General features: G+C 66.0%; 46 protein-coding genes and 1 pseudogene. 16 read left to right on the forward strand and 31 right to left on the reverse strand.

The features are described 5' to 3' along the window. Together ACO6D5_RS02830 and ACO6D5_RS02835 are read right to left on the reverse strand one after the other, a co-directional pair. Window positions 1–110: pseudogene (locus ACO6D5_RS02830) on the reverse strand (dipeptidase PepE); the annotation flags it as partial. Between the two features lie 65 nt (window positions 111–175). Next, window positions 176–943, reverse strand: a complete 768-nt coding sequence (locus ACO6D5_RS02835) for an IclR family transcriptional regulator (RefSeq protein WP_315846673.1) — start codon at window positions 941–943, stop codon at window positions 176–178. A 157-nt stretch (window positions 944–1,100) separates the two neighbouring features. On the opposite strand from ACO6D5_RS02835, the gene ACO6D5_RS02840 reads away from it, so the two are divergent. Both ACO6D5_RS02840 and ACO6D5_RS02845 read left to right on the forward strand, forming a co-directional pair. Then, window positions 1,101–2,357, forward strand: a complete 1,257-nt coding sequence (locus ACO6D5_RS02840) for a M24 family metallopeptidase (RefSeq protein WP_485824537.1) — start codon at window positions 1,101–1,103, stop codon at window positions 2,355–2,357. 32 nt (window positions 2,358–2,389) lie between these two features. Then, window positions 2,390–3,025 (forward strand): CerR family C-terminal domain-containing protein, encoded by a 636-nt coding sequence (locus tag ACO6D5_RS02845; protein WP_485824538.1) that lies wholly within the window; start codon window positions 2,390–2,392, stop codon window positions 3,023–3,025. Window positions 3,026–3,043: 18 nt separating this feature from the next. On the opposite strand, the gene ACO6D5_RS02850 is transcribed toward ACO6D5_RS02845, so the two are convergent. Beyond that, window positions 3,044–4,084, reverse strand: a complete 1,041-nt coding sequence (locus ACO6D5_RS02850) for a metal-dependent hydrolase (protein ID WP_315846670.1) — start codon at window positions 4,082–4,084, stop codon at window positions 3,044–3,046. 107 nt (window positions 4,085–4,191) lie between these two features. Between ACO6D5_RS02850 and ACO6D5_RS02855 the strand changes: the two genes are divergently transcribed. The 3 genes from ACO6D5_RS02855 (at window position 4,192) to ACO6D5_RS02865 (ending at window position 6,135) form a co-directional block, all read left to right on the forward strand. After that, window positions 4,192–4,830, forward strand: a complete 639-nt coding sequence (locus tag ACO6D5_RS02855) for a DedA family protein (protein WP_315846669.1) — start codon at window positions 4,192–4,194, stop codon at window positions 4,828–4,830. Window positions 4,831–4,846: 16 nt separating this feature from the next. Continuing rightward, the gene (locus ACO6D5_RS02860) at window positions 4,847–5,386 is read left to right on the forward strand and encodes a hypothetical protein (RefSeq protein WP_315846668.1); all 540 of its coding nucleotides are present in this window, start codon (window positions 4,847–4,849) and stop codon (window positions 5,384–5,386) included. Between the two features lie 98 nt (window positions 5,387–5,484). Next, window positions 5,485–6,135 carry a dUTP diphosphatase gene (locus tag ACO6D5_RS02865; RefSeq protein ID WP_315846682.1) on the forward strand — a complete coding sequence of 217 codons (651 nt, stop codon included), beginning with the start codon at window positions 5,485–5,487 and terminating at the stop codon, window positions 6,133–6,135. Window positions 6,136–6,299: 164 nt separating this feature from the next. Here ACO6D5_RS02865 and ACO6D5_RS02870 read toward each other — a convergent pair whose 3' ends face one another. The 6 genes from ACO6D5_RS02870 to ACO6D5_RS02895 form a co-directional block, all read right to left on the reverse strand. Further along, window positions 6,300–7,412 (reverse strand): NADH:flavin oxidoreductase/NADH oxidase, encoded by a 1,113-nt coding sequence (locus ACO6D5_RS02870; protein WP_485824539.1) that lies wholly within the window; start codon window positions 7,410–7,412, stop codon window positions 6,300–6,302. Window positions 7,413–7,517: 105 nt separating this feature from the next. Beyond that, window positions 7,518–8,288: an ectoine/hydroxyectoine ABC transporter ATP-binding protein EhuA gene (gene ehuA, locus ACO6D5_RS02875; RefSeq protein ID WP_315846666.1), complete on the reverse strand. Its 771-nt coding sequence runs from the start codon at window positions 8,286–8,288 to the stop codon at window positions 7,518–7,520. Continuing rightward, window positions 8,285–8,956: an ectoine/hydroxyectoine ABC transporter permease subunit EhuD gene (gene ehuD, locus ACO6D5_RS02880; RefSeq protein WP_315846665.1), complete on the reverse strand. Its 672-nt coding sequence runs from the start codon at window positions 8,954–8,956 to the stop codon at window positions 8,285–8,287. The genes ehuA and ehuD overlap by 4 nt, the downstream gene beginning before the upstream one ends. Next, on the reverse strand, window positions 8,953–9,606 hold the full coding sequence (gene ehuC, locus ACO6D5_RS02885; RefSeq protein WP_485824540.1) for an ectoine/hydroxyectoine ABC transporter permease subunit EhuC: 654 nt from the start codon (window positions 9,604–9,606) through the stop codon (window positions 8,953–8,955). The genes ehuD and ehuC overlap by 4 nt, the downstream gene beginning before the upstream one ends. 9 nt (window positions 9,607–9,615) lie before the next feature. Beyond that, a complete protein-coding gene (gene ehuB, locus ACO6D5_RS02890; protein ID WP_315846664.1) occupies window positions 9,616–10,530 on the reverse strand; it encodes an ectoine/hydroxyectoine ABC transporter substrate-binding protein EhuB in 915 nt (304 codons plus the stop codon). A 178-nt stretch (window positions 10,531–10,708) separates the two neighbouring features. After that, the gene (locus ACO6D5_RS02895; RefSeq protein ID WP_485824541.1) at window positions 10,709–11,863 is read right to left on the reverse strand and encodes an ABC transporter substrate-binding protein; all 1,155 of its coding nucleotides are present in this window, start codon (window positions 11,861–11,863) and stop codon (window positions 10,709–10,711) included. Window positions 11,864–12,107: 244 nt separating this feature from the next. On the opposite strand from ACO6D5_RS02895, the gene ACO6D5_RS02900 reads away from it, so the two are divergent. Both ACO6D5_RS02900 and ACO6D5_RS02905 read left to right on the forward strand, forming a co-directional pair. Beyond that, window positions 12,108–12,533 (forward strand): OsmC family protein, encoded by a 426-nt coding sequence (locus ACO6D5_RS02900; RefSeq protein ID WP_169273850.1) that lies wholly within the window; start codon window positions 12,108–12,110, stop codon window positions 12,531–12,533. 130 nt (window positions 12,534–12,663) lie between these two features. Further along, a complete protein-coding gene (locus ACO6D5_RS02905) occupies window positions 12,664–13,953 on the forward strand; it encodes an Nramp family divalent metal transporter (RefSeq protein ID WP_315846662.1) in 1,290 nt (429 codons plus the stop codon). Window positions 13,954–14,041: 88 nt separating this feature from the next. Here ACO6D5_RS02905 and ACO6D5_RS02910 read toward each other — a convergent pair whose 3' ends face one another. Both ACO6D5_RS02910 and ACO6D5_RS02915 read right to left on the reverse strand, forming a co-directional pair. Next, window positions 14,042–14,263 carry an XRE family transcriptional regulator gene (locus ACO6D5_RS02910; protein ID WP_485824542.1) on the reverse strand — a complete coding sequence of 74 codons (222 nt, stop codon included), beginning with the start codon at window positions 14,261–14,263 and terminating at the stop codon, window positions 14,042–14,044. Window positions 14,264–14,444: 181 nt separating this feature from the next. Further along, a complete protein-coding gene (locus ACO6D5_RS02915; RefSeq protein ID WP_485824543.1) occupies window positions 14,445–15,062 on the reverse strand; it encodes a TetR/AcrR family transcriptional regulator in 618 nt (205 codons plus the stop codon). Between the two features lie 83 nt (window positions 15,063–15,145). Here ACO6D5_RS02915 and ACO6D5_RS02920 point away from each other — a divergent pair, with 83 nt between their 5' ends. Then, window positions 15,146–16,429 (forward strand): MFS transporter, encoded by a 1,284-nt coding sequence (locus ACO6D5_RS02920; RefSeq protein ID WP_485824544.1) that lies wholly within the window; start codon window positions 15,146–15,148, stop codon window positions 16,427–16,429. 16 nt (window positions 16,430–16,445) lie between these two features. On the opposite strand, the gene ACO6D5_RS02925 is transcribed toward ACO6D5_RS02920, so the two are convergent. After that, window positions 16,446–17,153: a GntR family transcriptional regulator gene (locus tag ACO6D5_RS02925; protein WP_315846658.1), complete on the reverse strand. Its 708-nt coding sequence runs from the start codon at window positions 17,151–17,153 to the stop codon at window positions 16,446–16,448. 128 nt (window positions 17,154–17,281) lie between these two features. Here ACO6D5_RS02925 and ACO6D5_RS02930 point away from each other — a divergent pair, with 128 nt between their 5' ends. The 3 genes from ACO6D5_RS02930 to ACO6D5_RS02940 are packed head-to-tail and all read left to right on the forward strand — an operon-like array spanning window position 17,282 to window position 20,416. Then, on the forward strand, window positions 17,282–18,277 hold the full coding sequence (locus tag ACO6D5_RS02930; protein ID WP_485824545.1) for a tripartite tricarboxylate transporter substrate binding protein: 996 nt from the start codon (window positions 17,282–17,284) through the stop codon (window positions 18,275–18,277). Window positions 18,278–18,322: 45 nt separating this feature from the next. After that, window positions 18,323–19,123, forward strand: a complete 801-nt coding sequence (locus ACO6D5_RS02935; RefSeq protein WP_485824546.1) for an enoyl-CoA hydratase/isomerase family protein — start codon at window positions 18,323–18,325, stop codon at window positions 19,121–19,123. 21 nt (window positions 19,124–19,144) lie between these two features. Then, window positions 19,145–20,416 (forward strand): CoA transferase, encoded by a 1,272-nt coding sequence (locus ACO6D5_RS02940; protein WP_315846655.1) that lies wholly within the window; start codon window positions 19,145–19,147, stop codon window positions 20,414–20,416. Window positions 20,417–20,744: 328 nt separating this feature from the next. Here ACO6D5_RS02940 and ACO6D5_RS02945 read toward each other — a convergent pair whose 3' ends face one another. From ACO6D5_RS02945 to clpS, 13 genes are all read right to left on the reverse strand, one after another. Continuing rightward, window positions 20,745–21,473 carry an ATP-binding cassette domain-containing protein gene (locus ACO6D5_RS02945; protein WP_315844988.1) on the reverse strand — a complete coding sequence of 243 codons (729 nt, stop codon included), beginning with the start codon at window positions 21,471–21,473 and terminating at the stop codon, window positions 20,745–20,747. Further along, window positions 21,470–22,273, reverse strand: coding sequence for an ABC transporter ATP-binding protein (locus ACO6D5_RS02950; RefSeq protein WP_485824547.1), 804 nt, complete (start codon window positions 22,271–22,273; stop codon window positions 21,470–21,472). The genes ACO6D5_RS02945 and ACO6D5_RS02950 overlap by 4 nt, the downstream gene beginning before the upstream one ends. Beyond that, window positions 22,270–23,358, reverse strand: coding sequence for an ABC transporter permease subunit (locus tag ACO6D5_RS02955; RefSeq protein ID WP_315844986.1), 1,089 nt, complete (start codon window positions 23,356–23,358; stop codon window positions 22,270–22,272). The genes ACO6D5_RS02950 and ACO6D5_RS02955 overlap by 4 nt, the downstream gene beginning before the upstream one ends. Further along, window positions 23,355–24,284: a branched-chain amino acid ABC transporter permease gene (locus ACO6D5_RS02960; protein ID WP_006227896.1), complete on the reverse strand. Its 930-nt coding sequence runs from the start codon at window positions 24,282–24,284 to the stop codon at window positions 23,355–23,357. Before ACO6D5_RS02960 ends, ACO6D5_RS02955 begins: the two co-directional genes overlap by 4 nt. A gap of 156 nt (window positions 24,285–24,440) precedes the next feature. Next, window positions 24,441–25,586, reverse strand: coding sequence for an ABC transporter substrate-binding protein (locus ACO6D5_RS02965; RefSeq protein ID WP_315844985.1), 1,146 nt, complete (start codon window positions 25,584–25,586; stop codon window positions 24,441–24,443). Between the two features lie 263 nt (window positions 25,587–25,849). Further along, window positions 25,850–29,671 carry a trifunctional transcriptional regulator/proline dehydrogenase/L-glutamate gamma-semialdehyde dehydrogenase gene (putA, locus tag ACO6D5_RS02970; RefSeq protein WP_315844984.1) on the reverse strand — a complete coding sequence of 1,274 codons (3,822 nt, stop codon included), beginning with the start codon at window positions 29,669–29,671 and terminating at the stop codon, window positions 25,850–25,852. Between the two features lie 144 nt (window positions 29,672–29,815). Beyond that, on the reverse strand, window positions 29,816–30,460 hold the full coding sequence (locus ACO6D5_RS02975; RefSeq protein WP_485824548.1) for a PqiC family protein: 645 nt from the start codon (window positions 30,458–30,460) through the stop codon (window positions 29,816–29,818). A 5-nt stretch (window positions 30,461–30,465) separates the two neighbouring features. After that, complete coding sequence (locus ACO6D5_RS02980) at window positions 30,466–32,136, reverse strand: PqiB family protein (RefSeq protein ID WP_315844983.1); 1,671 nt, start codon at window positions 32,134–32,136, stop codon at window positions 30,466–30,468. A 43-nt stretch (window positions 32,137–32,179) separates the two neighbouring features. Then, window positions 32,180–33,529: a paraquat-inducible protein A gene (locus ACO6D5_RS02985; protein WP_315844982.1), complete on the reverse strand. Its 1,350-nt coding sequence runs from the start codon at window positions 33,527–33,529 to the stop codon at window positions 32,180–32,182. Then, window positions 33,529–35,841 carry an ATP-dependent Clp protease ATP-binding subunit ClpA gene (clpA, locus tag ACO6D5_RS02990; RefSeq protein ID WP_006227890.1) on the reverse strand — a complete coding sequence of 771 codons (2,313 nt, stop codon included), beginning with the start codon at window positions 35,839–35,841 and terminating at the stop codon, window positions 33,529–33,531. Before clpA ends, ACO6D5_RS02985 begins: the two co-directional genes overlap by 1 nt. A gap of 55 nt (window positions 35,842–35,896) precedes the next feature. Further along, a complete protein-coding gene (gene pbpC, locus ACO6D5_RS02995; protein ID WP_485824549.1) occupies window positions 35,897–38,116 on the reverse strand; it encodes a penicillin-binding protein 1C in 2,220 nt (739 codons plus the stop codon). Next, window positions 38,113–43,338 (reverse strand): alpha-2-macroglobulin family protein, encoded by a 5,226-nt coding sequence (locus ACO6D5_RS03000; RefSeq protein ID WP_485824550.1) that lies wholly within the window; start codon window positions 43,336–43,338, stop codon window positions 38,113–38,115. Before ACO6D5_RS03000 ends, pbpC begins: the two co-directional genes overlap by 4 nt. 153 nt (window positions 43,339–43,491) lie before the next feature. Next, on the reverse strand, window positions 43,492–43,806 hold the full coding sequence (clpS, locus tag ACO6D5_RS03005; RefSeq protein WP_006220276.1) for an ATP-dependent Clp protease adapter ClpS: 315 nt from the start codon (window positions 43,804–43,806) through the stop codon (window positions 43,492–43,494). Window positions 43,807–44,032: 226 nt separating this feature from the next. Here clpS and ACO6D5_RS03010 point away from each other — a divergent pair, with 226 nt between their 5' ends. Then, complete coding sequence (locus ACO6D5_RS03010) at window positions 44,033–44,278, forward strand: cold-shock protein (protein WP_006220277.1); 246 nt, start codon at window positions 44,033–44,035, stop codon at window positions 44,276–44,278. A gap of 94 nt (window positions 44,279–44,372) precedes the next feature. After that, window positions 44,373–44,885: a DUF192 domain-containing protein gene (locus ACO6D5_RS03015; RefSeq protein WP_485824551.1), complete on the forward strand. Its 513-nt coding sequence runs from the start codon at window positions 44,373–44,375 to the stop codon at window positions 44,883–44,885. 114 nt (window positions 44,886–44,999) lie between these two features. Here ACO6D5_RS03015 and pcaF read toward each other — a convergent pair whose 3' ends face one another. From pcaF to xseA, 6 genes are all read right to left on the reverse strand, one after another. Beyond that, a complete protein-coding gene (pcaF, locus tag ACO6D5_RS03020; protein WP_088590008.1) occupies window positions 45,000–46,205 on the reverse strand; it encodes a 3-oxoadipyl-CoA thiolase in 1,206 nt (401 codons plus the stop codon). Window positions 46,206–46,367: 162 nt separating this feature from the next. Next, on the reverse strand, window positions 46,368–47,795 hold the full coding sequence (locus ACO6D5_RS03025; protein ID WP_485824552.1) for a chloride channel protein: 1,428 nt from the start codon (window positions 47,793–47,795) through the stop codon (window positions 46,368–46,370). Window positions 47,796–47,910: 115 nt separating this feature from the next. Then, a complete protein-coding gene (locus tag ACO6D5_RS03030; protein ID WP_485824553.1) occupies window positions 47,911–49,617 on the reverse strand; it encodes a methyl-accepting chemotaxis protein in 1,707 nt (568 codons plus the stop codon). 281 nt (window positions 49,618–49,898) lie between these two features. Next, complete coding sequence (gene sodB, locus ACO6D5_RS03035) at window positions 49,899–50,477, reverse strand: superoxide dismutase [Fe] (protein WP_006227881.1); 579 nt, start codon at window positions 50,475–50,477, stop codon at window positions 49,899–49,901. Window positions 50,478–50,618: 141 nt separating this feature from the next. Continuing rightward, window positions 50,619–53,810 carry an ankyrin repeat domain-containing protein gene (locus ACO6D5_RS03040; protein ID WP_485824554.1) on the reverse strand — a complete coding sequence of 1,064 codons (3,192 nt, stop codon included), beginning with the start codon at window positions 53,808–53,810 and terminating at the stop codon, window positions 50,619–50,621. Between the two features lie 53 nt (window positions 53,811–53,863). After that, window positions 53,864–55,231, reverse strand: a complete 1,368-nt coding sequence (gene xseA, locus ACO6D5_RS03045; protein WP_485824555.1) for an exodeoxyribonuclease VII large subunit — start codon at window positions 55,229–55,231, stop codon at window positions 53,864–53,866. Between the two features lie 351 nt (window positions 55,232–55,582). On the opposite strand from xseA, the gene ACO6D5_RS03050 reads away from it, so the two are divergent. Genes ACO6D5_RS03050 through lpxK form a run of 3 tightly spaced genes read left to right on the forward strand, consistent with a single transcriptional unit; the run spans window position 55,583 to window position 57,656 of the window. Further along, window positions 55,583–56,206 (forward strand): MotA/TolQ/ExbB proton channel family protein, encoded by a 624-nt coding sequence (locus ACO6D5_RS03050; RefSeq protein ID WP_485824598.1) that lies wholly within the window; start codon window positions 55,583–55,585, stop codon window positions 56,204–56,206. Beyond that, window positions 56,203–56,616, forward strand: a complete 414-nt coding sequence (locus tag ACO6D5_RS03055) for an ExbD/TolR family protein (RefSeq protein WP_315844975.1) — start codon at window positions 56,203–56,205, stop codon at window positions 56,614–56,616. Before ACO6D5_RS03050 ends, ACO6D5_RS03055 begins: the two co-directional genes overlap by 4 nt. Beyond that, a complete protein-coding gene (lpxK, locus tag ACO6D5_RS03060; protein WP_485824556.1) occupies window positions 56,613–57,656 on the forward strand; it encodes a tetraacyldisaccharide 4'-kinase in 1,044 nt (347 codons plus the stop codon). The genes ACO6D5_RS03055 and lpxK overlap by 4 nt, the downstream gene beginning before the upstream one ends. Window positions 57,657–57,671: the final 15 nt, after the last annotated feature.

The following is a 57,671-nucleotide window of genomic DNA, read 5'->3' on the forward strand; positions in this document are numbered from 1 at the left end:
ACGGCCGGCGCGCCTTGCGGCAAAGATTCGATCAATTCGCGGATGTCCGGCATCGCGTGTACCAGGTAACCGGCGTCGCTGCTGGAATTGCTGAGTAGCAAGAGGTTCATGGGGAAGGTTCCGTCAAGGGATGTTCTGGATGGCGTCCGCGCGGACGCATCGGAAAAGGATAAGTTCAGGTGGACCAGTAAGGGTCGTTCAATGCGCGGCCCAGCGCAGCCACCTGCTGCAACACGGATTCGCGCAAGCGCGCCACGCGCGCCGCATCGGCCTGGAACGACACGAACGACAGGCACAGCCCGCGCAATTCGCCCGTTGCCGGGTCCCGCACGGCGGCCGCCACGGCGCCGATGCCGGGCATGGCCTGATCGATGGCGACGCCGCAGTGGTCTGCGCGGGTCTGGGCGACCAGGCGGGCCAGGTCGCCGACGGTGGCCGGGCAGTCGCGGCCCTCCATTGGCAGGGGTTGGGCGGCATCCGTGCCATACAGGGCCTGGAATTCGGCCTCGCTCAGGCGCGACAGCAGCGCGCGGCCCATGGCCGTGCCCGAGGCGTTGCGGCGCGATCCGGGCGGCGACAGCACCTGCACCGGATGCGACCCGTTCAATCGTTGCAGCACCACGGTTTCACGCTGGTTGAGCGTGGACAGATAGGCCGTCAGGCCGCTGTCGTCCGACAAGCGCGCCAGGACAGCACGGCAAGCTTCATCCAGCGGCGTGGCAGCCATGCCGGCGCGCACCGCCTGGGCCAGCAACGCGCCGGGACGATAGCGGCGCGTGGCGGCATCCTGGTCCAGCATGCCGTAATGCTGCATCTGGTTCAGCAGGCGCGAGGCCGTGCTCTTGGGCATGGCCAGGCGCGCGGCGACGTCAGTGAAACTCAATTCCGCCGCGCCTTCCGCATACAACCCGAGGACGCGCTGGACCCCATCGAGAATACTCATGCTTGTTCCATAAAACGGAACTGAAGTTCCTTAATAGGGAACAAGAATAAATCAACGCACAACAGAAGGTCAATACGGATCTCCCTCATCAATTGATTAATTCATTTGAATGAATTAAATTTCGGGCCTGTCTCAACCCTCTCATCAGGACTTCGCCTTGCCTACCTTCCCCTCCCCCCTGACCCTCACTGAACGCGACCGCCGTTGGCAACTTGCCCGCGAATTGATGCATGCCGAACGCCTGGAAGCCCTGATCGTGTATGGCGACCGCGAGGCCTGCGCGCCTGCCGGTTTTGCCCAAGACTGCTACTTCACCAACGACCGGCCCGGGTCGATGGTGGTTTTCATCGGCGACGAAACGCCGCGGGTCTACACCTTTGCGTCGTTGATGGTGGCTGACCACCTGCAAGCGGCCCTTCGTGGCGACCTGCAGTGGATCGCGCCCGAACAGCTGTTCGTCGGCAAGACGGGCCGCGACGTCGGCGCCTGGCTGGCGAGCCGAGGGATGAACGGCACCCGGATCGGCGTGATCGGGCTGGAACCCTATCCGCCCTTCTATTTCGACGGCGCAATGCCGGCCAGAACCCTGCAGGCGTTGGAAGCGGCGATGCCCGACGCGGCATTCATTCCGGTGTTTCGGGCATTCTTCCAGCGCGCGTCCGTAAAAAGCGGCGAAGAACTTGCCTTGCTGCGCTACGCCGCGCACATCGGCGAAGCCATGAGCGAAACGCTTCGGGCCACCGCCAAGCCGGGCGTATCCGAGGCTGAATTGGTGGCGGCGGTGACGGCAACCTGCTTTTCGATGGGCGGCTATACCGCTGAAATACTGCTGGGGTCGGGCCCGGAATATGTCGGTTGGGGACCTGCGGCATGGCAATACCGCGCCCAGGCGCCCAGGGTCCTGCGTGAAGGGGACTTGATCCTGTCCGAGATCTTCGCCCTGTACGGCATGATGGAAACGCAGCATCAGGCCGCCGTGGCGCTGGGCGACGTGCATCCCGATATCCTGCGCGCGGCCGACGTCGCCCGGGCAAGCTACGAGGCGGGCGTCGAGTCGTTGCGGGTCGGGCGCACGTTCGGCGATGTGGTGGACGCCATGGAAGCCCCCTTGCTGGCGGCCGGCGGCTGGCACGTCCATCCGTTGATCCACAGCATCAATCCTTACGGTCCTGTAGGATTCGGCACCGCACCGGGCATCGAATCGCTGCCCGAAGCCGCCCGCTATCCGGCGCTGAAGCGGCTGCCTACCGTGGGGCGTGACGTTCCGCTGCAAGAGGGCATGTGCTTTGCCTTCGAACCGAATTGCGCCTTCGGCCGGCACATGGCTAATATCGGCGGCACCGTGCTTGTAGGCGCCGCGGCAGGCGTGGAATTGAACGACAACTCCACGCGGCTGATGCACGCCGATATCTAGCAAGGCGCGAACGCCTGGACATGACGACATTGATGCAAGACCAAGACACGCTCAACGCGCGCACCCGCGATACCCGGGACCGGCTGATCCGGGCCGGGCTGGCCCTGTTCAGCCGTCAGGGGCTCGACGGCGTGCGGACGCGGCAACTGGTGGACGAAGCGGGCGTGAACCAGTCTGCCATTCCTTACCACTTCGGCGGCAAGGAAGGCGTGTATGCCGCCGTGCTGGAACAGGTGGCCGCAGGCATCGTCGACCGCCTTGATCTGCGGCGGCCCGCCCCCACGTCGGCCGACGCGGCTCGCGTCGCGCTCAAGTCGCTCATGCGGGAGTTCGCGCGCACCCTGCTGGACTCCGAGGCATCTACGGCGGGCAGCCTGCTGCTGGCGCGCGAACAACTCCGGCCCACGGAAAAATTCGATGCGCTCTACACGCGGCTGTTCCTGCCGCTGCACACGAACGTCGCGGATCTGGTGGCCGACATCCGCAACGAGACCCGGGGCCACCGGGACCAGGTGCTTCGGGCCCACGCGATCCTGGGCCAGGCGCTTGCGTTCGCGGTCGCGCGCGAGGCGCTGCTCCGGCGGCTTGGGGTGCCGGCGCTATCCGAACAAGACACGGCGGACATCGCCGAGATGGTTGGCGACATGGCAATCGCGGCCTGCACCTGAGCGGTACAGGCCGCGCGCTCATTTCGTCGACAGCACCGACCATTGCGCCAACGGCAGCGGCGGCTGCGCGTGCAGGATGCGGGCCAGCACCAGCTTCAATTCGGCCCACCCTCCTCGCTCGCTGGGCCAACTGGATGGGGTGACGGGCTTCCAGCTGCCGTCCGCCGCGCGCTCGGCCATCTTGAAGCGGAAGGAATAATGACCCGCCATGCCCATGCGCAGGTCGGTCACCACCAGCGCGTCGCCGATCGCGTCGTAGCGCAGCCAATCATCCGTGAACCATCGCAGCCGCTGGAGCAACGGCACGTCGGCCAGCGCCTGGCCCAGATCCAGGTTCAAGGGCTGGCGCAGCCATTCCGGCTGCCCGCGGTCGAACAGGCTGCTGACCGACTCGTAGTAGTCGCCGTCCGCCGTCTTGGCGATCACGCGCCACAACAGGGTGTTGAACGGCATCGACACGGCGCGCAGTTCCGTGACGGCGATGCCTTGCTGCCGCATCGCGTCGCGCACCCGCTCTTCGGCCACCATGCGGCTGGCCAGGCCGAAGCCCAGGTAGGCCGTGCTGAAGATCAAGGCGGCCGCCAGCAGGCGCCGTGCGCGGTCGGTCATGCCCACCGCAATGGCGAACAGCACGCCCGCCAGCAGCGGCACCGTATAGACCGGATCGATGATGAAGATGGCGGACCAGCTTTCGGGAATGGTCGCCAATGGCCAGAAAAGCTGCGTGCCGTAGACGGTGAACGCGTCCAGCACCGGATGCGTCACCAGCACCAGCCACAAGGTCAGGAACAGCCTTCGCCCGCCATAGGGGGCCTGCGGCCAGTATTTGCGTATCAGCCAGGTCAGCAGCAGCGCCAGGCCGGTCAGCACGAACACCGAATGGGAAAACCCCCGGTGATAGGTCATGAGCGAAACCGGGTCCGGATAGCGCATCAGCACGTCCAGGTCCGGCACCGTGGCCAGCGCGGCGCCGTAGACCAGCGCCCGGCGCCCCTGGAAGCGCCCGAGCAGGACGCCCTGTATGCCCGCGCCCAGCACGGCTTGTGTCACTGAATCCATAGTTCCCCGATCAATCGCATCATTCAGATAGGCTAGATAACATTTGGCCATCAAAGCAGGCGTTAAGATACCCGATTGCTTTCAGCTAATTTTCAGACTTCGCCTTCATGGACCAATACATAGACAAAATCGGCCTTTTCATCGAGGCCAACCAGGTATGGGCCGGCCCGATCACGTTCCTGCTGACGCTGGGTGAATCCATGGTGCTGCTGGGCCTGTTCATTCCCGCCACTGCGCTGATGCTGCTGACAGGCGGCCTGATCGGCGCCGGCACCCTGGACCCCTGGGGCATCATCGCCTGGGGCATCGCGGGCGCCATCGTGGGCGACGCGCTGTCCTATTGGCTGGGGCGCTGGGCCGGCCCCGGCGTCTTGCGCCGCTGGCCGCTCAAGCAGCAGCGCACCGGCGTGGCGCGCGCCCGCCTGTTCTTCTACCGCTATGGCTTCGCGTCGGTGCTGATCGGCCGGTTCCTGGGGCCGATCCGCTCCACCATCCCCACCGTCGCCGGTGTGATGGGCATGGCGCAAAGCCGCTTCCAACTGGCCAATGTGCTGTCGGCCTTCCTATGGATGCCCCTGATGCTGGCGCCCGGGTACATCACCGCGCGCAGCCTGGGCACCGCGGAAAACGCGCAACAGATTGCCATGATGATCGGCGCAGGGCTCTCCGTACTGCTAGGATGCGGACTTCTGCTCGCCATGCTCCGCAAACGCCGTCAACCGGCGCGGGTCCGGCGCGGCAATTGAACCGAAAGAGGGAGTCATGGCGATAGATCTGGAGCCGAAAAACGGCGATTTCGCGCGCTATATCGAGAATCTGACGAATGCGGGCGGCACGACGCCCGGCCGGGTTCCCGACAAGCGCGAAGCCAGCCGTAAATCCGCCCCGCCGGCCGCCGTGCCCGTGCCGCCGCCCGCCTCCGATTCGCTGTCCACCGCGCCTTGGGGCAAACCGGCGTCGCCGCCCATGCAGGCCCGGCGCGACGCCGCCTCTCCGGGGGCCACCGCAACGGCCCAAAGCGACGAGGGCACTGTCTCGCTGGCCCGGCACGCCCGTCAGCGCAAGATCGGCGCCATCCTGACCATCGCCGGCATCCTGGCGGGCTGGGCCGCCGTCAATATCGCGTTCCGCGCGTTGCGCAGCCCGCAATTCGAGCTGGACGAGTTCGTGCCCGCCGTTTTCCTGGGGTTCTTCGCATTCATGCTGATCAAGGCGGCCAGCGCCGCGCGCAGTCCGCGCAAGACGCTGCCGGGGAAGCTTCCGCCGCTGAAAACGTCGTCCTACCGCAAGGACGGCGGCTGACGCCGGCGGCCGACGACACGGTGGCTAAGTGCTAACATTTCCGCCGCGATTGAATACCCCCATGAAACCCCGGAGTGAAAGTGAATAACGTTGTCGGATTGAACCAGGCCCAGGCGGCCACGATGCTGAAGTTGCAAGACCACTTGAACAGCATGATCAATCCCGACTGGGTCAACGGCGGAGCCCGCTTCCTGCGCGCCGCCTTCGTCGAGTCCGCCGAAGCCCTGGAACACTACGGCTGGAAGTGGTGGAAGAAGCAGACCATCGACCTGCCCCAGGTGCAGATGGAACTGGTCGACATCCTGCACTTCTACCTGTCCCACACGATCGTCGAGGCACGCGGCAAGCTGGATGGCGCGGCCGATGCCCTCGTGGCCGATCTGGCCACCGCGCCCTCGGTCGTGCTGGACGGCAAGACCTACGCGCTGAACAGCCTGCCCGTGCCGGAACTGCTGGAACTCATCGGCGGCCTGGCCGTCTGCGGCCGCGCCAGCTACAAGGTGCTGGAGCAGACCATGACGGCGTGCGAAATGAGCTGGAACGACGCCTATACGCAATATGTGTCGAAGAACGTGCTGAACATCTTCCGCCAGCAGCATGGCTACAAGGAAGGCACGTACATCAAGATCTGGAACGGCGAAGAAGACAACGTGGTGCTGGCGCGCCTGCTGTCGCAGCTGGACCCGGCCAGCGCGGATTTTGCCGATGCGCTGAACCGTGAACTGGAGCAGGCCTATTCGCGCCTGTAAGCGCCGCGTCCTGGCCTGAATGAGAAACGCCGCGTCGATGACGCGGCGTTTTTTTCGTGCGCTTGCGGGCCGTAGGATGCGTGAAGCGCGAAGGACCCGCCCTCGGGAACCCGGATTTCCCAACGCGCGACACAAGTCAGGCAGCGTTGCGGCGCTTGGCCGGCTTAACGCTGGCCGAAGCGCGTCTCGCCGAACAGCGCCTTCAGTTCGCGTGGCTGCGACCGCCAATACTGGCGCGGTGCCGTCACCTGACCGCCCAATTGCGCCGCCGCATGCCACGGCCATCGCGGGTCGTAGAGCATGCCGCGCGCCAGTGCGACCATGTCGGCCTGCCCCTGCGCCAGGATATCTTCGGCCTGCTGCGCTTCGGTGATCAGCCCGACCGTGATGGTGGGCATGCCGACCTGGCGCTTGATCGCTTCCGCGAACGGCACCTGGTAGTTGGGTCCCACCGGGATCTTCTGCTGCGACGATACGCCGCCGCTGGACACGTCGATGAATTCGCAGCCGCGCGCTTTCAGCGCCTGCGCGAACACCAGGGTCTGTTCCAGGTCCCAGCCGCCGTCCACCCAATCGGTGGCCGACACGCGCACGCCCAGCGCCACGGAAGACGGAGTGACCTCGCGCAGCGCCTGAAAGACTTCCAGCGGAAAACGCATGCGGTTCTCAAGCGAACCGCCGTAAGCGTCCTGGCGCAGGTTGGACAAGGGCGACAGGAACTGGTGCAGCAGGTAGCCGTGGGCGGCATGCAGTTCGATGGCATCAAAGCCCAGGCGGATGGCGCGGCGGGCGCTATCCACGAACGCGTCGCGCACGCGCGTCAGGCCCGCTTCGTCCAACGCATGCGGCGCAGGTTCAGTCGCATTGTGCGCAATGGCCGACGGCGCCCAGCCCTGCCAGCCGCCGTTGGCCGGCGGGACGAGCTGGCCGCCGTTCCAGGGCGCATCGCTGGACGCCTTGCGGCCGGCGTGGCCCAGCTGAATGCCGAGCTTGATGGGGGAATAGCGGCGCACCGCTGCCACCACGCGGCCCAGGGCGGCCTCTGTCTCGTCCGACCACAGGCCCAAGTCCCCCGGCGAGATGCGGCCATCGGCTTCGACTGCGGTGGCTTCCGTGAACAGCAACGCCGCGCCCGACAGGGCCAGATGGCCCAGATGGATCATGTGCCAGTCGGTGGCACAGCCCTCTTCGGCCGAGTATTCGCACATGGGCGCGATGACGATGCGGTTGGCGAGCGGGACATTGCCGACCGCCGTGGGACTGAACAGGTGACTCATGCTGGGGCCTCCGGGCCGTTGGACGCCACAGCATAGCGCCCGCCGTTGGCCTCGATCCCAATCCCAACGCCCCCGTCAGGGTTAAATGCGGCCCTCGCGCAACCGCTACTGGCCTTCGATCACGCTGTCCAGGAACTGGCGTGTGCGCGCTTCTTTCGGCTGGCTGAACAGCACCGGGGACTCGGCATCCTCGACGATATTGCCCTCGTCGAAGAACAGCGTGCGGTCCGAGCTGCGTTCGGCGAACTTCATCTGGTGGGTGACGATGATCATCGTCATGCTGCGCCGGGCGGACAAGTCCCGCAGGATCTGCAGGATGCCGCCGACAAGCTCCGGATCCAGCGCGGACGTGACTTCGTCGAACAACATGATCTCGGGGCACATGGCCAGCGCGCGGGCGATGCCCACGCGCTGCTTCTGGCCGCCGGACAACTGCGCGGGATAGACATCCAGCTTGTCGCCCAGGCCCACCATGTCGAGGTATTCCACGGCGCGCTCGCGCGCCTGGTCTTTCGGCATGCCCAGCACGTGCACCGGCGCTTCCATCGCGTTGCCCAGCGCCGTCATGTGCGGGAACAGGTTGAAGTGCTGGAACACCATGCCGATCTTGCCGCGCACGCGGCGCAGGTGTTCGGAGTTGGCGCCCACGGGGCGGCCCTGTTCGTCCTTCCACATCGACTGCCCGTCGACCTCGATGTCACCGCTGGTCGGCTGGTCCAGCGTCATCAGCACGCGCAGCAAGGTGGACTTGCCCGATCCCGACGGGCCGATCACCGCCACGGTCTGGCCTGCCGGAATCTCCAGATTGATGCCGCGCAGCACCTCCAGCTCTCCGTATCGCTTATGCAGATTCTTGATGTTCAAGCTGGCGCTCATCGCTTTCCTCCATATCGTTGCAGGCGGGCCTCCAGGCCGCGCACGCCCCATGCCGCCACCAGGCTCAAGGCCAGGAACAGCAGGCCCACCAGCGTCAGGGGTTCGGTGTACCGGAACGTCGCGGACCCGATCATCTTGCTTTGCTGCAGCAGCTCCACCACGGTGATGGCCGACAGCAGCGGCGTGTCCTTGAACATCGCCACCAGGTAGTTGCCCAGCGCCGGCACCACGGGCGGAATCGCCTGCGGCAGCACGACGCCGACGGCGGTGCGCCAGCGCGACATGTTCAAGGCGGTGGCCGCTTCCCATTGACCACGGGGCACCGCCTCGATGCCGGCGCGGTACACCTCGGCGCAATAGGCGGCATAGTGCAGCCCCAGCGCCACGATACCGGTCGTGAGCGGCGACATCTGCGCCCCCGTCAACGGCAGCACATAGAACAGGAAATACATCTGCACCAGCAGCGGCGTGCTGCGCACGAACTCGATGACGAACGCCGTGGGCAGCGACACGATGCGCAGCCGCGAACGCCGCAGCATCGCCAGCACCAAACCGAGCGTGACCGCCACCAGCATGCCCAGCACCGTCGCCTGGATGGTGATGATGAGGGCGGAGCCCAGCGTGGGCAGGATCTCCAGCGCGAAAGACCAATCGAATACCGGTGTCATCGGACGCGGACCCTCCGTTCAAGCAGGCGCACGCCCGCCGTGATCAACAAGGCCACTCCGAAATACATCAGCAGCATCAAGGCGAAGATTTCCGTCGTGCGCAGCGTTTCGCTGCGCAGCAGCTGGCCGCGGAAGGTCAGGTCGGTGATGGTGATCAGCGACACCAGCGCCGTGTTCTTCATCAGTTCGATCAGCAGGTTGCCCGCAGGCGGCAGCATGGCGGGTATCGCCTGCGGCACGACGATGCGGCGCAGGATCTGGGCACGGGTCAGGTTCAGCGCCACGCCGGCCTCGCGCTGCCCTGGCGGCACGGCGCGGATGGCGCCGCGCACCACTTCGGCCCCATAGGCGCCGGCGTTCAACGCCAGCACGACGATCCCCACCAGCATGGCCGGCAACTGGACGCCGAACAGCGGCAGCACGAAATAGAACCAGAACAGCTGCACCAGGGCCGACGTGCCCCGGAAGACTTCGACATAGACGGATGCCAGCCAGCGCACCGGCCGCAGCGGCGACATGCGCCCGATGCCGGAAGCCAGGGCCAGGGGCACGGCCAGCACGACCGCGCCGGCCATGATTTCCAGCGTGACGACCGGCCCCTCAAGCAGGGGCGGCACCAGCTCCGCGATGTGCTCTGAAATCAGTTGCATCGGCGCCCCTTATTGTCCGGCGCAGAGCTTGGCGGCGGTCACGCCCTGGGGCAGCTCCTGATCGGTGAAGCCAAAAGGCGCCACCAGCTTCTTGTGTTCATCGGTGCCGATGTACTTGGCCAGTTCCGCATTGAAGGCGTCGGCGAAAGCCTTGTCATCGGTGCGGAACGCGTAGGCGCCGTAGCCGCGCACGCCCTTGCCGTCGATCACGGGGTCCGTGAACGGGTCGGCCTTCTCCAGGCCGCTGCCGTCCTGCGTCTTGCCCATCAGGTCGTTGATGGTCAGCGCGGTGGCCGCATAGGCGTCGGCCCGGCCGGCCTGCACGCCGGACAACGCGCTGACGGCGTCCGGAAACACCACCACCTGCCCGGCGGGGATTTTCACTTTCTGGGCGTAGTCACCCTCGATGGCGCCCACCACGACGCCCAGCTTGGCGTCGGGGTTCTTCACCACGTCTTCATAGCTGTGCAGGTTCTTGGGGTTGCCCTGCTTGACCAGGAAGGCCTCGCCCACCCCGTACGTCGGGTCCGAGAACGCCACCTGCTGGCAACGCTCCGGCGTGACGTACATGCCGGCGGCGATGATGTCGAAACGCTTGGCGGCCAAGCCCGGAATCAAGGAGCCGAACTCGGTCAGCACGCCTTCGACTTCGTTGATGCCCATGCGCTTGAGCACGACGCGGGCGATCTCGACGGATTCGCCGGTGACCTTGGCCTCTTTGCTGTCCATATAGGCGAACGGCGCCTCGTTGGCGTAGCCGATGCGGATCTTGCCAGCGGCCTTGGCCGCTTCCAACGTGCTCGTCGCGCCCGCTGGCGCGCCACCCGCCGCCGGCGCGGCCTTATCGGCCCCCGAGTCGGAACACGCGGCCAACACGCCGAGGCTCAAGGCCAACAGCAAGCGTCTGGATCGGAGCAAGGTCATGGATTTTTTCTCCCGAATTTATTTCTAGGTGCATGGCTTCACTAAAAATAATACGCTATTAAATGATTTCGATACGAATCATATGGGCGTGAAAAAGCAGGCCTGAGCCTGCTTTTGGGGACTGATGCCCTATGGGACATCAGTAAATGCTACGAAAGGTAGAAAACTATGTTTTCGCCTAGTGCGCGTAGGAAAACCGGCCGTTCTTGACGATGCCCATCACGCGGGCGCGTTCATCGAAACCCTGATGGTTGTCCTTCGAAATATTCAGCACGCCGTTGGGCACGACCAGGTCGCGCGTGTTCTCCAGCGCGTCGCGCAAGGCCGCTCGGAATTCCGGCGTCCCCGGCTTGGCGCCCGTCTTCAGCGCCCGGGCCACTGCCGAGTCCAGCAGCATCCAGGCGCCATACGCGTCGCCCGCGAATTGCGTCAGCGTGTTGGCGCCGTACTGACCTTCGTACTTGTCGGCGAACGCCACGGCCACCTTCTTGACCGGGTTGCTGTCGGGCAGCTCTCGCGCCACCACGCCGGGGCCGGTCGGGAACAGGGTGCCCTCGACGTCCTTGCCGCCGACCTGCAGGAATTCCAGCGTGCCGATGCCGTGGGTCTGGTAGATGGCGCCGGTGTACCCGCGTTCCAGCAGCGTCTTCTGGGGCAAGGCGGACGGCGTGCCGGCGCCGGCGATCAGCACGGCGTCCGGCTTGGCGGCGATGACCTTCAGCGCCTGGCCCACGACCGACGCGTCGGTACGCTGGAAGCGCTCCTGCGCCACGATCTTCAGGTCGTTGCCAGCGGCGGCAGTGAATTCCTTCCACCAGCTGTCGCCGTAGGAATCCGCGAAACCGATGAAGGCCACGTTCTTCAAGCCCTTCTTCTTCATGTCTTCCACCAGCACGGTCGCCATCAGCGAATCGTTCTGCGGCATCTTGAACGCCCAGGTGCGCTTGGGGTCCGACAAGGGTTCCACGATGACGCTGGAAGCCGCCAGCGCGACCATCGGCGTCCCGGTTTCGGCCAGCAAGTCCAGTCCGGCCAACGCCGCCGCCGTGGTGTTGGGGCCGACGATGGCGTCGACCTTGTCTTCGGAGGTCAGCTTGCGCATGTTCTTCACCGCGCGGCTGACATCGGTGCCGTCGTCCAGCACCACGTAGCGCGCCGGCTCGCCGCCCAGCGTGTTCGGCCACAGGCGGATCGCGTTGTTGGTCTGGATGCCGATGGCCGCGGCGGGGCCCGTGGTCGACACGTTCACGCCGATCACGACGTCGGCATGGGCGGACAAAACGGGAAAGACCAGCGCGGCGGCGCAGGCGTAACGCAGGAAATGGCGTGACATAGACAGCAGGCTCTTCGAGTTGAATGAAAGCGATGGCGCTATTTTGCCTGATGGCGCCGGCGCACTTTGGCGCGCCGTTACATCGGCTTGCCGTTGCGCACCGGTGGATTCCGCGCCCGCCCCCCAGGCTGGCCGTATCATCAACCATGCCGTTTCCGGCAACATGCACCGCCCGCAGCGGCGGATCGCATCCCTGCACCGGACGCGCCCGTGACGGGCGCGCCCCCCTTAAACAGGAGTCACCATGAAGAAAACCGCATCCGCCGCCTGGTCGGGCGATCTGAAGACTGGCAAGGGCACGATCTCCACCCAAAGCGGCGCGCTCAAGAGCCAGCCCTACGGCTTCAATACGCGCTTTGGCGATACCCCGGGCACCAACCCCGAGGAACTGCTGGGCGCGGCCCACGCCGGCTGCTTCACCATGGCGCTGTCCAACATCCTGTCCGAATCGGGCATGGTTGCCACCAGCCTGGACACCAAGGCCGAAGTCACGCTGGATAAAGTGGACGATGGCTTTTCCATTACCGCCGTCCACTTGACCGTGGAAGCCGTCATCCCGGGCGCCACCGCGCAAGCGTTCGAGGAAGCTGCCCGCAAGGCCGAGACGGGATGCCCCGTGTCGAAGGTGCTCAAGGCCAAGATCACCATGGACGCCAAGCTCAAGTCCTGACCCCTCCCTGCCCCAATGGTGTGTCCCGATGGGACGCGCCATTGGGCGCCCCTATCCCGGTCTTGCCCAAAATCAATTTGACGGCCGGCACTCTCTTCTAGACAATGAGAATCATTCTCAGGAGTGTCGTATGACCGGATTCATCTACGCGATATCGGGCGGCAAAGCCGCCCTGGCGCAAGACGCCCAAGTGTCGGCGAATCTGCGGCGCATGGTCGGTTCCGGCATCCTGGTGGCCGTGGGCTACATCGATCCGGGCAACTGGGCCACCGACATCGCCGGCGGCAGCGGCTTCGGCTACGGGCTGCTGATGGTCGTCATCACCTCGGCGTTCCTGGCGCTGGGTTTCCAGATCCTGGTATCGCGCCTGGCGCTGGCCACCGGGCAGGATCTGGCGACGCTGACGGCCCGCCACTTGTCGCCGCGCTGGTCCAAGGCGGCCTGGCTGGCGGGGGAAGCCGCCATCCTGGCGACCGCACTGGCCGAGCTGATCGGCGGCGCGATCGCGCTGCGCCTGCTGTTCGGCCTGCCATTGATCGCAGGGGTCGCGGTGACCGGAGTCGGCACCTTCGCCGTGCTGGCCCTGACCCGCGGCAACGCCGATCGCCATGAACGCGTCATCGCCCTGCTGCTGGCGGTGGTGGCCGCGTCGTTCGTCTACCTGCTGTTCAAGGCCAATCCGGCGTGGACGGAAGTGGCGCACGGCGTCACGCAAACCGGCCATGCGCTGCGCGACCCGCAAGGCTTCCTGATCGCCCTGGGCATCCTGGGCGCGACGCTGATGCCGCACAACCTCTATCTGCACTCCGGGTCGCTGGCCGAACGCGCGAAGGCGCTGCCGCCGTCCGCGCTCGACATGGCGATGCGCGTGGCCCGCAACGACACGATCGTGTCCCTGGGCGTGGCCATGCTGATCAACTCGGCGATCATGATCGTGGCGGCGGCCTCGCTGTCGGGGTCGGGGTTGATCGTGTCCAGCCTGGACGACGCCCACGCCGTGATCGGCCAGACGCTGGGCATCGGCGCCGCGATCGTCTTCGCCGTGGCGCTCTACGCCGCCGGCCAAAGCTCCACGATCACGGGCGTGCTGGCCGGGCGCATCCTGTCCAAGGGTTTCCAGATCCGCAGCAACTGGTCGGACCGCCGGCGCGCGCTGATGACCCGATTGATCGCGGGCGCCGCCGCCGTCGGCCTGCTGGTCTTCACGGGCGGCAAGGATCCCGACGAACTGCTGGTGCTTAGCCAGGTCATCCTGAGCCTGGCGCTGCCCTTCGCATTGGGGCCGCTGGTCGTGCTGGCCTGCCGCAAGGGCGTCATGGGCCAGCACGCGTTGCGCGGCGCCTGGGCGTGGGCCGCGGTCAGCGCCACGGTCGGCATCGTGATCCTGGACGGCTACCTGCTGGTCGACATGGTGGTCTGAGCCGCGACTGGGCCGAGCCTTGCGACCACGCTACTACTAAAAAAAACGCCAGCAATCGCTGGCGTTTTTTCTGGCGGACCGCTTGCGCTCAGTGGCGGGCGGAGATGACCGGATGCTGCTGCCGGCCGGCGTCCATGTCGTGCAAAACTTCGCCGACGGCGCCGCCCCACGAAGCCAGGCGCGTCTTCAGGCGCAGCCAGGAGCCGCGGGCGAAGGGGCCGGACAGGGTTTCCGCTTTGACGGCCTCGCGGATCAGGGACCGCTCCAGCGCATCCGACATACGGGCATTTTTCAACGCGGTATCGCTCATGATTCTCTCCTTGAGAAAGCGCGATGTGGAACAACACGAGTTCATGTTAGATCCGCGTTTGCTGCGTTGCAACGAAAACATCAACCATTAATTTGTTCGTTGCGCAATGGGTACAAACACCACCATTACGGTGCATGCGGCACCACATTAAGCACTGCTTTTGTGCAGCGCAATACGTCTTTCAGCCAGGCAGGTGGGCCTGGATCAGCTTATCGGCCATCTCGGCCACCCGGCCCGCCGGCCCGCCCTCGCCAAACAGCTGGCTGGAAACGAACGCGCCCTCGATCAAGAGCAGCAATCCGTCGGCCAGCGCTTGCGGGTCGCCCGCCCCCATGCCGGCCGCCATCTCGTTTAACCGGCGGCGCAATTCCAGCTTGTGTTCGACGGCGACCGCCCGGGCCGGATGCTCGGGTTCGGGATACTCCACCGCCGCATTGGTGAGCCCGCAGCCGCGGTAACCGCTCAGCACGGCGCGCTTGCTCAAGCCCGACAGGTATTCCAGCAGTTGCGCGCGCGGATCGCCCGGATGCGCGGCGCATGCGCCATCGAAACGCGCCCAGAATTCAGCGTCGTAGTCGCGCAGGTAAGTCGCCGCCAGCTCGTCCTTGGACGAAAAGCTGCGGTACAGGCTGGGTTTGGTCACGCCCGCCTGGGTCACGATGGCGTCGACTCCGACCGCCCGGATCCCGTCGCGATAGAACATTTCGCGCGCGGTCTTGCGGATGCGGTCGGCCGCCAGCAGCGGCTTGGTTGCCGGCTGGTCCGGGGTGGCGGACGGGGCGGAGGATTTGCTGGCCATTCGGGTCTCCATCAAATATTTCTTGACGATGTTACTGACCGGTACGTACTATTCGCAAACCTAAATACGTACCGGTCAGTAACATGAGTATAGCCCACCCCCCCATCCCGTTCCGGCGCGCCGGCCAAAAGTACGCTTTTGTCGTGGTCGCGGTGATTTTCCTATCGTTGCTGGTGTCGGCGGGGCTGCGCTCGTCGCCAAGCGTCTTGCTGGTGCCGCTGGAAGAAGCATTCGGCTGGAGCCGAAGCTCGATCTCGTTCGCGGCTGCCGTCGGCATCTTCCTGTATGGCCTGATCGGCCCCTTCGCCGCCGCCGCGATGGAGCGGTTCGGCTTGCGGCGCATCCTGATCGGCGCGCTCGTCCTGATGTCCGCGTCCAGCGCCGTCAGCGCCTACATGACCGAACCCTGGCACCTGCTCATGACCTGGGGCGTGTTCTCGGGCATCAGCTCGGGCGCAGTGGCTTCGGTGCTGGGCGCCACCATCGTCAACCGATGGTTCACCAAGCACCGCGGCCTGGTGATGGGCCTGCTGACCGCCAGCACCGCAAGCGGCACGCTGGTATTCCTGCCGGTGCTGGCCACGCTGGCTTCCTCCGGCGACTGGACCCGCGTGGTCTGGACGGTGGCCGCCGCCGCCGCGGCGCTGGTCCCGCTGGCCTGGTGGCTGGTGCCTGACCGTCCGTCAAGCGTCGGCCTGGTGCCGTTCGGCAGCGACCCGAATGCGCCGCCCGCCCCCGCCGCGCCGCGCACCGGCATGGTGGCCGCCACCTTCGGCGCCCTGGCCCGCGCCGCCAAGACCCGCACGTTCTGGTTCCTGTTCGCGACCTTCTTCATCTGCGGCTTCACCACCAACGGACTGGTGGGCACGCACCTGATCGCGCTTTGCGGCGATCACGGCATGCTGGAAGTGCAGGCCGCCGGCCTGCTGGCGATCATGGGCATCTTCGATCTGGTGGGCACCACGGCCTCGGGCTGGCTGACTGACCGCTACGACCCGCGCAAGCTGCTCTTCGCCTACTACGCGCTGCGCGGCCTGTCGCTGATCTACCTGCCCTATTCCGACTTCTCGTTCTACAGCCTGTCGATCTTCGCGATCTTCTTCGGCCTGGACTGGATCGCCACCGTGCCGCCCACGCTACGCCTGACGACGGAAGCGTTCGGCGAGCGCGACGCGGCGATCGTCTTCGGCTGGATCGTCGCAGGCCACCAGTTGGGCGCGGCCACCGCCGCCTGGATGGCCGGCGCCATCCGCGAAGCGCAAGGCAGCTACATGATGGCCTTCATCATTTCGGGCGCCACGGGCTTGATCGCCGCCGTGATCGCCCTGCGGATCGGCAAGCAGCAACTGACGGCCCAGCCGGCCTGACCGGCGCGCGCCAGGGTCAGGCCTTGACTGCAGCCCCCGGGCGGCCACGAAGGTTGTAGGCCTTCTTGCCGCCCACGTGCTTGCGGATCAGCGTTTCGGCGCGCTTGCCGTCGCGCGCCATCAGCGCCTGGACGAAGGCCTCGTGGTCCGCGACCGCCGTCGTCCATTCGTCCAGATCGAAGTTGGACTTGTAGCGCAAGGCCTGCACCTGCAGGTTCAGCCGGTCATAGGACTGCGTCAGCGCGGGATTGTGCGCGGCGCGGTTGATGGCGATATGCGTGCCCATGCTGGCCGCGAAATAGGCGCGGATATCCCGCTTCTCGTAGTTCTCAAGCATCTGCGCATGCAGACGCGCAATCTCGGCCAGCTCCGCCTCGGACGCGCGCTCGGCGGCGCTGCGCACGGCCAATCCCTCCAGCACGGACAGCACATCGAAAATGTTCTCGATGTCGTCGGCCGACAACTCGATCACCATCGCCCCGCGCTTGGGCTGCAGCGCCACCAGGCCGTCCGAGGCCAGCATCCGGTAGGCCTCGCGCAACGGCGTGCGTGAAATCTTCAATTGATCGCACAGGTCCCGCTCATTGAGCCAGGTGCCGGGTTTCAACGTGCCGTCGATGATCAGCTGCCGCAGGCGCTCGGCCACGACCGCCGGCAGGGTCGGGTGGTGGATGGCCAAATCGGGGACGGACACTTCCGGGATCGGACTTTCAGGGTTAGCCATGGGTTGTTCACGCTCACAACATCGATTATTTTTGTATCTGGTATACCAAACACCAAAGGAATACCAACCTGACCCCATCATAAATCAAGCCACACCGGGGCAGGTCCCATCCACCAAGGAGACTCCATATGAACAAGCATGCTCGCGCCTGGACGGGCGCGCTGGCGTTGGCCGTCAGCGTGGCCGCCGCCAGCCCCGCCCTGGCGCAGGACCCGGCGAAGTGGCCAGAACGCCCCATCCGGCTGGTCGTGGGTTTTGTGCCCGGCGGCGGCACCGACGTCTCGGCGCGCATTCTGTCCGCGCGCCTGTCCACCCTGCTTGGCCAGCAGATCGTGGTCGAGAACAAGCCGGGCGCGTCGGGCCTGATCGCCGCCGACTACGTGGCAAAGGCGGACCCCGACGGCTACACGCTGCTGCTGGCGAACATGCAGTCCACGGTCGCCGCGCCCTATGTCGTGCAATCCAGCATCGATCCCATCCGGGATTTCACCGCGGTGCGCTACATCGGCTCGGTGCCCAATGTGCTGGTCGTGAATCCGGCCAAGCACCGCTACGCCACCGTCCAGAACCTGGTGGATGACGCTCGCGCCAAGCCCAAGCAGCTGCTCTACGCCTCGTCCGGCATGGGCAGCCCGCAACATCTGAGCGCGGCGCGCTTCTCGCAGATCGCCGGCGTTTCCATGGAGCACGTGCCTTACAAGGGCAGCGGCCAGGCCATGACCGACCTGCTGGGCGGCAACGTGGACATGAATTTCGACACACTGCCCGGCGCCATCAACCAGATCCAGGCCGGCAAGCTGCGCCCGCTGGCGGTCACCAGCGCCGAACGCAGCAAGCGGCTGCCCGACGTGCCCACCCTGGCGGAGTCCGGCATCAAGGGCCTGGACATCGTGCAGTGGTATGCGGTGCTGGCTCCGGCGCAACTGCCGCGTCCGATCATGGACAAGCTGGACCGGGCGCTGGCCCAGACCCTGGCCGATCCCGAGATCGCGGCCAAGCTGGCCGACCAGGGCATGGACCTGGGCGGCGGGCCGCAGACCCCCGCGGCCTTCGCCGCCTATGTGCGCGACGAATGGACCAAGTACGGCAAGCTCACCGCCAGCCTTGGCCTGACCAAACAGTGATCCCCTGCGGGGGTCCTCGCCCCCGCGCCAGATGAAAGGAACCTCATGAGCGCCCCCTCTACCACCGACTCCACGCCCATCCTGCTGCAGCGCGACGGCGACATCGCGACCGTCGTGCTGAACCGGCCCGACAAACTCAACGCCTTCACCATCGACGGCTGGCGTCTGCTTGGCGACATCTTCCTGCAACTGGACCGCGACGACAGCGTGCGCTGCGTGCTGCTGCGCGGCGCGGGTGAAAAAGCGTTCTCGCCCGGCAACGACATCAGCGAATTCGAAACGGCGCGCAGCAACAAGCGGCAGGCGGTGGAATACGGCGCCGTCATGCGCCGCACCATCGAGGCCATCGGCGGCTGCCGCCACCCGGTGGTGGCGCAGATACATGGCATCTGCGTGGGCGGCGGGCTGGAGATCGCCAGCCTGGCTGACCTGCGGATCTGCGGCGAAAGCTCGCGGTTCGGCGTCCCGATCAAGAACCTGGGGCTGGTGATGTCGTATTCGGAACTGGCGCCGCTGGTGCGCCTGGTGGGGCCGACCACCGCGCTGCAAGTCCTGCTGGAAGGAACGATCTTCGACGCCGCCGAAGCATTGCGCCTGGGCGTAGTCACGCGCGTCGTGCCAGACGGCCAAGTCGCCGAGCAAGCCCAGGCCGCCGCGCGCCGCATCGCCGACGGCGCGCCGCTAGTCGCCCGCTGGCACAAGAAATTCGTGCGCAACCTGGTCCAGGGCAAGACATTGACCGACGCCGACCGCGACGAAGCCTTCGACTGCTTCGACACCGAGGACTTCCGTACCGGCTACCGCGCCTTCCTCGCCAAGGCCAAACCGCAATTCAACGGCCGCTGAACGCGGATCAAGGAAACCTGCATGCATAACGACATCCGCGGCCCCGGCCGCCCGCCCTCCTCCCCCTCCGATACGCCCGCCGGCGCGCTGGCCGGCATGCGCGTGATCGAACTGTCGCAGATCATGGCCGGCCCGACCTGCGGCATGATGCTGGCCGACCTGGGCGCCGACGTCATCAAGGTCGAAAAGATCGATGGCGGCGACGACTCCCGGCAGTATCGCGATCCGCAGATCAACGGCATCTCGGCGCCCTACCTCATGCTCAACCGCAACAAGCGCGCCATCGCCCTGGACTTGAAGCACCCCGAAGGCAAGAAGGTCCTGCTGCGCATGATCCGCGACGCCGACGTCGTGACCGAGAACTTCCGCAAGGGCACGATGGAAAAGTTGGGGCTGGGCTACGACACGCTGCGCCAGGAGAACCCGGGCCTGATCTATTGCGCCGTATCGGGATACGGCACCACCGGGCCCTACGCCGACAAGGGCGGCTTCGACCTGGTGGCGCAGGGCTTCTCCGGCCTGATGGCCATTACCGGCGAACCCGGCGGCCCGCCGCTGCGTACCGGCAACTCCGTCGCGGACATCAATGCGGGCCTGCTGGCGGCGTTTGGCGTGCTGGCCGCCTATCAGCACAAGCTGCGTACCGGAGAAGGCCAGATCGTCGAGACCTCGCTGCTGGAAGCCAGCCTGCAACAGCTGTACTGGCACGCCGCGATCTACTTCGGCAGCGGCGTCTCTCCCGGCCCCACAGGTTCGGCGCATGTGCTGAGCGCGCCCTACCAGGCGTTCCCCACGGGCACGGACTGGATCATCATCGGCGGCGCGAACGAGAAAAACTGGCAGCGCATCGCGCAAGCACTGGGCAAGCCAGAGTGGGCGGACGATCCCCGCTACGCCCGCAACCGCGACCGCATGAATAACCGCGACGAACTGGTGGCGGAGATGTCGGCCATCCTGGAGACACGCAGCGCGCAGGAATGGCTGGACGTTTTCGACAAGGCCGGCGTGCCCGCCGGCCCGGTGCATTCGATCGCGCAGGCGCTGTCGCATCCGCAGACGTTGGCGCGCGGCATGGTGGTGGAACAGGATCACCCGGTGGCCGGCAAGGTGCGCACCGTAGGCATGCCCGTAAAGCTGTCGGCCACGCCCGCGCAATACCACCGCGCGGCGCCCAGGCTGGGCGAAGACACCGTCGCGATCCTGGGGGAGTTCGGCTACGGCCAGCAGGAAATCGACGCACTGATCGAGGGCGGCGTGGTCATGGCCGTCGACCGTGAACGCGCGCCGGCTTAGCGCTTTGTTTTGGCAGCATTGCTGGCGGTCGGTTTTGTGAGGCAGGGTTCTTGAGCCGCCGGCGTCCGGACTGCGGGATTCCGATGCTCGCCCCGGTGGGGCTGCGCTTCGGATCCCTCCGCCCGGCCACCGGCTCACGGCATTTTCCCGTGAACGGGGTCTCAAACCAACGCATGAGGCGGCCGTCAGCCGAGGACCCCGGAGCCATCCGAAGCGCAGCCCCACCGGGGCGAGCATCGGAATGGCGCAGGGCAGCCTCGGCGGCTAAAGAACCTTGACATCCGCAAGCGCTAAGCCCTGCCGCCCCGCACCCAAGATCAGCCGCGCCCTACTCGGACTCGCCCAGATAGGCCGCGCGCACCTTGGGATCGTGCAGCATGTCGCCGGCGGGCCCGGACAGGATGATCTCACCCGACTCCATCACATAGCCGCGATGGCTGTTCTCCAGCGCCAGGCGCGCGTTCTGCTCGATCAGCAGGATCGTGACGCCTTCGCGGGCGATGGTGCGCACCACCTCGAAGACCTTCTCGACCATCAGGGGCGCCAAGCCCATCGACGGCTCGTCCAGCAGCAGCAGCTTGGGGCGGGCGATCATCGCACGGCCCATCGCCACCATCTGCTGCTCGCCCCCGGACAAGGTGCCCGCCGCCTGCTTGCGGCGTTCGGCCAGGCGCGGGAACAGGGTGAAGACGCGGTCGGTGTCCTGGCGGACCTGCGCCGCATCGCGGCGGATGTACGCGCCCATCGCCAGGTTTTCCTCGATGGTCAGCTGGCCGAAGATGCCACGGCCTTCCGGCACCATGACCAGGCCCTTGCGGACCAGTTCATGCGACTTCTGACCGCCGATCGAATGGCCGCCATAAACGACTTCACCGCCCGCCAGCGGCACCAGGCCGCAAATGGCGCGCAATGTCGTGCTCTTGCCGGCGCCGTTGGCGCCGATCAGGCACACGAGTTCGCCGTCGTCCACGCGCAGGTCGATCCCGCGCACCGCGCGGATGCCGCCGTAGGCGACCTGCAGACCGCGCAGTTCCAATAAAGGTTGGGATGCCGTCATGTTGCCGGGTTCTCTTTGTGAATCAGCGGGTCCTGCGCCGCGCCGGCGCCCAGATACGCTTCGATGACCTTGGGATCGCGTTGCACCTGGGCGGGCTTGCCCATCGCCAGCACCTTGCCGTACTCCAGCACCAGCACGCGGTCGCACAGCCCCATGACCAGCTTCATGTCGTGTTCGATCAGCAGCACCGTGACGCCGTCGTCGCGGATCTTCTCGACCAGCTTGCGCAGCACCACGGTTTCCGACGCGTTCATGCCGGCGGCGGGTTCATCCAGCGCCAGCAGCTTGGGATCCGTCGCCAGGGCGCGCGCGATCTCAAGACGGCGCTGGTCGCCGTAAGGCAGCGAACGCGCGACGTCGTTGGCGCGATGGCCGATGCCCACGTAGTCCAGCAACTCTTGCGCCCGCGCTTCGATGGCGGCCTCTTCGGCCCGCGTGCTGCGCGTGCGCAGCACGGCGCCCAGCACGCCCGCCTTGGTGCGCATGTGGCGCCCGATCATCACGTTCTCGATGGCCGACAGGTTCGCGAACAGGCGGATGTTCTGGAAGGTGCGCGCCAGGCCTGCGAAGGCGACTTCATGCGGCTTCTTGCCCGACATGGATTCGCCATTGAAGGTGCAGCTGCCCTCTTCCGGGATGTACAGGCCGGTCAGCACGTTGAACAGCGTGGTCTTGCCCGCGCCGTTCGGGCCGATCAGGCCATAGATCTCGCCTTGCTCGATGTCGAAACTGACGTCCGACAAGGCCTGCAGGCCGCCGAAGCGTTTGCCCAGGCCCTGGGCTTGCAGCAGTTTGCTCATGCCGCGCCTCCTTGCGCCTTGGTGGCCAGTTCACGCTTGCGCACCGCCGACGGCCACAGGCCCGCGGGACGGAACAGCATGACGCACACCATCGCCAGGCCGAACAGCAGCATGCGGATGCCTTCAGGGTCCAGGATCACGGCGCCGAACACCATATGCTGGAACGGCTCGACGACCGCCCGCAGGAATTCCGGCAATGCGGCCAGGATCAGCGCGCCCAGGATCACGCCCGGGATATGGCCCATGCCGCCCAGCACCACCATGCACAGGATCGAGATCGATTCCATCAGCGAGAAGCTCTCGGGGCTGACAAAGCCTTGCATCGACGCGAACAGCGCGCCCGCCACGCCGCCGAACGAGGCGCCCATCGCGAACGCCAGCAGCTTGATGTTGCGGGTGTTGATGCCCATCGCCTTGGCGGCGATCTCGTCTTCACGAATGGCTTCCCACGCTCGGCCAATGCGCGAATTCTGCAGGCGCACGCACACCACGATGATGATGAGCGTCAGTGCCAGCAGCAGGTAGTAGTACTTCTCAGGCCCGGTAAAGCGGATGCCGAAAAGGCTTTCCGTCCGCCCGAACGCGAATTCGCCCACCTTGAAGGTGTCGATGCGATTGATGCCCTGCGGCCCGTTCGTGATGTTGATGGGGGCGTTCAGGTTGTTCAGGAAGATACGGATGATTTCCCCGAAGCCCAAAGTCACGATGGCCAGGTAATCCCCCCGCAACTTCAGCGTGGGGGCCCCCAGCAGCACGCCGAACAGGCACGCCACGGCCAGCGCGATCGGCAGGATCGCCCAGAACGGCAGATGCAGCCCGAAGTGCGGCGACGCCAGCAAGGCCCACGTGTAGGCGCCCACCGCGTAGAACGCGATATAGCCCAGATCCAGCAGGCCGGCAAAGCCCACCACGATGTTCAGGCCCAGCGACAGCATCACGTACAGCAACGCGAAGTTCAGGATGCGCACCCAGCTCTGGCCGGCCATGCCGATCACAAAGGGCAGCACCGCCAGCACGATGCCGATCAGCGCGATGCCGATCAGGTTGCGGGTCGACAGCCCGCTCGCTTTCAACGAGGAACTCATGCGCGGTCTCCCACACGTTCGCCCAACAAGCCGGACGGACGGAAGATCAACACCAGCACCAGCACGAAGAACGCGAACACGTCCTGGTAATGGCTGCCGAGGAAGCCGCCGGTGAGGTCGCCGATATAGCCGGCGCCCAGCGATTCGATAATGCCCAGCAGCAAGCCGCCGGCCATGGCGCCCACCATGTTGCCGATACCGCCCAGCACGGCGGCCGTGAAGGCCTTCAGGCCCAGCATGAAGCCCATCGTGTATTGGGACACGCCGTAATAGGTCGCGACCATCATGCCCGCCACGGCGGCCAGCGCCGACCCGATCAGGAACGCCGCCGAAATGACCGTATTGATGTTCACGCCCATCAGGCCCGCCACTTCGCGGTTCTGCGCGGTGGCGCGCATCGCCGTGCCCAGGCGGGTCTTGTGCACCACGGCCAGCAGGCCGCCCATGATCAGCGCCGCGATCACCACGATGGCGATCTGCAGCGTGCTCATGCGGGCGCCGGCGAATTCGAACACGTGCGGCGACAGCACCTGGGGGAAATTCAGGTAATTGCGGCCCCAACCCATCATTGCCACGTTCTGCAGGATGATGGACACGCCGATCGCCGTGATCAGCGCCGCCAGGCGCGGCGCGCGGCGCAGCGGCCGATAGGCCACCCGCTCTGCCGTCCAGCCCACCGCCATGCACAGCGGCACGGACACCAGCAAGCCCACGCCCAGCACCACGAAGGCGGACACGCCGGGGTCGCCGCCCACCAGCGAAATGGCGATCGTCGTGGCCGCCATGGCGCCGATCATGACGACGTCGCCATGCGCGAAGTTGATCAGCCCGATGATGCCGTACACCATGGTGTAGCCAAGGGCGACCAGGGCGTACACGCTGCCTAGCGTGACGCCGTTAATCAGTTGTTGAATGAAGATATCCATAGGGGCCGCGGAAATAAGCCTGGAAAAGTCGCGCGGGACGCGCAGCCGGAGCCGTTACGGGCCGGGCGCGGGGTGCGCGCCGCACACGCCGGGCGGCGAGTGCGGACAAGGTGGGCGGACGCCGGCGCGGCCGGGGTCCGCCTGGTTCAACCCGCCTTAGTTGGCCTGGCTGACCATCGTTTCAACCATCTCCCACTTGCCGTTCTTGACTTCGTAGATGGTGACCGAGATTTCCTTCAGATCGCCCTTCGCGTCGTAGGAAATATGCTCGCTGGTGGCGCCCTTGCGGTCCATCTTGGCCAGCACCGGCAGGTACTTCTCGGGCTTGGCCGATCCTGCCTGCTCGATGGCGGTGATCATGTTCCATGCGCCGTCGTAGGCGTAAGGCGCATACACGCCGGGGGCCTTCTTGAAGCGCGCCTGGTAGCGCTGTTCGAAGTCCTTGCCCGCGACCATCTTGTCCAGCGGCACGCCGGCAAGCGAGGCGAAGGTGCCGTCAGCGGCGTCGCCGGCCAGCTTGATGAACGTGTCGCTGCGGGTCATCTCGCCCGACACCAGCGGCGCCTTCAGGCCCAGCGTGGCCAACTGGCGCTTCATCGGGCCGGATTGCGCGTCCAGGCCGCCGTAGAAGATCGCGTCAGGCGCCGAACCCTTGATGTTGGTCAGGATGGCCGTGAAGTCGTTGGCTTTGTCCGTCGTGTATTCGCGGCGGACCACTTCGCCACCGGCGGCCTTGACGGCCTTTTCGACTTCGTCGGCCAAGCCCTGGCCGTAGGCGGTGCGGTCATCGATGATCGCGACCTTCTTGGCCTTCAGGTTCTGCACCATGAACTTGCCGACCGCGGCGCCCTGCTGGGTGTCGCTGGTCATCATGCGGAACGTGGTTTCGTAGCCCTGCTTGGTGTATTCGGGCGACGTCGCCATGGCGATCTGGGGCAGACCGGCCTCGTGGTAGACGCGCGACGCGGGAATCGTCGTGCCGGAGTTGAAGTGGCCCAGGATGCCCACGACGTCCTGGTCGACCAGCTGTTGCGCCACCTGGACGCCCACACGCGGGTCGGCCTGGTCATCACGCGACACCAGCACGAACTTGGCCGGCTGGCCATCGACCTTGATGCCCTTCTTGTTCGCTTCTTCCAGGGCCAGGTTCAGGCCGTTCTGCATGTCTTCGCCGTAGTGCGACTGCGGACCGGTCAACGGCGCGGCAAAGCCGAGCTTGATGTCGGCGGCGTGCGCGGCGGCCGTCATGCCAACGGCGGCGATGCTGGCGGCGAGAAGCTTCAAAGTGGTGCGGAACTTCATGGGGAATCCTCCGGGGTGTCGGACTTATTGCCTTGTTATACCTGAGCTTTTAGCCAGGCTTTTGGTTTCTTTTACTACCGCAGCCCCGGCGGTGGCCAGGTGCTGCGCATGCATTTTCTGCAAAGTCCGGATGCCGGGTTGCGACATCCGGACTTGAGGTGCGACCGGATTTTGCTTCCAGTGCAACCTTGCCCGATATTGGAGATAACCCTCAGTTACTCGACGATAACCTCAGGGCTCCGGGGGTTACCGCCCAGTCACTTTCAACCGATCGTCATGAGGCTGGCGTTGCCCCCTGCCGCGGCCGTATTGACGCTGATGGAGCGCTCGGTCAGCAGGCGTTCCGGCACGTAGCCCGCGCCGGCCGCCAAGGCGTCGGACGTCAGGCCATGGACCGACAGGATCGCGCCCGGACGCTGCGCAATGCGCTGGTTCAGCGCTTGCAGGGCGTCGCCATCGCCCTCGAACAGCACGGCCTGGTAATCCGCCTGGTCGACCTCGTCGTCGGCCAGGATGCCCGCCTGCCCTTGCTGCTCGGCATCCAGCGTGGCCAGCAGCGCCTGCGCGGCCGGCGTGTCCGCAAACCAGGCATGGTTGCCGGTCAAGCGGGCCACCGACCATTGCGCCCGTGCGCCGGCCTCGGTAGCCGCCACGCAGTAGACGGCGCCACGCGGCTCGACCATATAGGTGTTGGTCTCGCCCGTGGGGCCGGGCAAGGCCATGCGCTGCGGCAGCGGCGCCGCGGCGTCCAGCGCCGGCGGCAAGCCCGCGGGACGCGTGCCCAGCAGGCGGTACATGTACAGCGGGCCGCCCGCCTTGGGGCCGGTGCCCGACAGGCATTCGCCGCCAAAGGGCTGCACGCCCACGACCGCGCCCACGATGTTGCGGTTGACGTAGACGTTGCCGGCGTGGACCTGCCCCGTCACGTGCGCGATCGTTTCGTCGATGCGGGTATGCACGCCGAACGTCAGGCCGTAGCCGGTGCCGTTGATGGCGTCCAGCAAGGCGTCCAGTTCATCGCGCTTGTAGCGCACCACGTGCAGCACCGGGCCGAACACTTCGCGCGTCAGTTCGCTGATGTGGTCGATTTCGATGATGGTGGGGGCGACGAAGGTGCCATGGCGGCATTCGCCGTTCAGTTCGACCTGGTCCACGCGGTGGCCCGCGGTGCGCATCGTTTCGATGTGCCGCTGGATGCCGTTGCGCGCTTCGGTATCGATGACCGGTCCCACGTCCACAGACAAGCGGTCCGGATTGCCCACGCTCAGCTCGCGCATGGCGCCGCGCAGCATCGTCAGCACGTGGTCGGCGTTGTCTTCCTGCACGCACAGCACGCGCAGCGCCGAGCAGCGCTGGCCGGCCGAGTCGAAAGCCGAACTCAGCACGTCGAACACCACCTGCTCGGACAGCGCCGACGAATCCACCACCATCGCGTTCTGGCCGCCGGTCTCGGCGATCAGCGGAATGGTGTGGCCGTTGTCGTCCAGGCGGTCGGCCAGCGTGCGCGCAATGATGCGCGCCACATCGGTCGACCCGGTGAACATCACGCCGCGCACGGCGGGGCTGGCCACCAGTTGGGCGCCCACGGTCTCGCCGCGGCCCGGCAGCAGCTGCACGGCGCCGGCAGGCACGCCGGCCGCGCGCAGGATGGCCACCGCTTGCGCGGCGATCAACGGCGTCTGCTCCGCAGGCTTGGCCACCACGGTATTGCCAGCGGCCAGGGCGGCCGCGACCTGACCCGTGAAGATGGCCAGCGGGAAGTTCCAGGGGCTGATGCACAGCACGGTGCCCAGCGGGCGGTGCGTGTCGTTGCTGAATTCCTGTTCGGCCTGGTCGGCGTAGTAGCGCAGGAAATCCACGGCCTCGCGCACTTCGGCGATCGCGTTGGGCAGCGACTTGCCGGCTTCGCGCACGATCAGGCCCAGGAGGGTCTGCATCTGCTCTTCCAGCAATTGCGCCGCGCGGCGCAGGCACTGCGCCCGTTCCGCCACCGGCGTCGACTGCCAGATGGGGGCCGCGTTGGCGGCCGCGCGCAGTGCGGTGTCGGCCTCGTCGGCTTGCGCTTCGATCACATGGCCCACGGTATCGCGCAGGTTGGCGGGGTTGCGCACTTCGATGGCGCGCGCCGCATCCCAGGCCTGGTCGCCCTCGCCCAGCATCGGACCCGCGCGCCACAACGTGCCGGCGCTGGCCAGCAACGCGGCAGAAAGCGAACCCAGGCGGTGTTCATTGGTCAGGTCCAGGCCCGCCGAGTTGGCGCGGGCGCCCTGCTGCGGATTGCCATAGAGCTCGCGCGGCAGCGCGATTTTCTCGTGCGGCGCCCCCAGCGGCACGATACGCGAGGCAGCTTCCACCGGATCGGCCACCAGCGTTTCAACCGGAATGCTGTCATCGCCGATCAGGTTCACGAACGAGGTATTGGCGCCGTTTTCCAGCAGGCGGCGCACCAGGTAGGCCAGCAGCGTTTCGTGCGTGCCGACCGGCGCATAGATGCGGCACGGACGGTTCAGCTTGCCTTGGGCCAGCGGGCCCACCACTTCGTCATACAAAGGTTCGCCCATGCCGTGCAGGCACTGGAACTCGTATTGGCCGGGGTAGTAGTTCTGGCCGGCCAATTGGTAGATGGCCGCCAGCGTATAGGCGTTGTGCGTGGCGAACTGCGGGTACACGGCTTCGGGCGCGCCCAGCAACTTGCGGGCGCACGCCAGGTAGGCCACGTCGGTATACAGCTTGCGGGTGTAGACGGGATAGCCTTCCAGGCCGTCCACCTGGGCGCGCTTGATTTCGCTGTCCCAGTAGGCGCCCTTCACCAGACGCACCATCACACGATGGCGGCTGCGGCGGGCCAGGTCGATCACGTAGTCGATCACGAACGGCGCGCGTTTCTGATACGCCTGGATGACGAAACCGATGCCGTTCCAGCCGTCGAGCTCGGGCGCGAAACAGAGCGCCTCCAGCAAGTCCAGCGAGATTTCCAGGCGGTCGGCTTCTTCGGCGTCGATGTTCAGGCCGATGTCGTAGCTGCGGGCCAGCGCCGTCAGCGCTTTCACGCGCGGCAGCAGTTCCGCGATGACGCGTTCGCGCTGGCTGCGCGAATAGCGCGGGTGCAGCGCGGACAGCTTGATCGAGATGCCCGGGCCTTCATAGATGCCGCGGCCGGCCGCGGCCTTGCCGATGGCGTGGATGGCCTGCTCGTACGAAGCGTAGTAGCGTTCAGCGTCTTCCGCCGTGGTCGCGGCTTCGCCCAGCATGTCGTAGGAATAGCGGAACCCGCGCGCTTCCATCTTGCGGTTGTTGGCCAGCGCTTCGGAAATGGTCTGGCCCGACACGAACTGCTCGCCCATCATGCGCATGGCCATGTTCACGCCCTTGCGCACCAGCGGTTCGCCACCCTTGCCGATCAGGCGGGTCAGCGCCTTGGACAGCGATTGCTCGCTGCTGACGGCCACCAGCTTGCCGGTGATCATCAAGCCCCAGGTCGCGGCGTTGACGAACAGCGATTGGGAACCGCCCATGTGGGACTTCCAGTCGCCGCGAGCGACCTTGTCGCGGATCAGCGCGTCGCGCGTGGCGCGGTCGGGAATGCGCAGCAGCGCTTCGGCCAGGCACATCAGCGCCACGCCTTCCTGGCTGGACAGCGAAAATTCCTGGATCAGCCCCTCGACGCCACCGCCGGTGCGCTTGCCGCGCAGCTTCTTGACGAGGTCGGATGCCATCGCATGCACCTTTTCCAGGTTCGGCATGCGGGCCTGGCCCAGCAGCAGCGGCACGCACTCCGGCTCGGGCCGGCGGTACGCGGCGGTGATCGCCGCGCGCAGCACGGACTGCGGCTGCACATCCTGGCCAAACTCGTAGAACGGCGGCGTGGGCGCCGACTGGCTGTCGCCTGCGTCGTCTTCGGTGCCCGCATCAATGCCCAGGTGCGACATTTCGGCCGGCAGATGGCCGCGCTCGATCTTGTCCAGGTAGGCAAGGATTGCCTGCTTGTGCAGCCAGTGCGGCGTGCAATTGAGCTTGTGCGCGGCTGCCTTCAGGCGGTCGCGTAGTGCGTCATCGACTTTGACGCCAAGGGTCGTGCTGGCCATAAGAGATTGCTTCCTGTCGCATGGCAAAGGTAATACTGGATCCGAACGGAATCCAGCATGGGTAGGACCGTATGCTAGACAGGTTGCAACCGCGTTTGTATTAAGGTTAACCCTAGGTTAACCACTTGAGATCACGCGGCTTTCTCAGTCCTTCAGGGCCGAGCAGCCCAGCATCTGCACCGAACCCGAGCCGGTCGGGGTCTGTCCGCGCATGGCCGAGGCCATCGCGCCAGCCAGGCTGACCACGGCGCGCTGCTGGGCGGCGATCAACGCGGGCACCCCGGCCTCAGAGACGTTTTCCGTGACTACGCTGCGGCAAATCAGCCCCGTGCCCTGCGTATTGACCGGCCGTACGCGCCAGGTGGCGTCCAACTGCGCCATGCTGCCGGAGACAAGCTCAAAGCGCTGCACGTCCGTCTGCACCCGCCAGACTGCGGCGCCGGGCCCGGGCTTGACCATCTGCACATCCAGCGCGCCCAGCTCCCGCTTCAACGCATCGGACAGCGCGCCGCGCAGTTCGTCGCCCAGGGGCGAACTCCAGCGCTCGGAATACAACGCCGACACGCTGCCGTCGCCGGTGCGCACCATCAGCTGCGGTTGATCTGCCTGTGTCGACAGGCTGACGGGCTGGACCTCGATCAAGAACGCCGCCGGCGCGGCCGCCGCAGGCGCCGGGGCCGCCGGCCCTTGCAGCGTGTAGTAATGCACCGGTGGCGACGAGCCGCAGCCCGCCAGGGCGGCGCCCGCAACCAGCAAGGACAGGACGGTACGCATCGGGGAAATAGTCATGTTCTTCAGTTCCTGACAGGGCCTGCGCCGGGAATCGGATCGTTGCCGCGGCCACGCAGCAAGGCTTCGGGGTTCGATTGCAGGAAGTCGGCCAGCGCGCGCAGCGAACGCGCCGCGCGGCCCAGTTCTTGCATCGCCTTTTCAGTGTTGACCGGCAGGGACGCGTCCGAGGCCAGCATCGCATTGATGTTCGCCATGGATTCCTTGGCCTGCTTCAGCATGCTCTGCGCTTCCGGCGCCACCTGCTTGTCCAGGCGGTTCATCAGCTTGGACGTGCTGGCCAGCGTCGTCCGCAAGTCTTCGCCGATCTTGTCGAACGGAATCTTCTCGATCTTGGCGACGATATTGCTGACCTGCTGCTGCAACTGATCCAGATTGCCGGGGATCGTCGGGATGATCGCCGGATCGGACGGCTTGAAATCCACCGGCTTGGCATTCGGGAAATCATCCAGCACCACGTACAGCTGGCCCGTCAGCAGGTTGGACGTACGCAACTGTGCGCGCAGGCCGTGCTTGATCATCACGCCCAGCAGGCGGTTGCCGGCCACGTCGCCGTCCTTCACTGCCCGGTCGCGCACTTCTTCGTACACGCGGCCCAGGCGTTCCGGATACAGCGTCGCGTCCACCAGCGAATAGAAGCGCTTGGAGACCGGATCGAAGTCCAGGTTGATCTGCGTGACGTTGCCCAGCGTGATGCCGCTGAAATCGATCGGCGCGCCCACTGCCAGGCCGCGGATCGACTGATCAAAGCGCATGCGGATCGGGAAGGCCTCGCCGTCCGGGTTGGCCTTGGCGGCCGACTCGGTGGGATACAGGTCGAAATGCGCATCGGCAGGCGCGGGCGAGGCGCCGTCACGCGCGCTCTGGACCGGCTCGAACGCCACGCCACCCACGGCCATCGACACCAGCGACTGCGTGCGCACCTTCAGGCCATCCGCGTTCACGCTGAAATCCACGCCGCTGGCATTCCAGAATCGCGTGCCGTTGGTCACGAACTTGTCGTTCGGCGCATCCACGAACACTTCGACGTTCACGGCGGCGCCCGTCTTGTCCAGCGCATAGCCGATCACGCGGCCCACGTTGATGCGGCGGAAGTAGACCGGCGAGCCGATATCCAGCGACCCGAGGTCGGACGCCTTGAGCATGAAGCGCTTGCCGGCGCGGTCATGCGTGACCGCCGGCGGGATCTCCAGCCCTTCGAAACTGAACTTGGTGGCCTTGCTGCTGGATCCGTTCTTGCCTTCGACCGCATCCACGCCGATGTAGGCGCCCGACAACAACGTGCCCAGGCCCGACACCCCGCTGACGTCCAGGCGCGGCCGGACTACCCAGAAATTGGTGCCTTCGCGCGCCAGGTCCGCCACTTCCTTGGCCAGTTCGGCCTGCACGACCACCTTGCTGCGGTCGCTGTTGAAGCCGATGGACTTCACCGTGCCGATGTTCACGTCCTTGTAGCGCAGCTGCGTCTTGCCCACTTCCAGCCCGTCGGCCGTATTAAATGAAATGGAGATGTCCGGGCCGGCCTGCATCCACGTGCGCACGACCAGCGATATGCCCATCAGCGCCGCCACGATCGGCACCAGCCAGATCCAAGAAATCCGGCTCTTTTGCTTGCGCGAGATGGTCGGCGATTGGTACTTCTTTTCGTCACCGGATCCAGGAGCTTGGTCGGACATCAAATTTCCTTTTTTCTTCTTCAGCGGGGAACCACGGGTGCCGCTAGCCCACTTCTTTACTTGTTACAGGCGCCACTTGAGACTGCCCAGGCTGCGGCGCTTGCGCCGGACGGGCCCGGCCCTCGACCTCCGGCACATCGATCTCGCTTTCGCCTGCCAGATCCCAGCTGCGGCGCAGATCGAAGCTCATGGCCGCCAGCATGGTCAGGATCACCACCACGCCAAAGGCGGCCGCGCCCGCGCCGGCGCTGATTTCCATCAGTCCCTGAAAATCAGCCAGCGCCGCCAGCAATATAACGACAAAAACGTCCAGCATCGACCATTGGCCGATGAACTCGACCATTTGATACAAGCGGGTGCGGGGACGCAGATTGGTCGTGCTGCGCCATTGCTCGGTCAGCAACAGCAGGATCAGCGCCAGCAGCTTGGTCAGCGGCACGGCCACGCTGGCGATGAAGACGATCAGCGCGATGTCCCAGGACCCCATCTGCCAGAGCTCGACCACGCCGCCCAGGATGGTGTGGGCGCTGTCGCCCAGCACGGAACTGACCTGCATGACCGGCAGCACGTTGGCCGGAATGTAGAAGACCACCGCCGCCAGCAGCAGCGCCCAGGTGCGGGCCAGGTGGTCCGGCTTGCGGTAATGCACGACGGCTTCGCAGCGCACGCAATGGTGTTCTTCTTCCGGGTCCGCGTCGCGCGGCAGGGCCTGCACCTGTCCGCATACGTGGCAGCCAGCCAGCACCGTGTCGGGGCCGCTTTCGGGGATGTGCACGGGCGCCACGCCCGTGGATTCCGCGAAACGCCACAGGACATGCGGCGACAGGCGCCCCAGCATCGTCAGGAAAATGGTCAGCACGCCGAAGGCGCCCAGCCCGATGCCGGGCGACACCGCGGCCATGCCGGCCAGCTTCACCACTGCCACCAGCACGCCCAACAGGAACACGGGCACCATGCACCAGGGCCGCAGCACGCCCAGCAGACGCATTGCGCCACGGAATCCCGCGGGCTCGCGCCCTTGCGACAAGGGGCCCAGCACCCAGAGCAGCACCGTCAGTTGCAGGAGCGGCAGCGCAAAACCGGCCAGGCCGGTCATGATGGCGACCACCCAATGGCCTTGGCGCCAGGTGATGGAAATGGCGTCCAGCAACGACGCCTGCTGCACCATGCCCTGAACGGACATGGAAGCGACCGGGTAGGCGTTGGCCACCCCGAAGATGATCAGGGCAGAGATGGCGAGAGCCAGCCAATTGGACAAAGTAAGCCCGCTGTAGCGCCAGAGTATGGCTCCGCAGCGGGCGCAATTGGCGGTCTCGCCAGGTTCAAGCTGATGTCGGCGATAAACGCTTGCGCAATGTTCGCACTCGATCAGCGGCTGGCGGTCCGCGGTCATCAATCGATCAGTTCGACTTCCTGCTTGTCCGGCGCATCCGACGAAGGCGGCTTGCCGCTGTCGTCGAAGTCCAGCGTCACCTTGCCCGCATCGTCCAGGTCGACCGTGACCGAACCCCCGTCGACCAGCTTGCCGAACAGCAGTTCGTCGGCCAGCGCGCGGCGGATGGTGTCCTGGATGAGACGTTGCATGGGACGTGCGCCCATGAGCGGATCGAACCCCTCCTTGGCAAGGTGTTCGCGCAGTTTCGTGGTGAACACGGCTTCCACGCGGCGCTCATGCAGCTGGTCTTCCAGTTGCATGAGGAACTTGTCCACCACGCGCAGGATGACCTCGCGGTCCAACGCGGCAAACGGAATGATCGCATCAAGGCGGTTGCGGAATTCCGGCGTGAACATGCGGCGAATTTCCGCCATTTCGTCGCCCAGCATCCGCGAATTGGCAAACCCGATCGACGGGCGGTTCAAGGTTTCGGCGCCCGCGTTCGTCGTCATGATCAGGATGACGTTGCGGAAGTCCGCCTTGCGGCCGTTGTTGTCGGTCAGCGTGCCGTGGTCCATGACCTGCAGCAGGATGTTGAACACATCCGGGTGCGCCTTTTCGATTTCATCCAGCAGCAGCACGCAATGCGGCTGCTTCGTGATGGCTTCGGTCAAGAGGCCGCCCTGGTCGAACCCGACGTATCCCGGCGGCGCACCGATCAGGCGCGACACCGCGTGGCGTTCCATGTATTCCGACATGTCGAAACGCAGCAGCTCGACACCCAGCGTGAACGCCAGTTGGCGGGCCACTTCGGTCTTGCCCACGCCCGTGGGACCCGACAGCAGGAAGGCGCCGATCGGCTTTTCCGGCTTGCCCAGGCCCGACCGCGCCATCTTGATGGCGGCGGCCAGCGCATCGATCGCGCCGTCCTGACCGAACACGACCGTCTTCAGGTCGCGGTCCAGCGTGGCCAGCTTGCTGCGGTCGTCGTTGGAGACGGACTGCGGCGGAATACGGGCGATCTTGGAGACGATGTTCTCGATGTCCACCTTGCCGATCACCTTCTTCTGGCGCGAGCGCGGCAGCAGGCGCTGAGCGGCGCCGGCCTCGTCGATCACGTCGATGGCCTTGTCGGGCAGATGACGGTCATTGATGAAGCGCGCGGACAGCTCCGCGGCGGCCGACAGGGCGGCAGCCGAATAGCGCACGCTGTGGTGCTCTTCGAAGCGGCTCTTCAGCCCGCGCAGGATCTGCACGGTCTGCTCGACGCTGGGTTCGGGCACGTCGATCTTCTGGAACCGGCGCGACAACGCGTGGTCCTTTTCGAACACGCCGCGATATTCCGTATACGTGGTGGCGCCAATGCACTTGAGCTGCCCGGAAGACAAGGCGGGCTTGAGCAGGTTGGAGGCGTCCAGCGTGCCGCCCGAGGCCGAACCGGCGCCGATCAGCGTATGGATTTCATCGATGAACAGGATCGCGTCGGGGTTGCCGCGGATCTGCTTGAGCACGCCTTTCAGACGCTGTTCGAAATCGCCGCGGTACTTGGTACCAGCCAGCAGCGCGCCCATGTCCAGCGAAAAGACCTGGGCGGCCTGCAGGATTTCCGGCACTTCGCCGCGCGTGATGCGCCAGGCCAGGCCTTCGGCGATGGCGGTCTTGCCCACGCCGGCCTCGCCGACCAGCAGCGGGTTGTTCTTGCGGCGGCGGCACAACACCTGGATCACGCGCTCGACTTCGTGCTCGCGTCCGATCAGGGGATCGATGCGGCCCGCCAGCGCGGCGGCGTTCAGGTCGGTGGCGTACTGGTCCAGCGGCGACTGACGCGATTCGCCCTGCTCTTCACCATTGGTCTGCTGCTCTTTCTGCACGGCGGCGGACTCCACCTGGGGCTGTTTGGTAATGCCATGCGACAGGAAATTGACCACATCCAGCCGTGTCACGCCCTGCTGTTGCAGGTAGTACACAGCATGGGAATCCTTTTCGCCGAAAATGGCCACCAGCACGTTCGCGCCGGTGACCGGCTTCTTGCCGGTGCCGCCTGCGGAAACATGCATGATCGCGCGCTGGATCACGCGCTGGAAGCCCAGCGTCGGCTGCGTGTCGACCTCGGCGCCGCTGGGGATCACGGGCGTGTTCTCCGAGACGAACTGGCGCAGGTTGCGGCGCAAGTCGTCCAGGTTCGCCGCGCAAGCGCGAAGGACCTCGACTGCCGAAGCGTTATCGAGCAGTGCCAACAGCAGGTGCTCGACGGTAATAAATTCGTGCCGGGCCGAACGGGCCTCGACGAAAGCCATATGCAGGCTGACTTCAAGCTCTTGAGAAATCACGCTTCCTCCGTATTGCATCGAAGCGGTCAAATACACGATTCATATTCTATGCCGATCATGGCGTAACGCCAGCGATTTCAAAAACCACGCTGTCGTGACGGCCTTGTGTGTCCATGACGGTAAGCGTATACCGGCCGTCTTGCGCCAGCACCAATTTAAACGGATGACTCGACGCGCCGTGGCTGACCACGCGCCCATCAAGCATCCACCATACTTCGCCTTCAGCGCCCTGCACATCCACATCCAGCGCCACCTGCCGGCTTCCAGGCACGGGCCGCAGCACCGAACCCCTGGCCACGCCACCCAGGCGCAACGGCCCTTGCGTGGCGTCGGCGTAGCCGGCAAAAGACGGCGGCGCCGTGTCATTCAGCAGCCAGGCCGCGCGTTGTTCGGGGCATTCCCCCGAGGGCACGCTGCCCAGCCTGTAACCCAAGGGCCAGCACGTGACCGCCGCCTGCACCGTTTCGGGCCGGCTACGCACCTGCTGCCCCCCTTCCGGCAACGCCTGCACAATATCCTGCAGTAGCGGTGCCGCCACATTCGCCCCGAAAAATCCGGGGTTCGGCGTGCCATCCGGCCGGCCGACCCAGACGCCAAGCGTCCATCTGTCGGTCACCCCGATCGCCCAGGCGTCCCGGAAACCGAAGCTGGTCCCGGTTTTCCAGGCCAGCCGCCGGGCCGGGCTGCCCGACTGGTAGAAAGGCCGGTCGGGATGCCCGCCGCCTTCGAGAATATCGCGGACGATCCAGGCGGCTCCAGCACTCATCATACGGGACTCGATCCGAGGCTGCTCCGCGCGCAAACGCGGCCGGCCGGCGATCCCGCCCCGGGCCAACGCCCGATAAGCGCCGACCAGTTCTTCCAATGTGGTGCCACCCCCGCCCAAAATCAAGCTCAAATTCGGTTCGGCGCCGGCAGGCAAACGTAACCGGACCCCGCCAGCCAGCATAACGGACGCGAAACTGACGGGCCCGACGCGATCCAGCAGGTCCACGGCAGGCACGTTCAGCGACCGCTGCAGCGCCTGCGAGACGCTGATCGGCCCCGAAAACGCCGCCTGGAAATTGCCCGGCGCGTAACCGCCGAACGACATGGGCGCGTCGATCAGCAGGCTTTCGGAATGGATCAGGCCTTCATCCAGCGCCTGCGCATACAAAAACGGCTTCAGAGTAGAACCCGGCGAACGCACGCCGCGCACCATATCCACATGCGCGTAACGGGTATCGTCGGAAAAATCGGCCGATCCGGCGTAGGCCTTGACCTCAAGCGTATCGTTGTCCATGACCAGCACCGCCATCGACACCTTCGGCGGCAGGCTGTCGACGCGGTCCAGCAACATGCGTTCCACCGCGGCCTGCATGTCGGCATCCAGCGTGGAGGCGACCAGCGGCGGGCGGTCCCCCGGCCGGCGCTTGGCCGACTTGCCGCCCGCTTCCTGCAAAAGCCGCTGGGCGGCCAGCGGCGCCAGCCAGCGTGCTCGCAAGGGCGGCGCGATCACGGTTTCGATCTTGGCGTCGGCCACTTCCGCCGGCGTCCACCGGCCCAGCTCGGCCATGCGGTCCAGCACCTTGTCGCGCGCCGTTTGCGCCGCCTCGGGATGGCGGTCGGGGCGCAGGCGCGACGGCGCCTGGGGCAAGGCGGTCAGCATGGCGGCTTCGGCGGGGCTCAGGTCGCGCGCAGGCTTGCCCAGCCACAGGCGCGACCCCATTTCCACCCCTTCCACAATGCCTCCCATCGGGGCGTGGGTCAGATACAAGGACAGGATCTCGTCCTTGCTGTAGTGCATTTCCAACTGCACGGCGCGCCAGGCTTGCCGCAGTTTCGCGGACATCGACCGCGACGGCTTGCCCGCCAACTGCGGATCGATCAGCCGCGCGACCTGCATGGTCAATGTCGACCCGCCCGACACGATGCGCCGGTTGGTGGCCCATTGCCAGCCCGCCCGCGCAAGGGCCACCGGATTCACCCCCGGGTGCCAGTAGAACCAGCGGTCCTCATAGGTCAGCAGGGTGTCCAGGTAGCTGGGCGATACCTGCTCCGGCTTGACCGGATAGCGCCAGATGCCGTCGCGGCTGGGATAGTTGCGCAGCGGCGTGCCGTCGGCGGCGACGACAACCGCCGCCCCGCCGGAGTCGATGGCAGGAAGCGGATACAGGCGGTCCAGCACGAATAACAACGCGGCCAGCGCAAACAACACGCTGGCCGCGATGATGCCGCGCCGCCGCCAGCGGCGGGCGCGCTGGGCGCCCGTCGCGGGGGTGGCGGCGGCGGTCAAGGACGCTTGGCGCCGCGATCGCGGATGTCGACCGTGCTCCACTGCTCACCCACGCCGCGGATTTCAGGACGGTACATGTCCTCGGCCACCGTCGACGGCACCGCAAAGCGGCCCGGCGTCACGACACGCACCAGATAGAACACGTCCACCTTGCCGCGGCCCAGGGACACGGCGGCCACGTAACGGTCGTCGCGGAACTCGCGATGCTTGATGTTGGAATCGGACATGGCTTCGGCCACGCGGCGCCCACCGATCGTCCATTCCTGCATCTCGGGGCTTTGCGACAGGTTCAGGTTTTCGACCTCGAAGCCCGCGGGCACGCGGTCCTCGATCAGGGCATCGGGGATGCTCTGGTTGGCCGATGCCTGCAGCCACACCACCAGCATGTCGCCGGTCTGCAGCGTGCCGCCGTCCCACGGCTTGCCGTCCGGACGGTACCAGCCGCGCTTCAACTGGATCACGTCATTGCGCGGCTTGGGCGCAACCGTCGGGCTGCCCTGGATGTCGTACTCGACAAACAGCGATTGCGAACCGGTGTTGACCAGCTGCGTATTGGCCAGGTCAGCGGCCGACAGCGCCACCGTCTGGTCGCTCTTGCCGCCATCCAGCGGCTTGCGCGCGCCGTTGACGGTCAGCGAGGCTTCCCACGGGGTGCCCTTGTCGCCGCCGATCGCACGCGCGGCCAGCAACAGCGACATCCGCTCCTGCGTCGACAGGTACGAGCGGTTGCCCAGGCGGGCCGTCAGCTGCGTCAGCAGGTTTTCCAGGCGGTCGTGCTTCAGGCCGTACTGGTTGGCCAGCGCATACGCCAGCGAGTAATCACGCACGCTGCTGCCGTAGTCGCCCAGCCATTCGTCGTAATAGGCGTTGTAGTTGCGGCGCGGGAACCCGTACTCGCGCGTCATGGCGGCGTCCAGCGCGGACTTCATACGCCCTTCGTCGCCCATCAGCTTGAATGCGGCAGCCAGCTGAATCAGCGGCAGCGGCGAACGCGCGCGTTCCTGGTAGTTGTCGAACAGTTGGCGGACCGTCGACAACGGCGCCTTCTTGTCGCGCGCCAATGCCAGCACCGCGGTCGCCAGGCCGGCGAAGCGGCGATGGTCTTCGCGCAGGATGTTGGCGTCGTTGCCGTCGATGCGGCCTGCCTCGACGTTGCGGCGCAGGTTCACGGACCAGGTGCCGAAGCTGTTCGACGTCTGCTGCACTTGCTCCAGCAGCCACTGGCGCGAACGGTCCAGCGTGGCTTCAGGCACTTCGAAGCCCTTGTCGCGCGCGTCTTGCAGGAAGCCCACGGCATAAGCCGTCAGCCAGACGTCGCGAGACGTCGAACCGCTCCACAGGTTGTAGGAACCCACGGCGTTGCGCATGCCCGACAGCCGGGCGATCGCGCCCGAGACCTGGGTGGCGCGCTCCGTCTGCGAGCGCGGCTTCAGGCCGAACTGCTTGGCGACGTCTTCGTCGATCAGCACCCACGGCAAGGCGCGGCTGATGGTCTGCTCGGTGCAACCGTACGGATAGGCGAGCAGGCCTTCGACCAGGCGGTTGACGTTGAACGGCGGACGGTTCGACACCGTCATGCTGATCAAGGCCGAATCCGGATAGTACGAAGACACCCACGACGCCTGCGGCGTATTCGACTCGCCCGGGTTCAGGCGCAGGCGGCGCACCTGGCGTTCGCCGGCATAGGCCGGCTGCACCTGCAACACGGATTCGCGCACGAGGTGCACCGGCTTGCCACCGCCCTGGCCGTCGACGGTCAGGCGCATCAGGCCCAGGCCGTACGAACCCGTGGTGGTCGCGTTAAAGCGCAGGGTCGTGCGTTGCTTGTCCTTCAGCGTCAACGTGCGCACGCCGTCCGGAATCGCCAGGGGGTCCAGCGCTTCCAGCTTGACGGTGATCTTCTGTTCGACGCCGCTCAGGTTAGTCACGTCCAGCGCAATCGCGGCCTGGTCGCCCGGCGTGATGAAACGCGGGGTGTTCAGTTCGGCCACGATCGGCGCCGCCACCACCATTTCGGTGTCGGTGCTGCCGTAGTTGTCGGCCGTGAAGGCCACGGCCATCAGACGCAACGTGCCGTTGAAGTCGGGCAGATCCAGCGCAATATCCGCTTCGCCCTGCGCGTTCAGCGTCACCGGGCCCGAGAACAGGTCGACCAGCTTGACCTTCTTCGGCAGGCTCTTGCTGTCGCCGCGCATGGCGGCGTCACCGCCCCACTTCAGCTTGCCCTTGGTGCCGTCCATCTTCTCGATCAGCTTGCCGTACATGTCCAGCAATTCAGGCGCGTAACGGTGCTTGCCGAAGAAGAAGTCCAGCGGGTCGGGCGTGGCGTATTGGTTGATGTTCAGGATCCCGACGTCCACGGCCGACAGGGTCACCGTGGCCTGCTTGCCCTGGGCGCCGTCCACTTTGACGCGCACGGTCGTCTTGTTTTCGGGCACGGCCTTGGGCGGCGCGGTCAGCTTGACGTCGAGCTTGCGGTCGGCGCTGGCGATCGGCAGGAACGCCAGGCCCAGCGCGCGCGCCGGGGTCACGCGGTCGCCTTCGCTTCCCGGGCGGAACACGGCAGCGGCCACGTACAGGTCGTGACGCTTCCAGTCCTTGCTGATCGGGATTTCGACTTGGGTGCCCGTCGCCTTCACGGCGACCCAGGTGGACCACAGCATGCGGTCGCCTTCGACCGTCACCAGGGCCTGGCCGTCATGCGGCGGGGTCAGCGTCACCTTGACGGTGTCGCCCGGCTTGGCCGGCACGCCTTCAAGCTTCATCTGGACGCGGTCCGGACGGTTGCCCATCGCATCGGCGTCCTGCGCATTCCAGCCTGCGTAGAAGCGGTAGCGCATCGTCTCGCCCGTTTCCGGGTCGGTCAGTTCCAGGCGATAACGGCCCCACTTGACCGGCACGGTCAACTGGGTACGGTCGTTCAGCGCGATCTCGCGCGAATCGATCAGTTCGTCGGTTTCGGTATAGCCGCTGTTCCAGCCGCGCTGGTCATCGAAACGCCAGTAGTACTGGCGCTCTTCGCGGAACAGGCGCATCTGGGCCTGAGCCAGCGGTTCGAGCTTGCCCTCGGCGTTTGCGCGGATCACTTCAAACGTGGCGGGCGCGCCTTCGCGGGCCACGTCACGGTCGAATTGCGGACGCACGCCGATCAGCTTGTCGGCGGGCCACACGCTGCGTTCGATGGAACGCACCACCGGACGGCCGCCGGATTCCAGCAGGCTGGCCGATACCCGCAGCTTCATCGGCGAATGCGTGCCGGCGGTGCTGGACGGGACTTCCAGCTGCGCATAGCCCTTGTCGTCCAGCGCTGCCTCGGGCAGCTCGCCGAACGAGCGGCGCGAATCGTCGGCCACGTCGCCGAAGATGAAGCCCGGCCATTGCTGGGCCAGCGCAAAGCGGTCGCGCTTGATCTGGAAGGTCGACAGCAGCCGATTCCCGGCGGCCGGCGCCCCATACAGGTAGTCGCCCTGCACGTCCACGGTCAGGTCGTCGCCGACCGACAGCACGTCCTGTTCAGAGGTCAGCGCCATCTTCATGCGCTCGGGCAGGAATTCCTCGACCTGGAACTTCCACGACGCGTCCGGCGCGCGCGAGGCGGGATCCACCCGCAGCTCAAGCAGCCACGAACCGGTCTGCGCATCCAGCGGCAGGTCGATCGAACGTTCGACGTAACCCACCAGATCCTTCTTGGGCTGCCACAAGGTGGTCTGCACCACGCGGCCGTCAGGGCGCTTGATCGTGGCGGTCAACGGCGCCGGGGTCAGCACGCGGCCGTCCAGGTCGCGCGGCAGCACCGAGACGTTGAACGTTTCGCCCGGGCGGTACAGATTGCGGCCCGCATAGACGAACAGGTTGTTCGGACGCGAGGTATGGCCGCCCGTGTCGAATTCCGACAGGTCCAACGCCGGCTCGGCCAGCGCCAGAACGGTCATTTCCTTGTCGCGCGACGCGCGGATGACGCGCGCATTGGTGAAGCTGCCTTCAAACCGGACATGGCCTTGCGCATCGGCGGCGGCCTTGGCCAGCGACTTGCCGGCGCCATCGACCAATTCGAACGTGGCGCCCGAAATGGCCTGGCCGGTCTTCAACGACACGGAATAGGCTTCGATGCGGTCGCTGTAGCGGCGCGCATGCAGGCCGATATCGCTGACGTAGAAGTAGGTGACCTGGTATTCGTAGCGGAAACGGCCGGGCTGGCTCATGACCGCGATATAGATGCCGGGCTCTTGCAGTTCCTTCACGCCTTCGACCGGCAGGAACGTCACATGGCGGCGGTTGGGCTTGTCGTCGGTCAGGAAACGGCCTTGGTAGACGCTGGTCGTCAGCGAATTCAAGCGGTCCAGGTCCCAGTTGCTGACCGAGCCCTTCAGGCTGCGGTTGTCCGAATAGCGCCAGCCGTCTTCTTCGTCGTAGCCGCCCTCTTCGTCATCGGACTCGGCGGCGGTGTTGCGGCCGATGCCCAGGACGGTTTCGAACAGTTCCGGCACACGGTCCGGGGCCACGCGCAGGAACTGCACGTCCACTTCGGACACGTTGACCGTCGCCACCGGCAGACCGCCGTTCTGGCCGGCCGGCAGCACGACGCCGCGGCTGGCGAAATAGAACGACGGCGGCATGGCCTGGGTGTCGACCTCGCAGTTCGACGTTTCGGCCAGCACGACTTTGTCGCCCACGCCGGGCAGGCCCGACCGCACCGTGATCGCGTACTTGCGCTGCGGCTGGATGTACGGGAAATACACCATGCGCGGGTTTTCGCCCACGACCCAGTTGCCCTTGACGATCTTGCCCTTGGGCGCGGAATCGCCCGGCTTGACCGAGGCGGGCTGGTCGTTCGGCGATGCGGCGGATTCGCTGTCCTGGTCTTCTTTGCCGGACGTGGAGCCGATGTCGGTCACCTGGAGGAAGCTATCCAGGTTGGCCTTGCCGTCCACCGGTTGCGTGAACGTGACGGAGAGCGACAGGGTGTCGTTGTATTGGCGCGGCTGGCAGGTCAGCGCCGCAAAGGGGTCGGCCGATCCGACCACCGCGCTGGCCGGCAGCGCCGGCTTGGCGTCGCCGGAACCCGTTGCCGGCGTATTCGCCGCCGGGGACGTTGCGGCGGGTACGGGGGACGGCGCGACCGCTTGGCGGTCCTTGCCCATCCACCAGCCCGCGCCGATGGCCCCTGCCAAAACAACAACGCCAGCTACCGCCAGCCATGTCTTGCTGATCTTTCCACTCACGGCAAACCCCTCCGCCTTACTCGAATTCAATGCTCCTTTGCGGCGGAGCTGCCGACCAACTTGTCCGCGTGCTTCCCGGTACGCGGATACTACTTTTCTGCAAATGACGGACAGCACAACGCCGCCATCGCTGGCGGCGCCTTCACTTGATTATTAGACCGGTTCCATCACGCATTGCAGCGGGTGCTGGCGCGCCCGCGCATACTGCCCCACTTGGGCAATGCGCGTCGCCGCGAGGTCGCGGGGATAGACCCCGCAAACCCCACGCCCTTCGTGATGCACTTGAAGCATGATCCGCGTCGCCTCTTCGTGGTTCTTATTGAAGAATTTTTGCAGGACTTTCACGACGAACTCCATCGGCGTGTAGTCGTCATTGAGCAACAGGACCTGGTACATCGGAGGCGGCGCGGCGCGTGCCGGTGCCTTCTCGACGGCCAAATCATGCTGGGTATCCAAGGTAGAACTCATAGGGCGGCTATTCTATTTAAACTGGGGACGCCTAACGTGTAACTTACGCAAAATTACACGCAGAAATACGTAGTTTCCATACTTGACGACACGAAGAAAAGCAGCGCATTATCAGCGCATTCTGGGGTTTTCAACTCATCGAAAATCTGCCAGGAAGCCGGAGGGGGGACAGGGGTCTTGACCGCGATGCCCTTCTGTCAACATACGATTCAATGAGGCAGTCCGCATGTCTGATACGACCGCAACCGCCGTCCAAGGGGACAATCCCAAATCGACGGGCACCGTCAAATGGTTCAACGATGCAAAGGGGTTTGGCTTCATTACGCCCGACGACGGCGGTGAAGATCTGTTCGCCCACTTTTCGTCCATCCAGATGAATGGTTTTAAAACCCTGAAAGAAGGCCAGAAAGTGGCCTTCGAAATTATCCAGGGGCCCAAAGGCAAACAGGCACTTAATATCACGGCTGCCTGAGTTACCCTTAAAGTGCAACGGTAAGGTTGCGCCATTAATTCAGGCGGGGCTTTCGAGCCCCGCCTTGTTATTTTCACTATTACTACGCCAGGCCATGCTGAAGAATGCTGTGTTGTTTCCCGTCAGTCGCACGTTGTTCAAGACAGCGTTCTTTAAATCAGCACCGGTAAGCGCGTTATCCGCCGCATTGACCGCCGCCGCGTTGACCCTGGGCGCCAGCGCCTTTGCCCAGACCGGCCCGCAGCCACCGCTGCCGACCACTCAGCTTTCGGCCGGTATCCATATTATCCGCGCAGAAGTCGCCAATTCGGACGCCACGCGCCGCGACGGGCTCATGTTCCGCAAGGAACTTCCCGGCAACGACGGCATGCTGTTCGTATTCGAGCAGCCCGACGTGCAGTGCTTCTGGATGCGCAACACGCTGCTGCCGCTCTCGATAGCCTTTATCGCCGACGACGGCACGATCGTCAACATCGACGACATGGCACCGCAGACCGAAGACCCGCACTGCGCGAAAAAGCCCGTCCGCTACGCCCTGGAAATGGCCCAAGGCTGGTTTGACCAGCACGGCATCAAGGCGGGGCGGAAAATCGACGGCCTGCCCTGAGCGGCTGGCCCCGGGGCGGCAAGACCCCTTTCCGGAAGCGACAAGGGAGCCCCGCGGGGCTCCCTTTTCATTCCCGCCACGCAAAAGCGGCGGGAAAAAACAACACTTCGCGCGTCAGACGCGCTCGATGATCAGCGCAATGCCCTGGCCCACGCCGATGCACATCGTGCACAGCGCGTAGCGGCCGCCGGTGCGGTGCAGCTGGTTGATCGCGGTCGTGGCCAGACGCGCGCCGCTGGCGCCCAGCGGATGGCCCAGGGCGATTGCGCCGCCGTTGGGGTTCACGCGCGGGTCATTGTCGGCAATGCCCAACTGGCGCAGCACGGCCAGGCCCTGGGCGGCGAAGGCTTCGTTCAGTTCGATCACGTCCATCTGGTCGAGCGTCAGGCCGGTCTGGGCCAGCACCTTCAGCGTAGCGGGCGCCGGGCCGATGCCCATGATGCGCGGCGCAACACCGGCGGTGGCCATGCCGACCACGCGGGCGCGCGGGGTCAGGCCGTGGCGGGCGGCGGCCTTTTCGTCGGCCAGCAGCAGCGCGGCGGCGCCGTCGTTCACGCCGGACGCGTTGCCGGCCGTGACCGTACCGCCTTCGCGGACCACGCCTTTCAGCTTGGCCAGCGATTCCAGGCTGGTTTCACGCGGGTGCTCGTCCTTGGCGACGATGATGGCATCGCCCTTTTTCTGGGCGATCGACACCGGCACGATCTCGGCGTCGAATACGCCTTCCTTTTGCGCGCGGGCCGTCTTCTGCTGGCTGGCCAGCGCGAACAAGTCCTGGTCTTCGCGGCTGATCTTGAAATCGTCGGCGACGTTCTCGGCGGTCTCGGGCATCGAATCCACGCCGTATTGGGCCTTCATCAGCTTGTTGATGAAGCGCCAGCCGATGGTCGTGTCAAAGATGGCGGCATTGCGCGAGAACGCGCTGTCGGCCTTGCCCATCACGAACGGGGCGCGGCTCATGCTTTCGACGCCGCCAGCCAGCATCAGGCCGGCTTCGCCTGCGCGGATGGCGCGGGCGGCGGTGCCGATGGCGTCCAGGCCCGAACCGCACAGGCGGTTGACGGTGGCGCCGGGCACTTCGATCGGCAGACCGGCAAGCAGGGTCGCCATGCGGGCGACGTTGCGGTTGTCTTCGCCGGCCTGGTTTGCGCAACCCATGATCGCGTCATCCAGCTCTTCCCAGCGCACGCCGGGGTTGCGCGCCACCAGCGCCTTGATGGCGACGGCAGCCAGATCGTCAGGGCGCACGGGCGCCAGCGCACCGCCGTAGCGGCCGAAGGGGGTGCGGATCGCATCACAAATAAAGGCATTCACGGTCATGAGAAGCTCGGAGTGAAGTGGGAAAAACGGGATCGCCCGATGTTAACGCAGCGCTTTTCGCGCCAAGTTGGTGCAAGGCGGTCGTGTCCGCCACACGGACAATGTCCAGTAGGTGTTCACCCTGATCGTGCGCCGCCCATGCACGGTTTGCGTGCACGGCGGTCACGGGGCGGCGGATTTGGCGCCTGTGGGGCCGGCTTCCGCTTCGGTTTTCGCCGCACGTCCGGCGTCCAGGATCGCCTGCCGGCGAAAGCGCCCCGCCGCCAAATGATAGAACGGTTGCGGGCAGAACTGCCTTGATACGCCGGAGGCCAGCAGCGACCCCACCAGCAGCCAGAACAACATGGGCTGGCTGCCGGTCATTTCCATGACCACCACACTTGCCGTCAACGGCGCCTGCGTGGCGGCAGCCAGGAAGGCGGCCATCGACACCAGCACCAGCACGCGCTGGTCCACCCCGTCGCCCGCCAGTTGCCAGATGTGCTGGCCGATTCCGGCGCCGGTCGTCAGCGCCGGCGTGAAGATGCCGCCGGGAATGCCCGCCCAGTACGAGGCCACGGTGGCCGCCAGCTTGGCCAGGCCGAAGCCGGCGGGCGCCGTGTCATGGCCGGACAACAGGTCCGCCGCCACGCCGTAGCCCGTGCCGTAGACCGAGCCGGCGGTGCACAGGCCGATCACGGCCAGGATCAGCCCCATGATGAACGCCGTCCAGATCGGATGCCTGCGGATCCATGCGCGCCACGCTGCCGGCGCGGAACCTGACGCGCCCTTGCCCAGCAAGCGCGCGAAGATTCCGCCCAGCGCGCCGTTGATCGTGCCGCAGACGATGATCCACATCACCATGCCGTGCGCCAGCGGCGCGCCGCCGAACACACCGAAGTACGGGTTGTTGCCTTGCACCGCCACCACCAGGAAGCCCGCAGCCAGCACCCCGATCAGCACCAGGCGCTGCCAGCGCAGCACGGTGCCCCGGCCCAGTTCTTCAATGGCGAAGATGACGCCGGCAAGCGGCGCGTTGAAAGCAGCGGCAAGCCCGCCCGCGGCGCCGGCGGCGATCAGTTCGTTGGAGTGGAAGCCGCGCAACTGCACGCCGCGCCGCTTCCAGAAGTCGCCCCAGGCCAGCATGAGCGCGGCGCCGACCTGCACCGACGGACCTTCGCGGCCGATCGATGCGCCAGCCAGCATGCCGAAGAAGGCCAGCGGGATCTTCCAAAGGGTTTGCGCCAGCGAGACCAGGCTGCTCTGGCTGGGGCCGGGCGGCAGGGATAGCGCGCCGATCACTTGGGGAATGCCGCTGCCCGAGGCGTTGGGCGCGAAGCGCAGGGTCAGCCAGCGCAAGCCGGCCAGGCTGAACGGCAACACCAGCAAGGCGAGCCAGCCGTTATGGCCGACCCATTCGCGGTTCCAGTCCAGCGCCTTGTCGGCCAGATAGGCAAAGGCCAGCGACATCAGGGCCACCAGACCCGCGCCGCCCAGCAACAAGAGCATCTGCAGGCTCTTGCGCGACAAACGATTGATCTGACGCACTTTGCGGCGCATCAGGCGGCGGGTGCCGGCGGACATCCGGCGAAACGAGTCAGTCAGGCTCATGGGCTGCTGGCAGGCGGCGAAAGGTGGCTAACCATACCATTCCCACCTGACCCGCAGCCGACAAGCCAACCCCGCGCCCGGCAGCCACACCAGCGCTGCCGGGCGTGGACGCCGCTTAGAACGTCGACCAGTCGTCGTCGGACGCGCGTGCCAGCGCCGGACGGGCCTGGCCCGCGCGCGCCACGGATGCCGCGGGCGTCTTCGCCGCGGCCGGCACGGCCTGCACCAGCCGCGCTTGCGCCTGGCGGGCCGAACTGCTGCCGGCATCCACCTTGAAGCGGCGCACTTCCTGCGCCAGGCGGGAGGCCTGCTCCTGCATGCTGGCGGCAGCCGCCGCGGCCTCTTCCACCAGCGCCGCGTTCTGCTGCGTCACGGTGTCCATCTGCGCCACGGCCTGGTTCACCTGACCGATGCCAGAGGACTGCTCTTCCGACGCGCTGGCGATCTCGCGCACCAGGACGGCGACCTGGCGCACGCTGTCCACCACTTCACGCATGGTGCGGCCAGCTTCGTCCACCTGACGCGTGCCGCCTTCGACGCGCGTGACGGATTCGTCGATCAAGGCCTTGATCTCCTTGGCCGCCACGGCCGAACGCTGGGCCAGCGTGCGCACTTCGCCTGCCACCACGGCAAAGCCGCGCCCCTGCTCGCCGGCGCGCGCCGCTTCCACGGCGGCATTGAGCGCCAGGATGTTGGTCTGGAACGCAATGCCGTCGATCACGCCCGTGATGTCGGCGATACGGCGCGAGCTGTCGGAAATGGCGCTCATGGTCTGCACCACCCCTTCGACCACTTCTCCCCCGCGCACCGCCACATTGGAAGCCTGGCTCACCAGGCGGTCCGCTTCACTGGCGTTGTTGGCGTTCTGCTGCACCGTGCTGGTCAGCTCTTCCATCGACGCGGCGGTCTCTTCCAGCGACGAGGCCTGCTCTTCCGTGCGCTGCGACAGGTCGGAGTTGCCTTGCGCGATCTGCGAGGAGGCCGACGCGATGCTTTCGCAGCCGTCGCGCACGTCGGCGACGATGCGCGCCAGGCTTTCGTTCATGGCCTTGAGCGCCCCCATCAGGTCGCCCGTTTCGTCGCGGGTCGCCACCTGGATGTCGGTCGTCAGATCGCCGGCGGCCACTTGGCGCGCCGCCTTGACGGCTTGCTCCAACGGACGCACGATGCCCCGCGTGACCAGCCAGCCCAACAGCATGCCGACGGCCACGCCGGCCACGGCCAACGCGATCATGACCGCGCGCACCGTGTCGTACAGGTCCGTGCCTTCCTGCACGGATTGCGCGGCGACCTTCTCCTTACTCACCGCCAGATCGGTCATCAGGTCATCCAGCTTCTGCGACGACACGATCACCCGCTTCTCGATTTCGGCCACGCGCGGATCCGTCTGGGTCAGCGACTGCGACTGGGCGGCGGCGAAGAACGCCGCCGACTCGCGCTTCCAGACCTGCTCGGTTTCCGCGAACTGGGCCAGCAGGCGCTTGCCCTCTTCCGCATGGAAATTGACGGCGGCCTTCTCGCGCAGCGCGTCCATGTTCTTGACGGCGTCGTCGAACTGCTTCTTCAACGCCTGGCGGTCCTGGTCGCTGGAGGCCGCCAGATAGCCATTGCGGGCGCGTCCCGCGTAAATCAGGTTGATATTGGCTTCCTTCATGTCCGAGATGCCGCGCAGCTCGGTGTCGTAAAGCCGGTCATTCAATTCATTGATGCGTGACAGTCCCCACACGCCAAATGCCCCGATTGCGCCGCCGATCACGGCGACAAGCAAAAACGCGCCCGACAGGCGCGCCCCAATGCGCAAGCCCGAAAATAACCGCAACATGCTTCCCTTCCCTGTAGATACCCCGGTTTATGGCGGGCAAGCCGCGGTCTTCGGCGCCGTGGTTCAGCCGCAGACTGGTGGCAACAATAGCGGCACGGGTTTCTAGGGATAACCCTAAAGAAAAGGATGTTTTCTCGTCATTTCCCCACAATGAATTCGACAATCGACAGGGTTTCGAAAGCTGAATTTTTTCTGAACGAAAAAGAAAAACCCCTCGGCGATGCGAGGGGTTTCTTCACGCGCCGCGGCGCAGGCGCCGCGGAATCTGGCGACCTTGCCTATCAGGCAAAGTTCTTGGCGGCGAACTCCCAGTTCACCAGCGCCCAGAAGTTTTCCAGGTACTTGGGACGCGCGTTGCGGTAGTCGATGTAGTACGCGTGTTCCCAGACATCACAGGTGAGCAGCGGCTTGTCGGCCGTGGTCAGCGGGGTGGCTGCGTTGCTGGTGTTGACGATGTCGACCGAACCGTCAGCTTTCTTGACCAGCCAGGTCCAGCCCGAACCGAAGTTGCCGGCTGCCGACTTGTTGAACGCTTCCTTGAAAGCGTCGAAGCTGCCCCACTTGGCGTTGATGGCGTCAGCCAGCTTGCCCGAGGGTGCGCCGCCGGCCTTGGGGGCCAGGCTGTTCCAGTAGAACGTGTGGTTCCAGATCTGAGCGGCGTTGTTGAAAATGCCACCCGAGGATTTCTTCACGATGTCTTCCAGCGACAGCGTTTCGAATTCCGTACCCGGGATCAGGTTGTTCAGGTTCGTGACGTACGTCTGGTGATGCTTACCGTAGTGGAACTCCAGCGTTTCCTTGGAGATGTGCGGAGCCAGCGCGTCCAGTTCGTAAGGCAGGGGGGGAAGAGTATGTGCCATGTGTTGGTTCCTTCTGTTGAGTGCACGATCAAGCCGTTCAATTGTATCGGCAACTAATGAGGATACCTTGTTAAACCCGTGCTTGCGCGGGGTTAACGGACACATGTGCTTATGACTTTTCCGCGACCGTTTTTGTAAACGCTACTCTTTCTCGTATCGCAGTTCGCGGCCTTCGCTCGACTCGACCAGCGCGCCGTCTTTATGCCGCGTCAGCGTCTTGTGCAGCGGCGTGCCGGCAGCGGCCTCAGGCGCCGCGACATCCACGCGGATCGCGCGCGCACCGGCATCGATCTTGCTGACGTCAACCTCATGCCAGCGCGCTCCCGAAGGCAGCGGCACGAACACGGCCAAAGCCTTCAAGGCGCCCGGCGCGATCGGCGCACTGACGCCGTCCGCGCCTTCCGATTGCCTGGGTTCGCCGCCATAGTCCCCGTCCGTCGACGACATCGCCACGCCCAATTTCACGGGGCGGTCATGGAAGTACACGCGCACCGTCAACTGGCCGGCCTCGGCCGCCCGCGTATCGGCGCGCACGCCGGCAATGGCCGAATACGGCTGGATGGGCGGCGTGTCCAGGAACACCTGTTTGCCGTCGCTTCGCCATGCGCCATGCGCCATGACATCAACCGCGCCGTAGCTCAACAGGTAATCGAAGCTGCCATCCGCGGACAACAGGAGTTCGCTGCCGACTTCGCGCAAGCCGCGCAGATAGTAATGCCCCGGCAGTCCTGACGCATCCGCGGATTTGCTGCCTGCCTTGGCGGCAGACCGTTTGGACTTCGCCGGCGATGCGCACGTCGTGGCCAGCGCAACGCCTGCCGCTTGCAGGACGCGCTTGAATTCCGGCGAGGACTGGCACATCAGCGTGCTCTGGAACGATTGGCCCGCAGGCGCCAAGGCCGTATCGAAACGCGCGCGATAACGCGCCAGCAAGGACAGCATGGCGGGTTGACCCGTTTCCAGCGCGACCCAGGCCGGGCTACGGCCGGCAGCGTCGGGCGCATCGGGGCTTGCGCCGGCGGCCATCAGCGCATCGGCCAGATCCGCGCGGCCGCGCGCCATCGCCAGGTTCAGCGCCGTGTCGCCGGTGCCAGACGGCGCATCCAGATCGGCGCCCGAGGCCCGCAGTTGCGTCAGGACCTGAACCGCCGTCTCCCGTCGCGCCACGACCCAATGCCGGCTTTGCAGCAGCAACGACAGCACCCGTTGCGGCAACGGCCCGGCATCTTGCGCGCAGCGCTCTTCCTGGCCGGTAAAGCCTGCGGCCTGCAGTTGCGCGAAATACCCCGGCTTGTCGATCAGGTTGAATTCACCACCCTCCGGCAAGCACGCATGCGCCAGCGCTTGGCCGTTGCCTTGGCTGACGCGCCGCACCAGCGCCATGTCGCCCGAGGCCACGGCCGCATTCAGCAACGCGTAGGGCGCGGGCGCTTGCGGCAGTCGCGGATCGTCCAGCTTCGCCCCCGCGCGCAACAGGCGATCCAGCATCGCCGTGTCTTGCCGGCCGATCAACCAGTACAACGCGCTTTCGCCATTGGGCAACACGGCGGCCGGGTCCGCCCCCTTGGCGAGCAAGGCGTCGACGACCGCAGCCTGGCCAGTCGTCGCCGCAATCAACAGGGGCGGCGTGGCGGCGCGATCGTCCACACGATCGCCGTCGCGGGTAGATGGATCGACGGGAAGCGGCGACGGCGGGTTCACGGGCACGCCGGCATCGATCAGCATCAACGCGAGCGCCGAGTCGCGGTTTTCCAGTGCCTGCCGGATCGCGCCAGCCCCCAACGTCTTCACGTCAAAGCCCGCATCGATGAACAACCGCAGCATCGCGGCGCCTTGCGGGCCGGGGTCGCGCAACAGCCGCGCGATCGGCGAACGCTGGGGATCGCGCAGTGCCGCACGCAAGGTGTCGGCCGGCATGGCGGCGAGCAGCTCGCGCAGGATCGCCGCATCGCCCGCCTGCACCGCGGCCTCGAGCGCGGATTGCCGGTCATAACCATCGCGCACCACACCCGGATTGGCGCCGGCTGCCAACAGGCGCGTGACGGCCTGCACTTGGCGCGCCCGCACCGCGTCGGCCAAAGGCGTGTCGCCGTAGGGCTCGGCCGCATCGCCTTCGACCGGCGCACCCAGCGCAAGCAGTCGTTGCAGCGTATCGATATCGCCCTTGGCGGCCGCAAGATTCATGATGGGCCGCGCGCCAGCTTCGACTTTCGCGAATATCAGGTTGCCGCCGCCAGTCTGCGGACCGCGCTGCGAAAAGGGCATACCGGCCCGCAACAACTGCGCAGCGATGGCGGGATGCCCGCTTTCGACGGCAGCCTGCGCGGCGTCCAGCCACACATCGCGTTCCCCGCTTTCCCCATAGCCGGTGGCCGGCATCGTACGAGGCCCCAATTCCATCAGCACCGGCACGGCGTCCGCGTTGCCCAGGTAGGCGGCCAGCGCCAACACCGTCAAACCGTCTTCAACCGCCGGCTTGCTGCCCGTGGCGGCCAGCGCGCGCAAGGGCTCGGCGCCTTCGGTCATTTCGACCATCGGTTCCCAAGCCATGAAATCCGCGGCAGGCCGCAGCCGGCCTTGTTCGTCGGTAAACAGGCGGCGCACGGACGCATCGACCGGTTCGTCGAAATCCGTGAACGGCCGGCTCGCCCCAGCCTTGAACAACGCCAGCACCATGCGCGTCATGTCCTGTCGGTCGACCAGGCGCGGCAGATAGGTCATGCGCACCGCGAATTCGAAATCGCGGTTCAGCAGGAACTCCAGAGGCTTGCGGTTTTCATCGCCGCGCTGATCCGGTTTGGCGCCCGCCGCCAGCAGCATGTCCATGATGTCCGGCGTGCCGTACAAGATTGCCAGATGCAGGGGCGGCCGGCGCGATTGGTAGGTCACGTCATCCAGTGCGGGCGCGGTGGCCAGCAGCGCGGCCAACATGCGGGTGCGGGCCGGCAGCACGGTCCGATAGGCCTCGCGGATCCGGGTCGCATCCTCGGGCGTCATGCTCCAGTAGACGTCTTTGGCCCGCAGCGCGCGCGGCGGCGTCAGCAGCGCATGCAGCAAGGGCACGCCATCGGCTGCGTAATTGCCAGGGTGGTCAACCTGCCGCAACGCGGCCGCGAAAGCGGCCTCGTCGCTGCGGCTGACGGCGTCGAACAGGGCTTTGGTCTGCGGCGTATCGGCCGGCTTGTATTCGCGGTAGGGCGAATCGCAATCGCAGGCGCGTTGCTGCGCTTGCGGCGCGGCGGGGCTCGCTTGCGCCATGGCCGCCTGTCCCAGCGATATCGCCGCTCCGGCCAGCACGCTGGCCATCCAACCCAAGCCATTGTTATGCAACATCGCCCTGCCCTTGTTCGCGTCGCGAGCGCTGCGCTCGACAGCGCCGAATCGTATCAGCTGGCGTCGCGTGTCTTGCGGGTCTGTTGCACCTGGACCTCGGCGCCGCCTTGCGCAAAACTCAAATCCAACGCCTGCCCGGCGGACAAGGTTGCCGCGTCGCGCACGATGCGGCCTTCGCCGTCGCGCGCAATCGCGTATCCGCGCGCCAGCGTGTTGCCGGGATCCAGCGCGCGCAACTGCGCGGTGGCCGCCGCCACCCGGTTGCGGTTCTGGACCAGCAGGCGGGCATGGGCCTGGCCCAGTTGGCGCACGGCGCCCGCCAGGCGGTCGGCGGCGCGGCCCGTGTCCGGCACCCGATGCGTCAACCGCTGGGCCAGCAGATTGACGCGCGCGGTACGCCGGCCTTGCGGCCCGGACCACGCCGAGGCCAGGCGGAAGCGCAGGCTGTTCAGTCGTTCCCGCTGATGTTCCAGGCGTTGCGCCGGCGACACCAGTTGCGCCGCCGCGCGGTCCAGGCGCTGGGCGGCGCGCTCCAGGCGGCGTTGCTGGCCGCGCGCCATCGCCTGGGCAGTCTGCATGACGCGGCCCAGCAATTCGGAACGCGGCACGCAGGCCAGTTCGGCGGCCGCAGTCGGCGTCGGCGCGCGCACGTCGGCCACGAAGTCCACGATGGTGAAGTCGGTCTCGTGCCCGACGCCGCTGATTACGGGAATCTCGCTGGCCGCCACCTGGCGCGCCAGGTCTTCGTCGTTGAAGCTCCAGAGATCTTCGATGCTGCCTCCGCCGCGAACCAGCAGCAGCGTATCGACTTCGGCGCGTTCATTGGCGATCCGGACCTGGGCCGCCAGCCGGCCGGCGGCGTCCGCGCCCTGAACCGGGGCCGGATAGATGATGACCGGCACCTGCGGCGCGCGCCGGGCCAGGGCCGACAGCACGTCGCGCAGCGCGGCCGCGTGTAGCGACGTGACAACGCCGATGGCGCGCGGCAGACGGAAGGGGTCCCGCTTGCGGGCCGGATCGAACAGGCCTTCAGAGGCCAATTGCTCTTTCAGCCGCAAAAATGCTTCATACAGGTTGCCCAGCCCCGCCCGGCGCATCGCGTCGGCCTGGAGTTGATAGTCGCCGCGGGGCTCGTACAGGGAAACCCTGGCCCGGATCTCGACCTGATCGCCGGCCCGGGGCACGAAACCCACGGCGCTGGCGCGGCTGCGGAACATGACGGCGCGCACGGAGGCCCGGCTGTCCTTGAGCGTGAAGTACCAATGCCCGGAAGCCGCCGCCGTGAAGTTGGAAATCTCTCCGCGCACCCATATTGCCGGGATGCTGCGCTCCAACAACTGCCCCACTGCTTGGTTCAGCTGGGCAACCGTCAGGATATCCCGCGCGAATGCGTTGTTTGTGACTGCAAATTCAATTGTCATGGGGCTTTCCGATGCGTACCTGTCCACAGGGCATACGTAGCGGGCCGCAATGATACCGCGTCCACAGTTTTTTGCAGCAACAGGCCAGAAAGCCAGCATTTTCCGTGCAATTCATTGATTTATATGGGATTTTTACGCAAACACCGTTGCGCTCATTTGAAGCAAACAAGCGCCAGCCCTGTACCCACAAGCGTTCCGGCAGAGTTTTACACAGAATTATCCACAACTTCTGTGGATAATTCCGGGGTCAACCCGCCTTGCCACAAGCCCGCCGCACCGTTACAGTTTCGGCTTGATCAGATGCCGATGCACGCCACCCTGCGCGCCCAGGCTTCCCGGGAGTTGAACGCTTTGCTTTCCATTTTGCGCGAGGCCGGCTGGCCCATATGGCCCCTGCTGGCGACATCCGTGCTGGGTCTGGCGCTGATCTTCGAGCGCTTCCTCTCCCTGCGCCGCAGCCTGATCCTGCCCCGTGGCCTGAACGAGCAGGTGGCCGACATGCTGCGCAACCGCCAGGACACCCCCGAATCGATCAACCGGCTGGAACGCAACTCGCCGCTTGGCCGCGTGTTGGCCGAAGTGATGCGCCACCGTCATCTGCCCCGCGAAGAACTGCGCAACGTGGTCGAAGACACGGGCCGCGCCGTCGCGCACGACCTCAGCCGCTACATCCCCGCCATCGGCACCATCGCCGTCGTCGCGCCGCTGATGGGCCTGTTCGGCACGGTCGTCGGCATGATCGAGATCTTCGGCTCTTACACGCCCGGCGGCGGCGATCCCGCCCAACTGGCGCGCGGCATCTCGATGGCGCTGTACAACACCGGTTTCGGCATCCTGATCGCCATACCCGCCATGATCGCGCACCGCTACCTGCGCAGCCGCGTCGACGGCTACCTCAGCGCCATGGAACAATCCGCGTCGCGTCTGGTCCGCGCCGTGTCCTCCCTGCCCGCCCCCCGCGAGGCACGTTCATGAATTTCCGCGGCTCCCGGGGCGACCGCGATGAACTGGACATCAACCTGATTCCGCTCATCGACGTCCTGTTGGTCATCCTGATCTTCCTGGCAGCAACCACCTCGTTCGCGCGTTTCACGCAGTTGAAGGTGACGCTGCCCCAGGCATCGTCGGAACAGGACACGCCGCCCGCACTGGAAGTCGCCGTCAGCCAGGACGGGCGCTACGCCCTGAACGGCACGCTGATCGACGTCTCCACGCCGCCCGAAATCGCCGACGCGCTGCGCCAGGCCGCGGCCGGCAAGCCCGAGCCGCTGGTCGTCATCAACGCCGACGCCCAGGCCACCCACCAGTCCGTGATCAACGTCATGGAAGCCGCCCGGCTTGCCGGCATCGGCCGCGTCAACTTCGCCGCCCAGACCTCCCGGTGACCACCCCGCGTTCCTCTGCATCGCTGCTGGCTCGCCAGTGGCAGCACGGCGGCTGGCTCTCGAGCCTGTTGCGGCCCCTTTCCGCGCTGACCGCCTGGGCGGTGGCACGCAAGCGCAGGCAATACCTGGACGGCACCCGCGCCGCCTACCGCGCCCCGGTGCCGGTAGTGGTGGTCGGCAACGTCTATGTGGGCGGCACAGGCAAGACGCCGATGGTGATCGCTACTGTCGAAGGCCTGCGCGCCCGCGGCTACACGCCCGGCGTGGTCAGCCGGGGCTATGGCGTCAAGATCGGCACGGACGCCCGCGTCGGGACCGGTGCGCTTGCCGCCGCCCGATTCGGCGACGAACCCGCCCTGATCGCACGAGCCACTGGCGCCCCCGTTGCGGTGCATCCCAAACGCGCCCTGGCGGCTCAGGCCTTGCTGCAAGCGCATCCCGAGGTGGATGTGATCGTCTCCGACGACGGCCTGCAGCACCTGGCGCTGGCCCGCGACATCGAAATCGTCGTGCAAGACGAACGTGGCATCGGCAACGGCCGCCTGCTGCCCGCCGGCCCCTTGCGTGAACCCGCCAGCCGCCTGCAGGAAGTGGACGTGGTGGTCACCAATATCGGCACCACCGACGGCCGACCGGCGACGACGGGCAACGCCCGTCCGCGCCAGGTGCGGATGTGGCTGGAGCCGGGCGACACGCGCCAGATCGAAGGCGGCGCCACGCGGCCGTTGTCCGCCTATGCGGGGCAACCGCAGGTCGCGGCCGCGGCCGGCATCGGCAACCCTGAACGGTTTTTCACGACGCTGCGCGCCGCCGGCATCCTGCTGGACGCGACGCTGCCCCTGCCCGACCACCACGACTATGCCCAATCGCCCTTCCAGGCGATCGCGGCAGAAACAATCCTCGTCACGTCCAAGGACGCGATCAAGTGCGCCGCCCTGCACGACGCGCGCTTGTGGGAAGTTCCGGTGCAGGCCGCGTTCTCGGACCCGCAACTGTTCGATTGGCTGGCGCAGGCGCTGCGCCAGCCTGCCCGCGCCTAGAAAAACGCGGGCTTG

It is taken from the genome of Achromobacter sp., assembly GCF_057314935.1.

Excerpts from the sequence above, each read along its gene's own strand:
- ACO6D5_RS02850 (WP_315846670.1), bottom strand. The coding sequence starts at position 4,084 with ATGGATTCAGTGACACAAGCCGTGCTGGGCGCGGGCATACAGGGCGTC.
- ACO6D5_RS02905 (WP_315846662.1), top strand. The coding sequence starts at position 12,664 with ATGACCGGATTCATCTACGCGATATCGGGCGGCAAAGCCGCCCTGGCG.
- ehuC (WP_485824540.1), bottom strand. The coding sequence starts at position 9,606 with ATGCAACTGATTTCAGAGCACATCGCGGAGCTGGTGCCGCCCCTGCTT.
- putA (WP_315844984.1), bottom strand. The coding sequence starts at position 29,671 with ATGGCCAGCACGACCCTTGGCGTCAAAGTCGATGACGCACTACGCGAC.
- ACO6D5_RS03040 (WP_485824554.1), bottom strand. The coding sequence starts at position 53,810 with ATGTTGCATAACAATGGCTTGGGTTGGATGGCCAGCGTGCTGGCCGGA.
- ACO6D5_RS02845 (WP_485824538.1), top strand. The coding sequence starts at position 2,390 with ATGCAAGACCAAGACACGCTCAACGCGCGCACCCGCGATACCCGGGAC.
- ACO6D5_RS03055 (WP_315844975.1), top strand. The coding sequence starts at position 56,203 with ATGAATTTCCGCGGCTCCCGGGGCGACCGCGATGAACTGGACATCAAC.
- ACO6D5_RS03025 (WP_485824552.1), bottom strand. The coding sequence starts at position 47,795 with ATGAGCCTGACTGACTCGTTTCGCCGGATGTCCGCCGGCACCCGCCGC.
- ACO6D5_RS02950 (WP_485824547.1), bottom strand. The coding sequence starts at position 22,273 with ATGAGCAAACTGCTGCAAGCCCAGGGCCTGGGCAAACGCTTCGGCGGC.
- ACO6D5_RS02965 (WP_315844985.1), bottom strand. The coding sequence starts at position 25,586 with ATGAAGTTCCGCACCACTTTGAAGCTTCTCGCCGCCAGCATCGCCGCC.
- ACO6D5_RS02935 (WP_485824546.1), top strand. The coding sequence starts at position 18,323 with ATGAGCGCCCCCTCTACCACCGACTCCACGCCCATCCTGCTGCAGCGC.
- ACO6D5_RS02960 (WP_006227896.1), bottom strand. The coding sequence starts at position 24,284 with ATGGATATCTTCATTCAACAACTGATTAACGGCGTCACGCTAGGCAGC.
- ACO6D5_RS02955 (WP_315844986.1), bottom strand. The coding sequence starts at position 23,358 with ATGAGTTCCTCGTTGAAAGCGAGCGGGCTGTCGACCCGCAACCTGATC.
- ACO6D5_RS02910 (WP_485824542.1), bottom strand. The coding sequence starts at position 14,263 with ATGAGCGATACCGCGTTGAAAAATGCCCGTATGTCGGATGCGCTGGAG.
- clpS (WP_006220276.1), bottom strand. The coding sequence starts at position 43,806 with ATGAGTTCTACCTTGGATACCCAGCATGATTTGGCCGTCGAGAAGGCA.
- ACO6D5_RS02860 (WP_315846668.1), top strand. The coding sequence starts at position 4,847 with ATGGCGATAGATCTGGAGCCGAAAAACGGCGATTTCGCGCGCTATATC.
- ACO6D5_RS02920 (WP_485824544.1), top strand. The coding sequence starts at position 15,146 with ATGAGTATAGCCCACCCCCCCATCCCGTTCCGGCGCGCCGGCCAAAAG.
- ACO6D5_RS02915 (WP_485824543.1), bottom strand. The coding sequence starts at position 15,062 with ATGGCCAGCAAATCCTCCGCCCCGTCCGCCACCCCGGACCAGCCGGCA.
- ACO6D5_RS02975 (WP_485824548.1), bottom strand. The coding sequence starts at position 30,460 with ATGACTATTTCCCCGATGCGTACCGTCCTGTCCTTGCTGGTTGCGGGC.
- ACO6D5_RS02930 (WP_485824545.1), top strand. The coding sequence starts at position 17,282 with ATGAACAAGCATGCTCGCGCCTGGACGGGCGCGCTGGCGTTGGCCGTC.
- ACO6D5_RS02900 (WP_169273850.1), top strand. The coding sequence starts at position 12,108 with ATGAAGAAAACCGCATCCGCCGCCTGGTCGGGCGATCTGAAGACTGGC.
- ACO6D5_RS03010 (WP_006220277.1), top strand. The coding sequence starts at position 44,033 with ATGTCTGATACGACCGCAACCGCCGTCCAAGGGGACAATCCCAAATCG.
- ACO6D5_RS02945 (WP_315844988.1), bottom strand. The coding sequence starts at position 21,473 with ATGACGGCATCCCAACCTTTATTGGAACTGCGCGGTCTGCAGGTCGCC.
- ACO6D5_RS02855 (WP_315846669.1), top strand. The coding sequence starts at position 4,192 with ATGGACCAATACATAGACAAAATCGGCCTTTTCATCGAGGCCAACCAG.
- ACO6D5_RS02980 (WP_315844983.1), bottom strand. The coding sequence starts at position 32,136 with ATGTCCGACCAAGCTCCTGGATCCGGTGACGAAAAGAAGTACCAATCG.
- ACO6D5_RS02870 (WP_485824539.1), bottom strand. The coding sequence starts at position 7,412 with ATGAGTCACCTGTTCAGTCCCACGGCGGTCGGCAATGTCCCGCTCGCC.
- ACO6D5_RS03015 (WP_485824551.1), top strand. The coding sequence starts at position 44,373 with ATGCTGAAGAATGCTGTGTTGTTTCCCGTCAGTCGCACGTTGTTCAAG.
- sodB (WP_006227881.1), bottom strand. The coding sequence starts at position 50,477 with ATGGCACATACTCTTCCCCCCCTGCCTTACGAACTGGACGCGCTGGCT.
- xseA (WP_485824555.1), bottom strand. The coding sequence starts at position 55,231 with ATGACAATTGAATTTGCAGTCACAAACAACGCATTCGCGCGGGATATC.
- ehuB (WP_315846664.1), bottom strand. The coding sequence starts at position 10,530 with ATGACCTTGCTCCGATCCAGACGCTTGCTGTTGGCCTTGAGCCTCGGC.
- ACO6D5_RS02835 (WP_315846673.1), bottom strand. The coding sequence starts at position 943 with ATGAGTATTCTCGATGGGGTCCAGCGCGTCCTCGGGTTGTATGCGGAA.
- ACO6D5_RS02985 (WP_315844982.1), bottom strand. The coding sequence starts at position 33,529 with ATGACCGCGGACCGCCAGCCGCTGATCGAGTGCGAACATTGCGCAAGC.
- ACO6D5_RS03030 (WP_485824553.1), bottom strand. The coding sequence starts at position 49,617 with ATGTTGCGGTTATTTTCGGGCTTGCGCATTGGGGCGCGCCTGTCGGGC.
- ACO6D5_RS02895 (WP_485824541.1), bottom strand. The coding sequence starts at position 11,863 with ATGTCACGCCATTTCCTGCGTTACGCCTGCGCCGCCGCGCTGGTCTTT.
- pcaF (WP_088590008.1), bottom strand. The coding sequence starts at position 46,205 with ATGACCGTGAATGCCTTTATTTGTGATGCGATCCGCACCCCCTTCGGC.
- ACO6D5_RS02940 (WP_315846655.1), top strand. The coding sequence starts at position 19,145 with ATGCATAACGACATCCGCGGCCCCGGCCGCCCGCCCTCCTCCCCCTCC.
- ACO6D5_RS02925 (WP_315846658.1), bottom strand. The coding sequence starts at position 17,153 with ATGGCTAACCCTGAAAGTCCGATCCCGGAAGTGTCCGTCCCCGATTTG.
- ehuA (WP_315846666.1), bottom strand. The coding sequence starts at position 8,288 with ATGAGCGCCAGCTTGAACATCAAGAATCTGCATAAGCGATACGGAGAG.
- ehuD (WP_315846665.1), bottom strand. The coding sequence starts at position 8,956 with ATGACACCGGTATTCGATTGGTCTTTCGCGCTGGAGATCCTGCCCACG.